General features: G+C 64.8%; 40 protein-coding genes and 1 tRNA gene. 12 read left to right on the top strand and 29 right to left on the bottom strand.

Annotation, left to right across the window (positions count from 1 at the left end; all coding sequences use genetic code 11):
- Nucleotides 1-391: hypothetical protein (locus VGQ94_08250; GenBank protein HEV2022507.1), on the bottom strand; the 391-nt coding region annotated here is incomplete at its 3' end.
- Between the two features lie 157 nt (nt 392-548).
- Between VGQ94_08250 and VGQ94_08255 the strand changes: the two genes are divergently transcribed.
- A complete protein-coding gene (locus tag VGQ94_08255) occupies nt 549-1424 on the top strand; it encodes a DUF1259 domain-containing protein (protein ID HEV2022508.1) in 876 nt (291 codons plus the stop codon).
- Between the two features lie 300 nt (nt 1425-1724).
- Here the strand turns inward: VGQ94_08255 and VGQ94_08260 are convergent, their stop codons facing one another.
- Genes VGQ94_08260 through VGQ94_08275 form a run of 4 tightly spaced genes read right to left on the bottom strand, consistent with a single transcriptional unit; the run spans nt 1725 to nt 5844 of the window.
- Nucleotides 1725-2990 (bottom strand): PDZ domain-containing protein, encoded by a 1266-nt coding sequence (locus VGQ94_08260; GenBank protein ID HEV2022509.1) that lies wholly within the window; start codon nt 2988-2990, stop codon nt 1725-1727.
- Nucleotides 2991-3016: 26 nt separating this feature from the next.
- Entirely contained in the window at nt 3017-4285 is a 1269-nt protein-coding gene (locus VGQ94_08265) for a hypothetical protein (GenBank protein ID HEV2022510.1), read from the bottom strand.
- 14 nt (nt 4286-4299) lie between these two features.
- Entirely contained in the window at nt 4300-5217 is a 918-nt protein-coding gene (locus tag VGQ94_08270; GenBank protein ID HEV2022511.1) for a HEAT repeat domain-containing protein, read from the bottom strand.
- Nucleotides 5218-5247: 30 nt separating this feature from the next.
- Complete coding sequence (locus VGQ94_08275) at nt 5248-5844, bottom strand: sigma-70 family RNA polymerase sigma factor (GenBank protein ID HEV2022512.1); 597 nt, start codon at nt 5842-5844, stop codon at nt 5248-5250.
- Between the two features lie 343 nt (nt 5845-6187).
- On the opposite strand from VGQ94_08275, the gene VGQ94_08280 reads away from it, so the two are divergent.
- Entirely contained in the window at nt 6188-7051 is an 864-nt protein-coding gene (locus tag VGQ94_08280) for a M28 family peptidase (protein HEV2022513.1), read from the top strand.
- Between the two features lie 42 nt (nt 7052-7093).
- Here VGQ94_08280 and rplI read toward each other — a convergent pair whose 3' ends face one another.
- From rplI to VGQ94_08325, 9 genes are all read right to left on the bottom strand, one after another.
- Nucleotides 7094-7564: a 50S ribosomal protein L9 gene (gene rplI, locus VGQ94_08285; protein HEV2022514.1), complete on the bottom strand. Its 471-nt coding sequence runs from the start codon at nt 7562-7564 to the stop codon at nt 7094-7096.
- A gap of 67 nt (nt 7565-7631) precedes the next feature.
- A complete protein-coding gene (rpsR, locus tag VGQ94_08290; GenBank protein ID HEV2022515.1) occupies nt 7632-8051 on the bottom strand; it encodes a 30S ribosomal protein S18 in 420 nt (139 codons plus the stop codon).
- Nucleotides 8052-8099: 48 nt separating this feature from the next.
- Nucleotides 8100-8495: a 30S ribosomal protein S6 gene (rpsF, locus tag VGQ94_08295; GenBank protein ID HEV2022516.1), complete on the bottom strand. Its 396-nt coding sequence runs from the start codon at nt 8493-8495 to the stop codon at nt 8100-8102.
- A 30-nt stretch (nt 8496-8525) separates the two neighbouring features.
- A complete protein-coding gene (gene pth, locus VGQ94_08300) occupies nt 8526-9116 on the bottom strand; it encodes an aminoacyl-tRNA hydrolase (protein HEV2022517.1) in 591 nt (196 codons plus the stop codon).
- Nucleotides 9117-9216: 100 nt separating this feature from the next.
- Complete coding sequence (locus VGQ94_08305) at nt 9217-9954, bottom strand: 50S ribosomal protein L25 (GenBank protein ID HEV2022518.1); 738 nt, start codon at nt 9952-9954, stop codon at nt 9217-9219.
- Nucleotides 9955-9980: 26 nt separating this feature from the next.
- Nucleotides 9981-11006 carry a ribose-phosphate pyrophosphokinase gene (locus VGQ94_08310; protein HEV2022519.1) on the bottom strand — a complete coding sequence of 342 codons (1026 nt, stop codon included), beginning with the start codon at nt 11004-11006 and terminating at the stop codon, nt 9981-9983.
- A gap of 62 nt (nt 11007-11068) precedes the next feature.
- A tRNA-Gln gene (locus tag VGQ94_08315) sits at nt 11069-11142 on the bottom strand.
- A gap of 54 nt (nt 11143-11196) precedes the next feature.
- Nucleotides 11197-12171 carry a 4-(cytidine 5'-diphospho)-2-C-methyl-D-erythritol kinase gene (gene ispE, locus VGQ94_08320; GenBank protein HEV2022520.1) on the bottom strand — a complete coding sequence of 325 codons (975 nt, stop codon included), beginning with the start codon at nt 12169-12171 and terminating at the stop codon, nt 11197-11199.
- Nucleotides 12172-12216: 45 nt separating this feature from the next.
- Complete coding sequence (locus VGQ94_08325; GenBank protein HEV2022521.1) at nt 12217-12621, bottom strand: DoxX family protein; 405 nt, start codon at nt 12619-12621, stop codon at nt 12217-12219.
- A 272-nt stretch (nt 12622-12893) separates the two neighbouring features.
- On the opposite strand from VGQ94_08325, the gene VGQ94_08330 reads away from it, so the two are divergent.
- Entirely contained in the window at nt 12894-14270 is a 1377-nt protein-coding gene (locus VGQ94_08330; protein HEV2022522.1) for an SRPBCC family protein, read from the top strand.
- On the opposite strand, the gene ruvB is transcribed toward VGQ94_08330, so the two are convergent.
- The 4 genes from ruvB to fusA all read right to left on the bottom strand — a co-directional run bounded on the left by ruvB (nt 14267) and on the right by fusA (nt 18178).
- A complete protein-coding gene (gene ruvB, locus VGQ94_08335) occupies nt 14267-15271 on the bottom strand; it encodes a Holliday junction branch migration DNA helicase RuvB (GenBank protein ID HEV2022523.1) in 1005 nt (334 codons plus the stop codon). The two genes, VGQ94_08330 and ruvB, sit on opposite strands and share 4 nt — an antisense overlap.
- Before the next feature lie 113 nt (nt 15272-15384).
- Nucleotides 15385-15870, bottom strand: coding sequence for a hypothetical protein (locus VGQ94_08340; protein ID HEV2022524.1), 486 nt, complete (start codon nt 15868-15870; stop codon nt 15385-15387).
- On the bottom strand, nt 15867-16073 hold the full coding sequence (locus tag VGQ94_08345; GenBank protein ID HEV2022525.1) for a hypothetical protein: 207 nt from the start codon (nt 16071-16073) through the stop codon (nt 15867-15869). The genes VGQ94_08340 and VGQ94_08345 overlap by 4 nt, the downstream gene beginning before the upstream one ends.
- A gap of 2 nt (nt 16074-16075) precedes the next feature.
- A complete protein-coding gene (gene fusA, locus VGQ94_08350) occupies nt 16076-18178 on the bottom strand; it encodes an elongation factor G (GenBank protein HEV2022526.1) in 2103 nt (700 codons plus the stop codon).
- Between the two features lie 140 nt (nt 18179-18318).
- Between fusA and VGQ94_08355 the strand changes: the two genes are divergently transcribed.
- Genes VGQ94_08355 through VGQ94_08365 form a run of 3 tightly spaced genes read left to right on the top strand, consistent with a single transcriptional unit; the run spans nt 18319 to nt 20195 of the window.
- Complete coding sequence (locus VGQ94_08355) at nt 18319-18693, top strand: hypothetical protein (GenBank protein ID HEV2022527.1); 375 nt, start codon at nt 18319-18321, stop codon at nt 18691-18693.
- Between the two features lie 60 nt (nt 18694-18753).
- The gene (locus tag VGQ94_08360; protein ID HEV2022528.1) at nt 18754-19515 is read left to right on the top strand and encodes a hypothetical protein; all 762 of its coding nucleotides are present in this window, start codon (nt 18754-18756) and stop codon (nt 19513-19515) included.
- Between the two features lie 32 nt (nt 19516-19547).
- Nucleotides 19548-20195 carry a thioredoxin domain-containing protein gene (locus VGQ94_08365; protein ID HEV2022529.1) on the top strand — a complete coding sequence of 216 codons (648 nt, stop codon included), beginning with the start codon at nt 19548-19550 and terminating at the stop codon, nt 20193-20195.
- 60 nt (nt 20196-20255) lie between these two features.
- On the opposite strand, the gene VGQ94_08370 is transcribed toward VGQ94_08365, so the two are convergent.
- Entirely contained in the window at nt 20256-20741 is a 486-nt protein-coding gene (locus VGQ94_08370) for a redoxin domain-containing protein (protein ID HEV2022530.1), read from the bottom strand.
- Between the two features lie 217 nt (nt 20742-20958).
- Between VGQ94_08370 and dps the strand changes: the two genes are divergently transcribed.
- Nucleotides 20959-21525, top strand: coding sequence for a DNA protection during starvation protein (dps, locus tag VGQ94_08375; protein HEV2022531.1), 567 nt, complete (start codon nt 20959-20961; stop codon nt 21523-21525).
- A 197-nt stretch (nt 21526-21722) separates the two neighbouring features.
- A complete protein-coding gene (locus VGQ94_08380; GenBank protein HEV2022532.1) occupies nt 21723-22094 on the top strand; it encodes a Rieske 2Fe-2S domain-containing protein in 372 nt (123 codons plus the stop codon).
- A gap of 5 nt (nt 22095-22099) precedes the next feature.
- Here VGQ94_08380 and VGQ94_08385 read toward each other — a convergent pair whose 3' ends face one another.
- The 6 genes from VGQ94_08385 to VGQ94_08410 form a co-directional block, all read right to left on the bottom strand.
- On the bottom strand, nt 22100-22978 hold the full coding sequence (locus tag VGQ94_08385) for an alpha/beta hydrolase (GenBank protein ID HEV2022533.1): 879 nt from the start codon (nt 22976-22978) through the stop codon (nt 22100-22102).
- Nucleotides 22979-23078: 100 nt separating this feature from the next.
- Entirely contained in the window at nt 23079-24470 is a 1392-nt protein-coding gene (locus tag VGQ94_08390; protein HEV2022534.1) for a hypothetical protein, read from the bottom strand.
- Between the two features lie 669 nt (nt 24471-25139).
- Entirely contained in the window at nt 25140-27890 is a 2751-nt protein-coding gene (gene acnA / locus VGQ94_08395; GenBank protein ID HEV2022535.1) for an aconitate hydratase AcnA, read from the bottom strand.
- Nucleotides 27891-28013: 123 nt separating this feature from the next.
- Nucleotides 28014-28448 (bottom strand): universal stress protein, encoded by a 435-nt coding sequence (locus tag VGQ94_08400; GenBank protein ID HEV2022536.1) that lies wholly within the window; start codon nt 28446-28448, stop codon nt 28014-28016.
- 27 nt (nt 28449-28475) lie between these two features.
- On the bottom strand, nt 28476-29858 hold the full coding sequence (locus tag VGQ94_08405; GenBank protein HEV2022537.1) for an Nramp family divalent metal transporter: 1383 nt from the start codon (nt 29856-29858) through the stop codon (nt 28476-28478).
- Nucleotides 29859-29946: 88 nt separating this feature from the next.
- Nucleotides 29947-30618 carry a metal-dependent transcriptional regulator gene (locus tag VGQ94_08410; protein HEV2022538.1) on the bottom strand — a complete coding sequence of 224 codons (672 nt, stop codon included), beginning with the start codon at nt 30616-30618 and terminating at the stop codon, nt 29947-29949.
- A gap of 177 nt (nt 30619-30795) precedes the next feature.
- Between VGQ94_08410 and purD the strand changes: the two genes are divergently transcribed.
- From purD to VGQ94_08425, 3 genes are all read left to right on the top strand, one after another.
- The gene (purD, locus tag VGQ94_08415; GenBank protein ID HEV2022539.1) at nt 30796-32076 is read left to right on the top strand and encodes a phosphoribosylamine--glycine ligase; all 1281 of its coding nucleotides are present in this window, start codon (nt 30796-30798) and stop codon (nt 32074-32076) included.
- Nucleotides 32077-32140: 64 nt separating this feature from the next.
- Nucleotides 32141-32656: a 5-(carboxyamino)imidazole ribonucleotide mutase gene (purE, locus tag VGQ94_08420; protein HEV2022540.1), complete on the top strand. Its 516-nt coding sequence runs from the start codon at nt 32141-32143 to the stop codon at nt 32654-32656.
- Nucleotides 32646-33068: an isoprenylcysteine carboxylmethyltransferase family protein gene (locus VGQ94_08425; protein ID HEV2022541.1), complete on the top strand. Its 423-nt coding sequence runs from the start codon at nt 32646-32648 to the stop codon at nt 33066-33068. The genes purE and VGQ94_08425 overlap by 11 nt, the downstream gene beginning before the upstream one ends.
- Nucleotides 33069-33105: 37 nt before the next feature.
- Here VGQ94_08425 and galU read toward each other — a convergent pair whose 3' ends face one another.
- The 3 genes from galU to mfd form a co-directional block, all read right to left on the bottom strand.
- On the bottom strand, nt 33106-33984 hold the full coding sequence (galU, locus tag VGQ94_08430; GenBank protein HEV2022542.1) for a UTP--glucose-1-phosphate uridylyltransferase GalU: 879 nt from the start codon (nt 33982-33984) through the stop codon (nt 33106-33108).
- 2 nt (nt 33985-33986) lie between these two features.
- On the bottom strand, nt 33987-35720 hold the full coding sequence (locus tag VGQ94_08435; GenBank protein ID HEV2022543.1) for a DUF885 domain-containing protein: 1734 nt from the start codon (nt 35718-35720) through the stop codon (nt 33987-33989).
- A gap of 98 nt (nt 35721-35818) precedes the next feature.
- Nucleotides 35819-39349 (bottom strand): transcription-repair coupling factor, encoded by a 3531-nt coding sequence (gene mfd, locus VGQ94_08440; GenBank protein HEV2022544.1) that lies wholly within the window; start codon nt 39347-39349, stop codon nt 35819-35821.
- A gap of 123 nt (nt 39350-39472) precedes the next feature.
- Between mfd and hemL the strand changes: the two genes are divergently transcribed.
- The gene (hemL, locus tag VGQ94_08445) at nt 39473-40771 is read left to right on the top strand and encodes a glutamate-1-semialdehyde 2,1-aminomutase (protein HEV2022545.1); all 1299 of its coding nucleotides are present in this window, start codon (nt 39473-39475) and stop codon (nt 40769-40771) included.
- A gap of 27 nt (nt 40772-40798) precedes the next feature.
- Here the strand turns inward: hemL and VGQ94_08450 are convergent, their stop codons facing one another.
- Nucleotides 40799-41542, bottom strand: a complete 744-nt coding sequence (locus tag VGQ94_08450) for a polysaccharide deacetylase family protein (GenBank protein HEV2022546.1) — start codon at nt 41540-41542, stop codon at nt 40799-40801.
- Between the last annotated feature and the right edge of the window lie 182 nt (nt 41543-41724).

Consider the following 41724-nt stretch of genomic DNA (forward strand, 5'->3'; position numbering starts at 1 on the left):
GTTTCTCGTCGGCTTCCTTCCCGCCCTTTTCTCCCTTGGCTTCCTTTGCTTCGACCTCCGGGCTTTCCTTGACCCAGGTACCCGTCAGTTTGACCTTGTGCCCGACGTGCGTCTTCAGGTCGTTCATGCCAACCACCTCCATGCCGCTGCGGTGGTTCCCATTCTTCACAAGGTACTCGCCGTCGGCGTTGGGGCCGCTGAGGCATCCGGTCATGGTGGATTCCTTGGGGCCCGCTGCGGCGGCCTTAGTGTGGGTGGTGCTTTTCGTGGTGGAGGCTGTGGACGTCTTTGCGGGTGTCGAAGCCTTGGTCGAGGATCCATACGATCCCTGGTACGCCCAGGCGGCGACCGCAAACATCAGGACAAAAACCAGTACTGTGACCTTCTTCATTTTGTTCTCTCCTTTTTGCAACCGGCGCAGTTCTCCAGGGGACGGGCAACCTAGAGGTGCTGCTGCTTCATCCATGCAGGCATCCCGGATGTCCCGGCGCAGGAACAGGGCTAGAATCATAGTCCTTTCACGCACCCCGCACTAGAGGAGCTTCGTCATGAGAACGCCACGGCCGTTTTTTCTGAGTCTCTGTCTGGCCCCCCTTCTGATTGCGACCGCGTTCGCGCAATCTGCTCCCGGCTGGAGCTTTGTCGAGCGCACCCTGGGGCGCGCGGGCAAGCTCCAGGACGGCGTTTACAAGGTCGCGTTCCCGCGCACCGACCTGCACGTGCGCATGGGCCGGACGCCGGTCCTGCCGGCGGCGGCGCTGGGGTCGTGGATGGCGTTTCGCCAGAATGACGCAGGCACTGGCGTTGTGGCCGACGGCGACCTGGTGTTGCTGGAGCCGGAGGTCAACGGCGTGATCAGCGCCCTGGTCGAGCACGACATCGAGGTCAGCGCCGTCCACAACCATCTGACCGGCGAGCAGCCCGAGGTGCTCTACGTCCACTTCTTCGCCCGCGGCGAGCTGGGGAAAGTCGCTCAGGGCCTGAAGGCCGCGCTGGACGCGACCGCGACTCCTACCGGGCCCGCCACACCGTCGAAGGCGGCGCTGACCTTCGATCAGAAGAGCATCGAAGAAATCCTGGGGAAGCCGGGGACGGTGAACGGAGCGGTGCTCGCGTTCTCCTTCCCGCGGCATCACGCCATTGCCATGCACGGGGCGACACTTCCGCCAGCCATGGGCATGGCCACCGCCATCAACTTCCAGCCGTCACCGGCAGGCGTGGCCGCTACCGGAGATTTCGTCCTGCGGGAAGCGGAGGCCAACCCGGTGATTACCGCGCTGCGCGCCGGTGGGGTGAAGGTGACCGCCGTGCACAATCACCTGCTCGACGATAATCCTCACGCGGTCTTCGTGCACTTCTGGGCGGAAGGCAAGGCGGATGCGGTAGCCAAGGCGCTGCGGGAAGCGCTCAACCGCCTTCAGTGAGCGACACCCCCACCCTGTCATTGTCATCCCGAGCGAGTTTGCTTTGAGGCCCGAAGGGCCGAAGCCCTGAGCGAAGTCGAAGGAGAAGGGGAGTCGAGGGATCTAGGGTTCAGACCCGAAGCGCGCTGCGCCCGCCGGGGCGGGCTGGGCCAGAAAACGCGCCCGCCGCGCCTCATTGCCCGCCCAATCCTTGAAGTGGTTGCGGGAGGCGGCGAAGTAGCAAGCAGCAGGCGCCAGTCGGCATCTCTCCCTAATAGTTCTCCGAGGCTCGCGGTCAACAAGAGGAAGCCGGCGCTACCCCTAGTCCATCTCCATCTTTCTGAGCATCATGACGCGGGCCTTGTCCAGCCCCTTGCGCTGCAGCTCAAGGGCGCGTTGCGCTTCCAGGTAGGCCCTCTGGGCGGCGCGGGTGGCATCCAGTTGCGCCCGACGGACGGCCCCCTCCTGGTCGCGCATCAGGAGCGTGGCCTTGCGCAGCTGGTCGCGGTTCCCGGTCAGGCTGGCGGTGAGCTGTCCGGAGAGCTGCTTTTTCAGGCGCTCCATCTGAGGCTTCAGGCGCTCCATCTCCGGGCGCAGGCGCTCCATCTGTGGGGTGAGGTGGTTGATCTCGATGTCCATCTGGTCGAGGTCGATGTCCAAGTCGTCCATCTCAAGATCCATCTCCGGGCCGAGCAGGTGCCAGGCCGAGGACTGCTCCTTGACTTCGGGCAGGACCAGGGAGAGGGTCTGCTCCCGCTTGTCGCGGATGATGCCGACGGCGACTTTGCCGGAGTGGTGAGTGCGCATGGTGCTGCGCCAGTCGCCCCGGTCGCCGACCTTCTCCTGCTCCACGCGGACGATGATATCGCCCGCCCTGAAGCCGGCGGCTTCCGCCGGACTGCCCTTCTCCACCGAGCGGACCAGGACGCCGGCGCCGTTCCTGACGCCGAAGAATTCGCCGAGCTGGGGCGTGAGGTTCTCCACCAGCAGGCCGCTGCGGCTGGAGCCGGCGAGGACGAACTCAAACTCCCGCGTGTCGATCTTGGGGATGACGACCTTGGGCATCTTCACCTTGGGTCCGACGGAGTAGGCGAAGCTCTCGTGCTTGTGGCGATCGGCCAGGGTGGCGTTCAGGGTCATGGGCTGGCCGTCGCGGCTGATGCCCAGGGCGACGGTGCGTCCCGGAGGAATCTCATGGATCATGCGGCGCAGTTGCTCCACGCTCTCCACCCGGGCTCCGTTAAACTCCAGGATGACGTCATGCTCCTTGAGCCCGGCTTTGCCGGCAGGGGCGTCCTGATCCACCATGAGGACCTCGACGCCGCGCTCTTCCTTGAGCTTGAGGTCGGCCAGGCGCTCTTTGGTGACGTCCTGGGTGTCCACCCCCAGATAGGAGCCGCTCTCGGAATCCACCCAGACGTGCTCCTCGCCGCCGACAACCTCGGCGGGCGGAACAGGGGCCACGTTCTGCGCGGCTTCGGCTGCCGGAGCCACTGCGGCCACCGGCGCCATGCCGGTGGCGCCTAGCCACACGCTGGCCGTCAGGCCCAGCAGCGAGATCAATAGGATGCGAAATGCTTTGCTCATGATGGTTCCTCCCGATAGAGAACTCTTTACTTCTTGGCCCGCAGCAACACGATGTTTCCGGAGGTGGTGCGGATCTTCAGCACCGCGCCTCCGCCATTCACTTTGCCTTCGACCAGGACCTCGTGGGGACCCCACTGGTCCGAATCCGAGACGACGCGAAGTTCGCCGAAGTCGGAGTGCACGCTGCCCTTGGAGCCGGATTCGATGGCGCCGCGGATGGTGACGCCGACGTTCGAGGGCAGATAGACGGTGACGTCGCCGGAGCTGGTCTCCAGCATGGAGTCGGTGAGCGAAGCGCCGCCGGCGAACTCGGCGATGATGCCGCCGGCGCCGGTCTCCACCTGCACGCCGCGGGTGAGGCCGGTGAGATGGATGCTGCCGCCGCCCGAGCCGGCGCTGACCTTGCCCTGGGCCGACACCACGCGGATGCTGCCGCCGCCGGTATTGGCGATGACAGTGCCGCCGGCCTCGCCGATCTCCAGGCTGCCGCCGCCGCTCTCCACCTTGACCGCGGCGCCGCACTTCAGGACGCGAATGCTGCCGCCGCCGGTTTCCGCAGAAACCGCCTGGCGGGCGGAGATCACTTCGATGGAACCGCCACCGCTGGTAGCGGCCACGCTGCCGCCGACTGACTTGATGCGGATGCTGCCCCCACCGGTTTCCACGGAGACGTCGCCGCCCATGTTGCCCAGTTCGATGGAGCCGCCGCCGCTGGAAGCGGTGGCGGGGCCTCCGATCTCATCCAACTGGATGCTGCCGCCGCCGGTTTCCACCGCCACCGTACCGGTGATGCCGTTCACGGCGATGCTGCCGCCCCCGGTATTGGCATTGACCGCGGCGGTGCCGCGGGGAGTGGTGATGTCGAAATCCACCGAGGCCTGGCGGCGGCCGTAGGAGTTGTCGAACTGGCCGCGGAAGAGGGCGATCTGGCCCTGCGACCAGGCCTGGATGCGAAAGTTGGAGAACAGCTTGCGGGCTTCTTCTTCCGAGCCCGCCTTCACCCGCTTGCGCAGGATGTAGGTGAGGTTGGATTGGGCGGCGCCATGCACCTTCACCGAGCCGGCCTCGGTGACCACCTTAATCTCGCGCGGAGCGGGAAGGCTGCCGGTGATCTCCTGCACCCAGGTGCTGCCGTCCTTGTAGACCTTGCTCTCGCTTCCGGCGGGATCGCCGCCGAGGAACAGGGTATCGGCCGAGGCCGCCAGTCCCGCCCACAGCAGGAAGGCGAACGGCCATGCGGCCCGCGACCATTTCTTCAGATTCGGTCTTAGTGCGAATGAATTCAGGCTTTTCACTTATGTCACCTTTCTCAGTCCAATTCCGGCATGGTGGCCAGCACGCGCCGGGCTTCCCGGCGGATAAAGTCGTTCTGGTCCTGTTCGGCGAGCTGTTGGAAGACTTTGCGCACGCTCGAATCCGGCTTCACCTTCTCCAGCAGGCGGATGGCCTCGATGCGCACGCCGGGATTGGAGTCCCCCAGCAAAGCCTCCAGCACGACGTTGCGTACGCGCACGTCTTCGGAGACGTAGTCCCCCAGTCCATCGAGCGCCTTCAGGCGGACGCCGGGATTGCGGTCGTAACGCAGGGCGTACATCAGGGCCTCGCGCACCCGGGTGTCGTCGGGGCGGCGGGTGAGGAGGTTGATGGAGTCCATGCGGACGCCGGAGTTCTCATTGTTGCGCGCGGCGTAGAGCAGAAGCTGCTGGATGCGGGGATCGTCCATCGAACCCTGGGCCGACTCCGGCACCAGGCGGTCGTAGCGCACCTGCACGTTGTTGGAGCCGGGCTCCTGGGTGATGCCGCGGATGCCGGCGATGGAGGACTCGTTGGGAGCGGCGGGGCTGGACCCCGGACGCGAGCCCATGCGGTAGGTGAGCAGCACGCCCGCGGTGAAGCCGACCATGAGGATGGCGGCGGCCAGGGCGGGAGCGAAGCGGATCTGTCGCAGCCAGGCGCCCGGGTCGAAGACAAAGCGCTGCCAGCCGGCGGCGGGGCGGACGGTTTCGAGCGACTCCAGCAAGCGCATACGCGAAGCGGCCACCAGGTTGGGCGTGGGCTCGATGCGAGGCAGCGCCGAGGCCTCCTGCTTCAACTCGCGGACCGAATCCGCTTCGGCGGCGCAGCCGGCGCAGCGCGCCAGATGCTGCTCCAGCTCGTGGCGGGCGTCGTCGCCCAACTCGTCATACAGATACGACGGGATGTTTTCTTTTACCCATTCACAGTTCATAAATCATTCTCAGTCTTTCCCCGCTCGCGCTCATCGCATCTCCGACAGCGTGGCTCGGAGCTTCTGGGTGGCGCGAAATAGCGTGTTCTTGGCCGTGTCCTCGGTGGTGTTGAGCATCTCGCCGATGGTGCGCAGCTTCAATCCCTGGTAGTGCTTCAGCTCGAAGACCATGCGTTCGCGCGGCGTCAGCCGCTCCAGCGCGCGTCCGATCTTGTGCCCCAGCTCGCGCCGCATCAGGTCGCGCTCCGGATTGCTGCCCGCGCGGCCGTCGGCTTGGCGGTCCAGCAGGTCGTACTCGACGCCCTGCTTGTCCACCGCCACCGGCGCCTCTTCCTTCCGCACCTGCTTCTTGCGCAGGTGGTCGAGGCAGAGGTTGGTCACGATGCGGTAGACCCAGGTGTAAAACGAACACTCAAAGCGGAAGCTGCCCAAGTTCCGGTAAGCCTTGAGGAAGGCTTCCTGGAAGATGTCCTGGGCGTCCTGCTCGGAGCGGGTGAGGTTGAGCGCCAGCCGCAGCACCGCCTGGTCGTACTGGCGGACCAGCTCCTCGAAGGCAGCGCGGTTCCCGCGTTGCGCCTCCCGGATGAGGAGGGTGTCGTCGGCTCGGCTCAGGGTCTGGCTGGCCATTCGTCCCCGTTCTCGGGGGATTACCTTGGAACCGCCTGTGAATCCGGGCCCGCTTTGGGCGGAAACGCGATACCTGGGATCGCCAACCGCCAGGGGCAGGGCCACTGCTTCGGCCGGCATGTTTGCTCCTGCTGAGTCTCCGTAAGTCTCACCTTCCGGTGTCTTGCCTTACAACCATTGGACGGAGCAGAGGCGGAACCGTAAGCAGGATTATAGCGGCCCGGAAGGCCCGGAACGCGGCTCCCAGGGCTTCCCAAAGCAGGGGTCTTTGCGCATATCCGCCCGGGGTTTTTCTCCCCGGAAGCCGGCAGAGCGAGGCCAGCTCCGATTATGATGAACCCCCATGCTCAAACCTCGGCGTCTGTTTCCCCTGTTCCTTCTCTTTTTCATCGCCTGGCCGGCAGCGCCGGTCCGGGCCCAGCAAATCTCCTACCATCGGGTGGAGCAGAGCGGCGTCGAGGAACGCCTCAAGGGCAGCCCCAATGACAACCAGGGGCGCCAGAAGAAGCTGCATCAGCTTTTTGACGCGGCCGGATGCAAGGGCGAGACCCTGACCGACGTCGAGGTCGAGGGTTCGACGCTGCCGAACGTCATCTGCAAGCTGGCGGGGGAGTCGAACTCGATCATCGTGGTGGGAGCGCACTACGACAAAGTGACAGCGGGCCAGGGGGTGGTGGACAACTGGAGCGGCGCGGCGCTGCTGGCCAGCCTGTTCGAAAGCCTGGGCAATGAGCCCCGCCGCCACACCTTCCTCTTCATCGGCTTCACCGACGAAGAAAAGGGGCTGGTGGGCTCGGCACAGTTCCTCGAGCAAACGACGGCGGAGCAACGATCCAGGATCCGTGCCATGATCAACTTGGACTCGCTCGGCCTTTCTCCTACCAAGGTCTGGCTCAGCCACGCGGACAAGGGGCTGGCGGCAGCGCTGAACAACGTGGCGCACTCCATGAAACTGCCGCTGGCCGGGGTCAACGTGGAGCAGGTGGGTTCGGCGGATTCCGAGTCCTTCGCCAAGAGCAGGATCCCCAGCCTTACCATCCACTCGGTGACGCAGGAGACCTATCCCGTCCTGCACAGCTCGCAGGACACCCTGGCCGCAATCCACATGGACGAGTACTACGACACCTACCGGCTGGTGGCCGCCTACCTGTCTTATCTCGACCAGACGCTGGCAGTGGGCAAGGAAGCTCCCGCGGCGCAAAAATAGACCCGCGCCCGGAGGCGCGGGTTCGGAGATCGAAGGCGGCGGCTACTCTCCCTTCTCCGCTTCCTTCTCTGCTTCCTTTTCCACGACCACTTTGACGCTGGCCATGACTTCCTTGTGCAGGCGGATGGCGACCTGGAACTCTCCCAGGGCCTTGATAGGGTCGTCGAGGTGCACCTTGCGGCGATCCACGGTGAAGCCTTTGGCTTCGAGCGCATCGGCGATGTCGCCGGAGGTGACGGAGCCGAACAGGTGCTCCTGCTCGCCTACCTTGCGGCGGAAGGTGAGGGTGAGCTCCTGCATCTGCTGCGCCACGCCCTCGGCGTCGGCCTTGTCGCTGGCCGAGCGGCGCTGGGCGGCGGCCTTCATCTGCTCGATGACGGCGCGGTTGCCCTTGGTGGCCTCTATGGCCAGCTTGCGCGGCAGCAGGTAGTTGCGGCCGTATCCTTCGGCCACCTTGACCACATCGCCGCGAAAACCCAGCTTGGGTACGTCTTCTTTCAGGATGACTTCCATGTCAGACTCCGGTCCTAAATTTTATCCGACGGGCGAGTCGCCCGCCGCTACACAAGACCTGCCTTGCTCAGCGGGTGGCGAAGGGCAGCAGGGCGATGTTGCGCGCCTGCTTGATGGCCGCGCCCAGGCGATGCTGGTGCGGCGTGCACACCCCGGTGATGCGCCGCGGCGTGATCTTCCCGCGCTCGTTGATGAACTGCGAGAGCATGCGAAAATCCTTGTAATTGATGCCGTCGATCTTCTCCACGCAGAACTTACACACTTTTCTGCGCCGAAAGAACTTGCGCCCTCCGTCGCGGGACGAGCCACCGGGGCGCGGTCCGCGGTCTCCGCCCGGACTGCGGCGGTATCCCCCGCCGGGCGCGGGCCGGCCCACGTGCGGCGTGCGAGCGGCGGGCGTGGAAACGGTTGGAGTGGTGGAAGTGGCAGGAGTGGCGGCCGCCGTCTCCGGCGCCGTTGCTTCGTTCTTCACTTGCTCGTCAGTCATAACTCTCCTTCGTTGTGGGCGTCCGCCAAGGCGAACGCCGGAAAATGATTACACCGTAGCCGCGGCGGCCGGTTCAGCCCCTGCCTCGGCGGCGGACTGCGGCTTGCGCTTGACCCGCGAATCGCGGATCTTCTTTACCTTCTCCAACCGCTTCTGCTCCTCGTCCACGCGCACGGTGAGGAACTTGATGACCGGCTCGGTCACTCGCATGCGGCGCTCCAGCTCGTGCACCATCTCGCCCGAGCCCTCCACGGTCAGCAGGACGTAGATGCCCTCTTGGAACTTGCGCACCGAGTAGGCCAGACGCCGCTTGCCCATGCGCTCGGTCTTCACCGTGCCGGCGCTGGAGGTGACGGAACCTTCCAGGTGAGCGATCAGCTTTTCCACTTCTTCCTCCGGCACGTCGGGCCGGATGATGAACATCACTTCGTAAATACGCGCCATCTCTTTCTCCTCAGCAGCCCTGGGGCTGCGTCATTTCTCCGGACTCTCCGCCGTACCCCGGCGGTTGAACCGGTTCATCGCCTTGCCGGCGCCCTCGGTGAGCAGCACCTTCACCGCTTCGGCGGCCGAATCCAAAAGCTCATCCACGGCCTTGTACTGCGCCTTGCGGAACGGCGAGAGCACGTACGCCGCGCCGTCCCGCACCGCACGCGCCGGAGCGATGCCCAACCGAATCCTTACGAACTCCTGCGTCTCCAGCGCACCGAAAATCGATTCCAGGCCATTGTGCCCGGCGGAGCTGCCCCGCTGGCGAACACGCATCGTGCCCAGCGGCAGGTCGAGTTCGTCGTGGATCACGATCAAGTCCCGCGACGGCTCGGCCTCGAACTTTTCCACCAGCTCCCGTACCGACATGCCACTCAGGTTCATGAAGGTCTCCGGCTTGGCCAGGAGAACTTCTTTCCCGCCGATCTCGGCCTTGCCGGTCAACGCCCGGCAGCGCCGGTTGGAGACCCGAACGCCGCACTGCTCGGCGATCCGGTCCACCGCCAGGAAGCCCATGTTGTGCGGCGTGAACTGGTACTCGATGCCCGGATTGCCGAGCCCGACGATCAGTTTCACGTCTACTCTTCGTTCCGCCGCGAATGCACGAGATCCTTCCCCTTCGGCTTGCTCAGGGTCAGGATGACGCCCGCGGGCTCGAACGCCCGCGAAAGCGGCGTCACTTTTTCTCCTTCTTCTCGGCCTTTTCCGGCTTGGCAGGAGCCGCCTCGGCCTCGGCGCCTTCCTCCGGCACCTCCTGCTTGCCCTTCTTGATGACCTCGGGCTCGGCGGGGGCGGCCGTGGCAGCTTCGGCGGCGGCTTCCGGCGTCGGCACAACCTCTTCCTTCACCGAGACGATGTGTACCACCGGCTGGTTGGCGTCGGTGAGGAATCTCCATTTGGGATCGTGCGGCAGATCGCTGACGCGCAGCACCTTGCCGAATACCAGCTCGCTCACGTCGACATCAATGTGGCTGGGGATGTCGCCGGGCAGGCACTCGATCTCCACCTCGCGCTGCACTTGCTCCAGGATGCCGCTCTGCTGCTTCACACCCGCGGCTTCGCCCTGCAGCAGCACCGGGACCTTCACCCGCAGGCGCTCGTCCATGGCGATGCGCTTCAAATCCACGTGCAGCAGCGCTCCGTACACCGGCTCGTACTGCCAGTCCACGATCATCGCCTGAGCTGACTCCCCGCCCACCTTCAGCTCGAAGATGGTGTTGTGCCCGGCCTGGGAGTTCAGGATCTGCGTGATGTGCTTGGGGTTGAGGCTGACCGCCATGGCCGGCTTTTTGGCGCCGTAGACCACGCCGGGGATGCTGCCGGCTCGGCGCAGGCGCCGAGCCACGTTCTTGCCGCGCGCCTCTTCCGTTCGCGCTTGCGCTTCCACTACGTTCACGGTTGCCGTGCTCTTCATAATCCTTTCCCTATCTCGAAACTTGACTACGAAAATAGCGTGCTGACCGAGGTCTCCTCATGGATGGACTGGATGGCGCGCGCCACCAGCCCGGCGATGGAGAGCACCTTGATCTTGGGCTCGTTGCGTCCCGCGGCGGTCAGCGGGATGGTGTTAGTGACCACCACCTGCTCCAGCCGCGACTTGGAGATGCGCTCGATGGCCGGCCCGGAGAGCACCGGATGCGAGGCACAGGCGTACACCTTGAGCGCGCCGGCGCCCAACAGGGCCTCGGCGGCGTTGACCAGCGTGCCGGCGGTGTCGACGAGGTCGTCGAGGATCAGGCAGGTGCGCCCCTTGACGTCGCCGATGACGTGCATGACCTCGGCCACGTTGATATCGGTGCGCCGCTTGTCCAGGATGGCCATGGGCGACTCCATCTTCTTGGCGAAGAAGCGCGCGCGCTCCACGCCGCCGGCGTCCGGCGAAACCACGGTCAGGTCCGGCAAATGCAATTCGCGGAAGTAGCCCACCAGCACCGGCGAGGCAAACAGGTGGTCCACCGGGATGTTGAAGAAGCCCTGGATCTGGGGAGCGTGCAGGTCCACCACCAGCGCGCGGTCGGCGCCCGCGGTGGTCAGAAGATCGGCCACCAGCTTGGACGACACCGGGACGCGCGGCTTGTCCTTGCGGTCCTGCCGGGCGTAGCCGAAATAGGGGATGACCGGGGTGATGCGCCGCGCCGAGGCGCGCTTGAGCGCGTCAATCATCAGCAGCAACTCCATCAGGTGCTGGTCCACGGGGAAGCTGGTGGGCTGCACCACGAAGACGTCCGCCCCGCGCACGTTCTCCAGGATCTGCACGTACACCTCGCCGTCGGAGAAGCGGCTGACGTTGCACTGGCCGCGGGTCATGCCCAGGAAGTTGCAGATCTCATCCGCCAGCGGCTCATTGGCCGATCCGGAGAAGATCTTGAACTTGTCGTCGCGGCGCGCGCGTTGCGGCTTGCGCTCCGGCTTGGACTGCTCGTCCGCCTGGCTCTTCTTGTCGGTCGTGGTCGCTATGGTCGCCATATTTCCTCCGCTGGTCTGGTTGAACCGCGTTGGACCCCGCTTCCTGCCCCCTGCTTCATCTCTGGCTGGGCGGCTAGGATTCGAACCTAGACTAAGTGCTCCAAAGGCACTTGACCTACCCTTAGTCGACCGCCCAAACCCCGTGTATCGTTTCTCGTGTCTCGTCTCTCGAGAAACCAGAAACGAGAAACTAGAAACCCAGCATCCGCTTCCAATACCCCCGCCGCGGCAAGGTCATGGTCGCCAGCGCCGGGATGCCCTGCTTCTTCAGCCGGGCCGCCGCTTTCTTCGCCGCCGCCGCCGAGCCAAACAGCCCATAGAGCGCCGAGCCCGAGCCGGAGAGCGACACGTACCTCGCCCCACTGGCTATCAGGGCACTCTTCACGTCACGCAATTCGGGATATTGAGGAAAGACGACCTGCTCGAAGTCGTTTTCTATCCCGGTACGGACTAGGTCGAGAAGCAGTGCCTCGGCCCGGTCCCCGCCCTTTGCGGGAACACCGGTTGGGGAACCACTCAGCCACCCCACCATCGAGTGGCTGCAAGCACTGATTCTATCGGACTCGTCGCCACCCGTCAATTTGCCGCCCGCGTCCGTCCCGGCGAGCTTGTCCCAGTCGGCAAAGGCTTGGGGAGTGGAAACACTGATCTCCGGCGTGGCCACCACACAGGACAAAGGCGGCAGATCCTCCAGGGGATAGACCTCTTCCCCGCGGCCCAGGCCCAGCACCGTCCCACCCAGCAGGAACAGCGGGACGTCGGAGCCGACCGCGGCCGCCAGGCGCATGCGCTCGGCGGCCGGAAGGCGCGCTTTGAGCGCCCGCTCCAGCCCGAAGAGCGTGGCGGCGGCGTTCGAAGAGGCCGCGCCCAGGCCTCCCTGCACCGGGAGGCGTTTCTCGATGTGGATGGTGACATGGCGGCGCGCGTCCAGCGCGGCAAGCGCCAGCTCCGCCATGCGGTGGCAAGTGTTGGACTCGTTTTCCGGCACGCCCGGGTGGCCGCAGCGAATCTCGATGCCGCGGCCGCTCGCCACCTCCACGCGCACCCGGTCGTGGAGCGCGATGGTCTGATAGACGGTGCGCAGCTCGTGGAAGCCGTCCTCGCGCCGGGGGCCGATGGCCAGCCCGAGGTTGATCTTAGCGAAGGAGCGGACGCTGACCGGCATGAGGAGAGGATTCTAAATCAGCCGTCCGCAATCCGCAGGAGAGCGTCAGGCATCCTGCGGCTGGCGGAAAGGCAGGAGGCGGCGGATGCGCTCATCTCGCAGATACAGGCCGGCCCAGACGAAGATGCCGAGAATGAGGGCGGTGGGCCAGCCGGGGTCGCCGATGCGCACGTGGGTGGCGATTGCGCCGCCGAGATAGCCGGTCATCAGGATGGCGCCCAACACCGCGGTGCGCGGGATGGCGTAGATCAGCGCCGAACCGAGTTCGAGCACACCGACGACCAGGATCGTGCTCTCCTGGTAGCCGAACTTGCTCATGCCCTCGACCACCTGCGGCGTGCGCGCGAACGCCATGGCGGCACTCGTTGCCAGCACCAGAACAGGGAGAGCGCTGAGAATCCGTCCTGTCCAGAGGAGCCAGGGCTTTTGGGTGTGCGATGTGGTAGGCATGAGTGCGCTCCTTCTTCAGGGTGAGAGATGCGGCAGCAGGGACGGTCGATTCGTCCCGAACAAAGATTTCACAGGAAAAAGAAAACAAATACCAGCAAAAAGCCTGACATCGAGGCTGCGGCTCGGTATGCTTCCCTTCGGAAAGGCAGGTCCCTCGACCCGCGCTCGCTCGGGATGACAACGTTTAATTTTGCTTTGGTATGCAACGTCGATTTTGTTTGGCATGGCAACAGTGATTCCGGAATGACAACCACCGGTTGCCGAGGTGAGGAATGCGACTGAGGCTCTCTGACCTGTGGAGCTGGCAGGGGACCATCGACCGCGGGCCCTACGCCGTTTGGGGCGTGTTGCTGTTCGCGTTCAAGCACAACCTCGACCGCGTGGTGGCTTCCTGGGTCTTCAAGGAGCCGTGGGGGATCTTCAACTACCTGCTGCCGGGCGCGGCATCTTCGCTGCTCGACCTGCCACGGAGCGAGCGGCTCTTCTTCGCCGTGATGGTGGCGATGGCGCTGCCCTTCATCTGGAGCGGCGTGGCGCTCACCCTGCGCCGGCTGCGCGACGCCGGGCTGCCCTTGCCCATGGTGGCGCTGTTCTTCGTGCCCGTGCTCAACCTGTTCTTCTTCGTGATTCTGAGCTTCGCGCCCCCGCGCCCGGCGATCGAGACGTCGGCCGCGGTCCGCGGGCAAAGCTGGCTGGATCGCGTCATCCCTAAGAGCACGCTGGGCAGCGCTGCCGTCAGCGTCCTGCTGACCCTGCCCATCACCGTCTTCCTCACGGTGGTGGGCGCTGAGTTTTTCAGGAACTACGGCTGGGGCCTGTTCATCGGCCTGCCCTTCGGCATGGGCCTGATCTCGGTCCTGATCCACGGCTATCAACGGCCGCGCAGCTTCCCCAGTTGCATCCTGGTGGCGCTGACCTCGGTGACCTTGGCGGGCGTGGCGCTGCTCGCACTGGCCCTCGAGGGCGTGGTCTGCCTGATCATGGCGGCGCCGCTGGCCATCCCGCTGGCGCTCATGGGCGGGATGATCGGCTACGTCATCCAGCGGCGGCGGCTGGAGCCGAGCCCCGTGATGGCCGCCATACTGCTGGCCCTGCCGGGATTGATGGGGCTGGAGCACGCGGCAGCGCCTCAGCCGCGAATGCTGCAAGTAACCTCTTCCGTCGTGGTCAACGCGTCGCCGGAGCAGGTGTGGCGGAACGTGGTCTCGTTCTCCGAGCTGCCGCCGCCCGACGAGTGGGTCTTCCAGACCGGGCTCGCCTATCCCATGCGCGCGGAGATCCAGGGGACGGGCGTGGGCGCGGAGCGCCACTGCGTGTTTTCCACCGGAGCCTTCGTCGAGCCCATCACGGTGTGGGACGAGCCGCGGCGGCTGGCCTTCGGCGTGCGCGACGAGCCGCCGCCCATGGTGGAGCTTTCACCCTACCAATTGCATCCGGCGCATCTCGACCACTACTTCTCCGCCAAGGCGGGCGAGTTCCGCCTGACGCCGCTCCCCGGCGGACGCACGCTGCTCGAGGGCACCACCTGGTATGAGAACCGCTTCTGGCCGGAGAGCTACTGGCGGCAGTGGTCGGACCTCATCGTCCGCCGCATTCACATGCGCGTGCTGCGGCACGTGAAGCGCCTGGCGGAAGAGTCGGCCGGCTAGAACAACGCGCTCTGCTTGCGGTTGGGAGTGATACCAAAATGGTCGTAGGCCAGGCGGGTGGCGACGCGGCCGCGCGGGGTGCGGTTCAGGAAGCCGATCTGGATGAGGAAGGGCTCGTAAATCTCCTCGATGGCCTCGGCCTCTTCGGCCAGCGCCGCTGCCAGGGTGCTCACGCCGACAGGGCCGCCCTGGTACTTCTCGATGATGGTCAAGAGCAGGCGGCGGTCAATCTCGTCGAAGCCGTGCTTGTCCACTTCCAGCATCTCAAGCGCAGCCTGGGCGGTGGCCAGGTCGATCTTCCCTGCGCCACGCACCTGGGCGAAGTCGCGGACGCGGCGCAGCAGGCGGTTGGCGATGCGCGGCGTGCCGCGCGCGCGGGCGGCGAGTTCGGCGGCGCCGGCTTCGTCGATGGCGATGCCCAAGATCTCCGCCGAGCGGCGCACGATCACCACCAGGTCAGCGGTGTCGTAGAACTCGAGGCGCAGCACGATGCCGAAGCGCGAGCGCAGCGGCCCAGAGAGCAGTCCGGCGCGCGTGGTCGCGCCTACGAAGGTGAAGGGCGGCATCTCCAGCGTATGCGTCCGCGCCGACGGTCCCTGGCCGATCATGATGTCCAGGCGGTAGTCCTCGAGCGCCGAGTAGAGGAGCTCTTCCAGCGCGGGCTGCAGACGGTGGACTTCGTCGAAGAACAGCACCTGCTTCTCTTTGACGTTGGTGAGGATGGCGGTGAGATCGCCCTTGATCTGCAGCACCGGCCCCGAGGTCTGCTGGAACTCGACGCCCAGCTCGTTGGCGATGACGGAGGCCAGTGTCGTCTTTCCCAGGCCGGGCGGGCCGTAGAGCAGGACGTGGTCCAGCGCTTCGCCGCGCGAGCGGGCCGCTTCGATGGCGACCGAGAGGTTTTCCTTGACCTTGCTCTGCCCGATGAACTCGCGCAGGAGCCTGGGCCGCAGTTTTAGTTCAAAGGACGCGTCGTCATCAACCGGCTGGGCCGAGACCATGCGCGCCTTCAGCTCTGAGCTCTTTTTCGGGGAAGCCACGCTGGCGCGAGTGTAAGACGAATCCGGGATTCAGGCAATCGGCACGGGTCGAAGACCTGTGCCCACACGTGCTCCTACCTCTCCGGCGAGAAAAGCACGGGCTTGAGGACGAGCTCCGAGGCGGCCTCGAGCGCCAGCTGCTGGCTGCCGTTCATCAACTGGGGCGTGCCCTTCTCGTCGAGCGCCACAGGGATGGCGCCGATCTCTTCTGACGGACGGCCGTGGGCGCGGGGCGTGCGCACGATTTGGTAGTTCACCGAGCGCGTCTCCAGGTTGAGGAAGATCTCCATGCGGATGCTGGGATAGGGAGAGCGCTTGAGCACGAGCGTGCCCGACGCGGGCTTCTCGACTTCGAAGACCTTCTGCTTGTCGTCGCGGAAGAGCTGGTTGAATTCGGCGACGTGGTTCTCCACCACGGCCGCGAACTTGTCCCACAGGGCGGGCGCCTTGTCGGCGACCTTCTTCACGCGGTCGAGGCGCGCCGCGCTCTTCTGCTGCAGCGTGCGCTCCTGCGCCTTGCGCTTTTCCGCCTCGCGCTTGACCCAGCTTTCCGCAGTCATGGCTCCCGCCGGGTGGCGCCGACTTCCACCAGCACTTCGTTCAGCACCGCCACCCCATCCTGATAATCCACGCGCACCAGGCGCATGCGGTACTTGTAGTTGCGAAGCACGGTGGAGGCCAGGTCGAACTCGCGGAAGGAAGCCACCTTGCCCCACTGGCCCTTTTTCTCCGCCCAGAGCTCGTACTGCTGCCAGTCGGGCATGGCTACTCTTCTTCCGCCGGGGCTTCGCCGCGCGCGGCCTTGGCGGCGGCCACGATCTTCTCCTGCAGGTGCGCGGGGACGATGTCGTAGTGTGCCATCTCCATGCTGAAGGTACCGCGGCCCTGGGTCATGGCGGTGAGGTCGACGCCGTAGGTGAGCATCTCGGCCATGGGCACCTCGGCCTTGACGATGGTCTTGCCGGTCTTGTTGTCCATGCCCTGGATGCGGCCGCGGCGCGAGTTGAGGTCGCCCATGATGCTGCCGGCGAACTCCTCGGGCGCGGTGATCTCCACGTGCATGACGGGCTCGAGCAGGGTGGGCTTGGCCAGGTCCATGGCCTTGCGGAAGGCGATGCGGCCGGCGGTCTTGAAGGAGAGTTCGTTCGAATCCACGTCGTGGTAGGAGCCGTCATAGAGCGTGACGCGGAAGTCCACCACCGGGAAGCCGGCGAGATGCCCGCGCGCCGCCGCTTCCACGACGCCCTTCTCCACTGCGGGGATGAAGTTCCTGGGGATGGAGCCGCCGAAGATGTCGTTGACGAATTCGAAGTTGCCGCCACGGGGCAGCGGCTCCATGCGGATCTTGCAGTCGCCAAACTGGCCGTGCCCGCCGGTCTGCTTCTTGTGGCGGCCCTGCACGTCGGCCTTGCCGCGGATGGTCTCCCGGTAAGGCACCTTGGGCGCCTTCAGGATGACTTCGGTGTGGTAACGCTTCTTGAGCTTGGAGCAGATGACCTCGATGTGCTGCTGGCCGGTGCCCGCGATGAGGAACTCCTTGGTCTGGGGATCGCGGAAGAAGCGCACCATCATGTCCTCTTCCATTAGCTTGTGGATGCCGTTGGAGAGCTTGTCCTCGTCGGCGCGCGTCTTGGGCTCGATGGCGAAGGTGATGGCGGGTTCGGCGAGCGCGACCGGCGGATACTGGATGGGATGGGCCTTGTCGCCCAGGGTGTCACCGGTGAGCGTCTCCTTCAGCTTGGCGACGGCTCCGATGTCGCCGGCATGCAGCTCGGGAATCGGGGTGGCCGTCTTGCCCTGCATCACTGAGATGTGGGAGAGCTTCTCCGAAGCGTTCTTGGTGAAGTTCTGCGCCACGGCTTCGTTCTTCAGCACTCCGGAGAAAATCTTGAGGTAGGAGATGCGGCCGGCAAAGGCGTCAGAAACGGTCTTGAAGACGTAGAGGGAGAGCGGCTCGGAGTCGGCCACTCTGCGCGTGGCGGGCTCGCCGTTCTCCCCCGGCGCCGACTGCACGGGAGGGCGGTCGGTGGCTGCGGGCAGGAAGTCCGCGGCGAAATCGAGGATGCGGTCGCTCCCCATGTTGCCCAGCCCGGAGGCGTAGAGCACAGGGAAGATGCGACGCTGGGCCACCGCTTCCCGCAGTCCCGGGATGAGATGCTCTTCGGGGATGGTGCCCTTGTCGAAGAACTCTTCCATGAGGGCGTCGTTGCCTTCAGCGATCAACTCCACCAGTTTTTCGTGCCCGGCCTTGGCGGCCTCGGCCATGGCGGCGGGAATCTCGCCCTCCTTGCCCTTGCCGTTGCCGCCCAGCTCGTAGGTGTAGGCCTTCATGCGCACCAGGTCCACCACGCCGATGAAACTCTTCTCCTGGCCGATGGGGAGCTGCACGGGGACCACAGCACGTCCAAAGGACGAAGTCAGCGACTCCAGCGTGCGACTGGCGTCGGCGCGCTCGCGGTCCATGCGGCTGGCGACGATGACGCGTGGCAGCTCGAGTTCCTCGGCGAAACCCCAGACGCGGTCGGTCACCACCTCCACGCCGGCGACGCCATCCACCAGCACCAGCGCGGCTTCGACCGCCACCATGCAGGTCTTGGCCTCGTGCACGAACATGCTGAAGCCGGGAGTATCGATGAGGTTGACCTTGGTCTTGCCCCACTCGGCATAGGCCACGCCGCTGGAGAAGGTCATGGCGCGCGCAATCTCTTCTTCGTCGTGGTCGGTGACGGTGGTGCCTTCATCCACGCGGCCCAGCCGCTGCGTGGCTCCGGCGGTGAAGAGCAGCGCGGAGACCAGCGAGGTCTTGCCGGCGTGTCCGTGCCCGACCACCGCCAGATTCCGGATGTTGGCGCCTTCGTAGACCTTCACTGGTTGGCTCCTGGTTGGAGAGGAGCGGCTGCGCCCTGTGGAGCGCAGCGATGAGTCCTGAAACCGAAGATGCTAACACACGAAAAATGCGCCCTCAACCGGCGGCCTCCTCCGCCGGGCGGTGTATGATTCCCCGCTCCATGCGGCGCTTCACCGCCATCCCGCTGCTGGCCCTGCTGTTGGCTGCGACCTTCGCGCAGCCGGCGATGGCGCTGTTCCATGCGGACGGGCATGCCTGCTGCCCACCGGGGACCACCGCGCAACCCGTAAAGCACTCTGGACATCATCACCACGCGCCCGCTGCGCCGAGCTCCACCTTCAGCAGCACCATGCCGGACTGCAGCCGCTGCTGTCCCTGCCTGGCCCCTGCGGCGGTGGAGGCGGGCGTCCCCGTAGCCTCGCCGGTTCCTGGCGCTCCGCAGATTCTCCGCAGCTTCCCGATCTCCCTCGCTCCCGCCGGCCGCCTGGCCGCGCCCCAGTCCGAACGCGGCCCTCCCACTGCTTCCTCCTGCTGAACGTTCCTCCAGTAGAGGAGGACCAGATCCAGGAATCCAAGAATCCATTCGGGAGGAAGCATGCGTCCGCTCGTCCGCCTGTTGCTTTGTCTTTTTACATTCGCTGCCTTCAGCGCGCGCCCGTTGCGCGCCCACGACAGTGAGCCCATCAACACCGAATTCGCTGCTCCGTTCACCTATAAAGCCGGCAACCTGCAATTTGGCCTGCGGTACGCCCACAACCTGCGTTCTTACGATGTAGCAAGCTTCGAATTCGAGTACGGCGTCTGGCAGCGCATGCAGTTCTCCATCAGCGCGCCGCTTACCCGCACCGACGCTTCGGGTAAGACCTACGTGCGGCCCGGCAACGTCGAGATCGCCTACCGCTATCTGCTGGCGGGCGGAAACGAGCGCCGCTTCGCCCTCTCCATCAACCCCGAGGTCACGCTGCCGGTGGGCGACAAGCGGGTGGCGGAGCGCGCCTTCGCGGTGGGCGGCGCGCTCCACCTCGACCTCCATCCGAGCGACCGCCTCTGGACCCATCTGAACCTTGGCTACGAAACGCCCATCGCCCGCTTTGAGGAGAAAGAAAAAGTCTTCTTCTACCGGGCCGCCGCCATGTACCACGCCAGCGAGCGCTTCCAGCCGGTGCTGGAACTGGTGGGCGAGCACGGTTTCCACGACGGCTCCACCCGGCTGGCGGTGGTTCCGGAGCTGATCTTTTCTCCCAGCCACCGCTGGGAGATCAAGGCGGGGATGCCGCTGGGGGCGACCCGTGCCACCCCTGACGTGGGCTTCCAGTTTCAGTTAACATGGAAGTTCGGTCGGGAGGGGCGGCAGTGACCCGTCTCCCGGCCGATCAGCGAGGTCCAGCCATGATTTCCCACAAATCGAGTTTTCTGTTGCTTCTATTCCTGCTGGGGACGGCGCTCACGGCGCAGGTGGCGAGCCAGCGCGCGCTGCGTCCGCCGCCCGGCGCTTCGGTCGCGCTGGTGGTCTTCGAAGACCTGGAGTGCCCGGACTGCAAGCGCGCCGCGCCGCTGTTGGAAGAGGCCGCCCGCGCCTACAAGATCCCCCTGGTGCGCCACGACTTCCCCCTGCCCAAGCACAACTGGTCGTTCGACGCCGCCGTGCTGGCGCGCTTTTTCGACACCAAGTCCAAGAAGACCGGGGACGAATTCCGCGCCTACATCTTCCAGAACCAGGAGCAGATCACGCGCGAGACCCTGCGGCCGTACGCCGAGCGGTTCGCCTCCGACCGCAAGGTGGACCTGCCCTTCGCCGTCGATCCCCGGGGCGAGCTGGCCAAGAAGGTGAAGGCGGACTACGCGCTGGGCCAGGCCATCAACATCCAGCACACCCCGACCATCTACGTGGTGAGCAACAAGGAGAGCGGCACGCCGTTCGTGGAAGTGGTGGACCGCACCAACCTCTACGCCATGATCGACAAGATGAAGCGCGAGGCGGTCCCGGTCTCGGCCAGCGCTACCAAGAGCACCAAGAAGTCGGCCACGCCCCAGTAATCGTTCCACGAAAAGCAAAACCCCGCCGAGTGGCGGGGTTTTGTTGTTTCTGGCTGGCTGCTACAGTTTGCGCAGGACTGCGAGACAGTCCTCATTGGGCGGTTGCTCGCCCAGCTCGTACAGCTTGCTGAAGGCGATCTTGCCGGCTTTGTTCACGATGAAGACAGCGCGCTGGTTGATGCCGGGGATGGGGTCGCCCTCGCGGAAGACGCCGTATTTCTTCGCCGTCTCGCCGTGGGGATAGAAGTCGCTGCACAACGGGTAGCGCAGCGGACCGATATCATGCTTCTGCCAGGCGATGTGGCTGAAGACCGAATCCACGCTCACGCCCACGACCTGGGCGTTGAAGCCGGCGAACTTGTCGAGGTCCGTGTTGTACGCCGGCATTTGCGCGCTTCAGGTGGGGGTCCAGTTGAGAGCGTAGAAGGCCACCACCACGTGCTTTTTGCCGCGGAAATCGGAGAGCTTGAACTTGTGCTTCTCCGTCCCGGTCACGGCCGGCAACTCGAAATCCGGAGCCACCTGGCCGACTGCGAGGATCGCCATCTTTCTCTTCCCCCCTCAAAAAATTGCCGCCTCAGCAGTCCGTACCGCCGAGGCGCGTGGCATCAGTGTAGCACTCGGAACCTGCGCTTCCAGCGCGCCGCCCAGAGGCTCATTTATTATGCGTCGGGTATTATGCGTCGGGCAGGCCGGGCCGGACATCTTACCCGGGCACGGCGTACACTGATGTGCTGATTTCAAATCGGAAGGAGCAATCTATATGGGAAAGGTAGCACGGGAAGTTGTGGTCAAGGCCGGCGTCAACGTGGACGAGCTGCTGAAGAAGCTGGTGCGCGCGGCCTCGGCTGAATTCACGACGTATTACTACTACACCATCCTGCGGGTGAACGCGATCGGCTTCGATGGCGAAGGATTGAAGGAGATCATCGAGGACGCGCGCATCGAAGACCGCAACCACTTCGAGGCGCTGACCCCGCGCATCTACGAGCTGGGCGGCAAGCTGACGCGCGACATCAAGGACTTCTGCGCCGAGGCGGCCTGTCCGGATGCCTACCTGGCCAAGAATCCCAAGGACATGAAGCAGATGCTGAAGATCCTGGTGGGCGCCGAGCGCTGCGCCATCCGGGTGTACACCGAGATCTGCCAGATGACCCAGGGCAAGGACCACCGCACCTACGATCTGGCGCTGGCCATCCTGCACGAAGAGATCGAGCACGAGGCGTGGTTCAGCGAGTACCTGGGCGAAGGGCCGAGCGGACACTTCCGCCGCGGCACGCCGGGCGAGTCTCCCTACACCTCAAGGTTCCTGACGGTGCCCAAGAAGTAGTGGCGTGCGGCTTTGGGGGCAGGACGGCTGCCCCCTTGTGCCGACTGTGTTTGGTTTACATTCCGAGGCCGAAGGCCGAGGAAGCCCTACACACTCCCAGCTCATTGCCGGGAATAGGGCTCCCTCGCTGCGCTCGGGATGTAAAAACAGACCGCACGAGAGGTGCCATCATACCGGCCTTGGAACGCGCCAGACAGATGCCAAAGACACGGAAGCCCGGCATTCGCTGGGTGCGAGTGGCGCGGGTGAGTGACGTCCCGCGGGGCCAGGTCCGCGGCGTGGAGGCGGAGGGCCGCAAGCTCGCTCTGGTGAACCGCGACGGCGAGTGGTTCGCGCTGGATGCCGTCTGTCCGCACCAGGGTGGCCCGCTCGACGAGGGCAGCCTGTGGCAGGGCGCGGTGGAGTGTCCCTGGCACCACTATCGCTTCGACCCCGCCACCGGCAAGAACCTCTACCCCGCTGACGTCTATCCCGAAGACATGCCGCAACTCCAAGCCGACGTGCAGCCGGTCGAGACCTTTCCCGTGGACGTAAGAGGAGAAGAGGTGTTCGTGGGCCTGCCGGGGTAGCCGCGCTACGCGATTTCTTTGTTCGGGGGCGCTGAGACGGTATTCGCAACCCCTGCCCGAAGAAAATTCACCAGCTCAGAGTTCACTTCGTCCGCATGGGTCCAGGTTATGCAGTGCGGTCCATCCTTGATCACCAGCTTGCGGGCTCCCTTGATCAGTTTGGCGGTCCGGAGTCCCGAGGCGTTGATAGGCACAATCCGGTCTGCATCGCCGTGCATGACCAGCGTGGGTACGTCGATGCGGGCCAGGTCCTTGCGGAAGTCCTCATGCCAGGTTGGCACGCAAGCGAAACAGGCCGTGGCAGAGGAGCCGGCCGCGATGTTCCAGCTGGACTGGATGGCATGTGGGCTGACGCGCTTTCCCAGCAAGAGGTCCGCGTTGTAGAAATTCTTGAAGAACTCGGTGAAGAATGCGTAACGGTCCGCCACGATGGCGTTCTGGATCCCCTCGAAGACACTGCCATCCACGCCCTCAGGGTTGTCCGCCGCCTTCAGCAGATAGGGTGTGACGGCGGAGATAAATACTGCCTTGCTCACACCCTTCGATCCGTATCTCCCCAGGTAGCGCGCCACTTCGCCGCCACCCATCGAGAAACCGACGAGGGCGAAATCACGCAGCTCGAGCTGCGTCACCAGTTTGTGCAGGTCCTCGGCGAAAGTGTCGTAGTTGTAGCCGGTGGTTGGCTGGCTGGACTTGCCGAACCCTCTGCGGTCATACGTGATGACCCGGTGACCGGCAGCGAGAAGCACCGCGACCTGCTTCTCCCAAGAAGCGCCGCTCAGCGGATATCCGTGAATCAGGACAACGGGCTTGCCCGAACCGTGGTCCTCATAGTAGAGATCGATGTTGCCGGAGTTTTCCTTGCCGACGGTAACGTATGGCATTGAGACTCCCCCTGTTTCTGTGTTCGTTGTTCAGTTTTTCTGGCTGCCCACTCTTGCAGCACTATCGACGGTTCGTCCTAAAGGTTCAAGCAGCCCAACATCACAGCGCCCGAAGAAAAGCCACCAGATCTTTCTTTTCTTGCTCGGTCAAATTTCTCCCCAGAGCAAGGTTGAAGTACTCCACTGTGTCCTCCAAAGTGAGTAGCCTGCCGTCATGCAGATAGGGCGGGGTATCTTTGATCCCGCGCAGGGGGAAAGTCTTGATTGGACCGTCCGCTGCCATCATCATGCCGTTCACCATGCGCTGCTCATAGAAGCTGTCTGCCTGCAGGTTGTGCATGGTGTTGTCCGTGTAATATGGGGGCTCATGGCAGGAAGCACACCGCCCTTTGCCAAAGAACACTTCCTGCCCGCGCGTTTCGGCAGGTGTAGCTTTGGCGGGGTCCAGTTTTCCATCCCATCCCAGCTTGGGAGCTGGAGGAAAGTCGAGCAATTCCTGAAATTCGCCCATGGAATGAACCTGGCTGCCTCGTTCTAGGGGGTTCACACCTTTCTTGGCCGCAATGACCTGATCTCCATCGAAATAGGCTGCCCGCTGTTCGAACTCCGTAAAATCCTCAACCGTCTTCAAAGCTCGTTGTGAACCGAACAGCCGCTGAATATTGACACCTCGCAATGCAGGCGTTTCGATGCGGTGGCGGAATTCCTGAGGCCGAATGTCCCCCACCAGGTGGAATGCGCCGTTCGACCCGCCATTCGCGTGACAATCCAGGCAAGCGACGCCACGGCTGGGCTTATCGGAACGGCGATCATCGGTTTGGTTGAATTGCTGTTGTGGGAAGGGCGTGAGCAGCAGCCTCACTCCCTCCAACTGCTTGGGATTGAGAATCCCGTTGAACAAATCGTAAAAGTTTTCAATGGTAACCAGCTGTCCTTTTGTAACGTCGCCAAGATCTGGCCGCGTAGTCAGATAAATCGCCGGCGGAAATTCTGGAAGGAAGTGTTCAGGAATGTCGAAGTCGAGATCGAAGCGGGTCAGGTCGCGCTGCTCTTGTTTCAGCACCTCCTGAATCTCGAACTTCGGGAAGACCATGCCACCTTCGGGGTGATTGGCGTGAGGCAAAGGCAGAAACCCTTGCGGGAATAGACCCTTTTGGCGAATCTGTTGAGGCGTCATGCCAGCCAGTTGGGCCCAGGTGACTCCGGGCGGCAGCTTCACCCGCACACCTTCCTGGACTGGCTTGCTGCGATCCATGACCACGCCCTCTGCAGGCCGGTCGCTCAAGTCGTACCGTTCTGCCAGCAAGTCCATCTGGCGTTTCATCACTGCTGCTTTCGCAGCGCTCATGCGGCCCCGGACGATGGCAAAACTCTCGGTCTCCACAACCGGCATGTAACTGGACTTGTTGGGTGGCCCCGGTCGGGTTTGCGGGACATCTTGCGCGAAGAGGGATGCGGTCACCGCACAAATGGCCGCGGTCCGAATGATCATGCATTTTAAGTTTCTGATATCCCGCATCGTTAGCGAGGGGCAGCAAGTCAAAACGTCCCACACGGCTGGTGAAGAGGAGCAGACTAAGCGGGCCATATTAGCGGCGACGAAAACGAGGGTCTGTGCAATTGTGAACACCTCTTGTGGGCCTGACCGGTTCCCCTAAATCCGCACACAGGGCAAAAGCCTCTACCCGGCCGACGTCTATCCCGAAGACATGCCGCAGCTCCAGGCCGACGTGCAGCCGGTCGAGACTTTTCCCGTGGAAGTCAGAGGAGACGAGGTGTACGTGGGGCTGCCGGGGTAACAAAGAGTGATTCGGGTTGAGTATCCTCATGGTTCTGCGACAAAGGAGCCGTCCCTAACGCCTGGCTGAGATGGTCTCCCCGTTTACTGTCAGCTGATAGCTCCTGTCCGGTAACGCTTGTGAAACACGCTCGATGAAATAGTTGGCGTAGGCAACGTCTCCGGTTCCAGGTACGCTAACCTTCGTAGCCGACACGGTGCAGGTCGCTTGGTGTCCTTCTCCACGAAGAGTCCCCGAGAAGGTCACTGGTTTTTTGATTGAGGCCATCTTTTTCCTACTTTCGGCAACTTGAGTACACGTGGAAATTGTAGCAACAGGGACTGGACCAGGTGTGGCTGATTCTCTGCGGGCGCGCCCGCAGCCTACGCCTTCGCCAGCAACTGTCGCAGGACGTACTGCAAAATGCCGCCGTGCTGGTAGTAGAGCGTTTCCTGCGGGGTATCAATGCGCACCAGCGCGGCGAACTCCGTGGTCACGCCGCTGGCGGCGGTGGCGCGAACCTTGACTTGCGGGCTGTGGGAGTCGATGGCCTGCTTGAGGCCGAGGATGTCGTAGCTCTCCTCCCCGGTCAGGCCCAGGATGTCGGCGGTTTCCCCGGCAACGTACTGCAGCGGGACGATGCCCATGCCGATGAGGTTCGAGCGGTGGATGCGCTCGTAGCTCTCGGCGATGACGGCGCGCACGCCCAGCAGGCACGGGCCCTTGGCCGCCCAGTCGCGCGAGGAGCCGGAGCCGTACTCCTTGCCCGCCAGAACGATGAGGGGCACGCCCTCGGCGCGATACTTCACTGAGGCGTCGAAGATGGACATGGCTTCGCCCGACGGCAGGTGGCGGGTGACTCCGCCCTCGGTTCCCGGCGCGAGCTGATTCTTCAGGCGGACGTTGGCGAAGGTGCCGCGCACCATGACCTCGTCATTGCCGCGGCGCGAGCCGTAGGAGTTGAAGTCGGAGGGCTTCACCCCGCGGGAGATCAAGTACTGCCCCGCCGGGCCGTCTTTCTTGATGGAGCCCGCGGGCGAGATGTGGTCGGTGGTAACGCTGTCGCCCAGCTTGGCCAGCACGCGCGCGCCGCGGATCTCCGTGACCCCCGGCGGCGTCTTGGTCATGCCTTCGAAGTACGGCGGATGCTTGATGTAGGTTGAGTTCGCGTCCCAGGCGTAGGTCTTGCCCAGGGGCACGGGCATGGAGCGCCAACGCTCGTCGCCTTCGAAGACCGAGGCGTAGGTCTTCTGGAACTGTGACTTGGTCAGCGACTTCTCGATGGTCTGCGCAATCTCCAGCTGCGTGGGCCAGATGTCTTTGAGGAACACGGGCTTGCCGTCGCTGCCGTTGCTGATGGGTTCGGTGGTGAGGTCCACGTCCATGCGCCCGGCGAGGGCGTAGGCCACCACCAGCGGCGGCGAGGTCAGGTAGTTGGCGCGCACGTCCGGGTTGATGCGCCCTTCGAAATTGCGGTTCCCGGAGAGCACCGAGGCCACCACCAGTTCCTTCTCCTGCACCGCGTTCGCCACCTCGGGGGGCAGAGGGCCGGAGTTGCCGATGCAGGTGGTGCATCCGTAGCCCACGGTGTTGAACTTCAGCTTCTCCAGATACGGCATGAGCCCGGCCTGCTCCAGATATTCGGTGACCACCTTGGAGCCGGGAGCAAGCGAGGTCTTGACCCAGGGCGGGACCTTCAGGCCGCGCTCGACGGCCTTCTTGGCGAGCAGGCCCGCGGCCACCATCACGGACGGGTTGGAGGTGTTGGTGCAACTGGTGATGGCGGCGATGACCACGCTGCCGTGCCTCAAATGCTTGAGGAAGCTTCCGTCGTCGGCATTGCCGCCCGGGGCGCTGAAGGTCTGTCCGCCTTCGCCCTCCCAGCTGGAGACCTGCTTCGGCCGTTTAGGATCGGGCTTGATGAGCGAGGGCAGCGCCTCGGCGAAGGACTTGGCCGCGCCCGTGAGCGGCACGCGGTCCTGGGGGCGGCGCGGGCCGGCCAGGCTGGGCTCGACGGTCGCGAGATCCAGCTCGAGCATGCTGGTGTAGGCGGCGTCCGGCGTTTCGCCGGTGTAGGTGTGGAACATTCCCTGCTCCTTGCAGTAGGCCTCGACCAGCGCTACCTGCTCCTCAGAGCGGCCGCTGAAGCGCAGATAGCGGAGCGTCTCCGCGTCCACGGGGAAGATGCCGCAAGTGGCGCCGTACTCCGGGGCCATGTTGCCGATGGTGGCGCGGTCGGCGAGCGGCAGGGTGGGCAGGCCGGGTCCGAAGAACTCGACGAACTTCCCCACCACGCCCTTCTTGCGCAGCATCTCGGTGACGGTGAGCACCAGGTCGGTGGCGGTGGAGCCCTCGCGCAGCTTGCCGGCGAGGCGCATGCCCACCACCTGCGGGATGAGCATGGAGACCGGCTGTCCCAGCATGGCGGCCTCGGCTTCGATGCCGCCCACGCCCCAGCCCAGAACGCCCAGGCCGTTGATCATTGTGGTATGCGAGTCGGTGCCGACGAGTGTATCGGGATAGGCCAAGGGCGGGCCGTCCGCGCCGTCCTTTCCTGCCGCGGCAAAGACCACGCGCGCCAGGTACTCCAGGTTCACCTGATGGACGATGCCGGTGGCCGGCGGCACCACGCGGAAGTTCTGGAAGGCCGTCTGGCCCCAGCGTAGGAAGCTGTAGCGCTCGCGGTTGCGCAGGTACTCGAGCTCGGAGTTCAGTTCGAGGGCCTGGGCCGAGCCGAACTCATCCACCTGCACCGAGTGGTCGATCACCAGCTCGGCCGGCTGCAGCGGGTTGATGCGCTGTGGGTCGCCGCCCAGACGAACCATGGCATCGCGCATGGCGGCCAGATCCACCACCGCCGGGACGCCGGTGAAGTCCTGCATGAGGACGCGGCTGGGGGTGAAGGCGATCTCGCGGGAGGGCTCGGCCTTGGGATCCCAGGCGGCCAGAGCGCGGATGTCTTCGGCGCGGACGGTGCGGCCGTCCTCGGTGCGCAGCAGGTTCTCCAGCAGGATGCGCAGCGAATAGGGCAGGTGGCGCGTGTCCACGCCCTGCTTGTCGAGCGCGTCCAGGCGAAAGAGCTGATACTCGCGTCCGCCGGCGCGGAAGGAAGAGCGGCTGGAGAAGCTGTCCATGGCGTGAGCTCCGGAGAGAGGGTGAGGCCTGATTCTACAACGCGGGGCGGGGCTAGCCCGCGAGCCATCCGCGGAAGATCAGCGGCAACAGCCAGCCGTTCAGCAGTGCGATGACCACGTTCATCATTCTTCCGTCGAACTCTTCTTGGCCCTAAGAAGAAGAACGGGCACGCTGATACTATGCTGCACCCGGCTGGCGGTGGTCCCGCGAAATATGTCGGAAAGCAGACGGTGGCCGTGGGTGCTCATGGCCACCAAGTCGCAACCCTTCTGCTGAACCCATTTGATGATCTCCTCTGCCGGCTCGCCATACGCCAGTTCGGCCTCCACGGGAATGCCCAGGGACTGGAACTCCGACCGGACCTTTTCCAAGTACGCGGTGTCTTCTGCAATCTCGGGACTGACCGCGTCCGGGCCGTAGATCCTGGCTGCCCATCCATCGGCTACATGAAGCAGCACCAGGCGGCTGTGCGCCAGCGTGGCCAGTTCCTTGATGTGCTCGATGATCGCCCGGTCCGTGGGAGTGCCGTCCAACGTCACCAGAATCGTGTCGTACATGGTTGTTCCATTTCTGTCGTCCCGGCGTCACCCGCCGGTGATGACCTGCCACGCCGCTTTGAGCGAGTCCGGCAGTCCATAGACATCCAACATAGTAATCAGGAGAGCGCTGCTCCAACCCGCGGTCAGCAAGAACCAGCCATTCTTCCAATTCCCCATTCGCTTGCGGGAACTGGTGAAGTGCAGGAGTGGGAACATGGCGAAGGGAAGCTGCAGCGCCAGCACGACTTGGCTGAGGATCAGCAGACCCGTGACGCTGCTGTCACCGCGCAAACCGATAATAACGACCGCCGGCAGGATGGCCAGGGTGCGGGTGATGAGCCGCCGCACCCAGGGTTGGATGCGCCAATGCATGAAGCCTTCCATCACGACTTGGCCGGCGAGGGTGCCGGTGATGGTACTGCTCTGGCCACTTGCCAGCAGGGCCACCGCAAATAGCGTGCTGGCAACGGGCGTCCCCAGTAAGGGCGCCAGGGTCAGATAGGCGACGCGGATCCAATCACTGTCGGCGCTGAACTTCACCACCTGGCCGCCCGGCACCATCACGCTCGGCTTGCCAAAGAACACCATCGCTGCCAGCACCATGATGGCCGCGTTGACGAAAAAGGCGATGGTCAAGGCCACGGTGGCGTCGATGGTGTTGAACTGGATCCCGCGGCGGATAGAGAGTTCGTCCTTCTGCAGCTTGCGGCTTTGTACCAGGGCCGAGTGCAGGTACAGGTTGTGGGGCATCACGGTCGCCCCGATGATCCCGATGGCGACGAATAACATCCCCGCTTGCCGCAACTGCGGCGTAACCAGTGCACGTCCCATCTCCAGGAAACTGGGCTGGGTCTGCGGGAGAACGAAAATCTCGATGAAGTAGCACACGCCCATGGTGGTGATCAGCAGCAGGACGATGGCCTCGATGGTGCGCATCCCAAAGCGTTGCAGGGCCAGGAGGAGCAGCACGTCCAGGCCCGTGATGAGGACTGCCCAAAGCAGCGGGATATGGAACAGCAGGTTGAGGGCTACGGCACTGCCGAGCACCTCCGCCAGGTCACAGGCGCCGATGGCGACTTCGCTCATCAGCCAATTGGGCCAGCGGGCCCACTCCGGGTACCAGTCGCGGCAGCATTGGGCGAGATCCTTCCCGGTCACCACGCCCAAGCGCGCGGAAATCACTTGCATGAAGATGGCCATCAGGCTGGCCAGGCCGACCACCCACAAGAGCCCGTACTTGAACTGCGCTCCGCCTTGCAGGTCCGTGCCCCAGTTGCCGGGATCCATGTAGCCGACGCTGATCAGGATCGCCGGCCCGACGAATGCCCGCCACTGTTCCCAGAAGCCGGCGTGGTGGGGCGGCACCTCGACGGAACCGTGTATCCCCTCCAGGGACACCGAACTGTGGCGCGGAACCTTCGTCCCCATACCTCCCCCGGCTCGCCGCTCGCGCTCTTCGGAAGACAATCCGCTATCCTATATTAACTATGATTAACTCTCAAACTTTATCCGTGATTCATGCACGGAGGGGAGTGACCCAGACCTTTTCCGCCACCGGGCCGCCCAGGGAGACGCGGCCGGAGCCGGTGCGGACGCTCATGGTCTGGTCGTAGTTGCGGGCCAGAACCTTCACGCGCACGCCGGGGCGGATGCCGCGCTCTTCGAGGAACTCCAGCAGGCCGCGGTCGCGCTCGTAAACGCTGCTCACGGTGTAACTGCGACCGGGATGGCCTTCCGCCAGCAGCCGCAGCCCGCGCCGGCGGCGGTTCGCGGGACGCTCGGGCGTCACCAGGTTGCCGTGGGGGCAGATACCGCCGCGCCCCAGCTTGCGGGCCAGCTTGGCTTCAAAGTCCGCGGAGACGGCGTGTTCCAGGCGCTCGGCCTCGTCGTGCACCTTGTACCACTCCATGCCGAAGACTTCGGCGAGCATGCGCTCGATGAGGTGGTGGCGGATGGCGGTCCGCCCGGCGATCTGGCGCCCGGCGGCGGTCAGGTGCACGCGGCCGTCCTTGTCCACGCGCACCAGGCCGTCCTTTTTCAGCCGGCGCAGGGCCATGGTCACCGCCGGGGGCGAGACCGAAAGCCAGTGCGCCAGCGTGGCCGAGATCACGCTGCGGCCCTCGCCCTCCGCTTCCAGGATGGCCTTGAGATAATCCTCTTTCGAGACGGTGATGAGGGATCTTGGCATGTGGGTGCGGACTTCGCCGCCAGAGGAAACGGAACATTCATTATACTTTTAGTTAACCTCGCTTAACCCAGAAATCGGCGCCCTGCGACCGCCTGCAAGGTTTGACTTTGCCTTTCCCCGCCCCTACCCTGAGTCTTCTGCGTTTTGTCTTCCGTCCATGGGTTGCGAGGGAGCTGAATGAAGGTACTGGTGATTGGTGGCGGAGGCCGCGAGCATGCGCTCGTTTGGAAGCTGCGCCAGTCTCCGCGCGTCACTGAAGTCCTGTGCGCCCCCGGCAACGGCGGCATCTGCGAAGAGGCCGAGTGCGCCCCGGTGGACGTCCGGAACCTGGACGCCATGGTGGAGCTGGCCACGCGGCTGCGTCCCGACCTGACCGTGGTGGGGCCGGAGCTGCCGCTGACCCTGGGCGTGGCCGACGAATTCGCGCGCCGCGGCCTGCCCGTCTTCGGGCCGACCCAGGCTGCCGCCCGGCTGGAATCCAGCAAGAGCTTCGCCAAAGAGTTCATGCAGCGCTACCAGGTCCCCACGCCGCACTACGCCATCTGCGCCTCTGCGGACGAGGTGAAGGACGCGCTGGCGCACTTTCATCCGCCTATCGTGGTGAAGGCCGACGGTTTGGCCGCGGGCAAGGGCGTGGTGATCGCCCAGACGAAGGAAGAGACAGCAACGGTGGCCGCCGAGATGCTGAGCGGCAAGCTGCTGGGCGAGGCGGGCGCGAAGGTCGTGCTGGAAGAGTTTCTGGAGGGCGAAGAGCTTTCCTTCCTGGTGATGAGCGACGGGGAGCGCGTGGCCGCGCTGGCCGCGTCGCAGGACCACAAGCGCGTGGGCGATGACGATACCGGCGCCAACACCGGGGGCATGGGCGCCTATTCCACCGACGCGCTGCTCGATCCGCAGATGCGCGAGTGGCTGCTCACCCACGTGGCCCGCCCGGTGATCGCCGGCATGCGCGCCGAGGACGCCGAATACCGCGGCATCCTTTATTGCGGCCTGATGATGACCGCCCGCGGACCCATGGTGCTGGAGTTCAACTGCCGCTTCGGCGACCCGGAGACCCAGGCCATCCTCATGCGCCTGGACAGCGACCTGGTGGACGCGCTCGAAGCCGCCATCGAGGGCCGGGTGAGCGATGGCGACTTCAAATGGTCGGGGGAGGCCTCCGTTTGCGTGGTGGTGGCCGCCGGCGGCTATCCCGACAGCTACGAGTCCGGGAAAAAGATCACGGGACTGGAAGAGGCCGCAAAAGTGGAGGGCGTGAAGGTCTTTCACGCTGGAACCAGCCGGCGCGATGGAGCCTTCTACACCGCGGGAGGCCGGGTGCTGGGCGTGAGCGCCCGCGGCGCCGACCTGGAAACCGCTGTGGGGCGCGCGTATTCCGCGGCGGAAATGATCCGCTTTGAAGGCATGCACTATCGCAAGGACATCGCGGCAAGGGCGCTGAAACCAGCGGCACAGTAGGTTTAGTTCAGAGACAAAGCCAACCACAAAGGACCCGAAGGAACACGAAGGCAAAGAGGAAGGCATGGCAGAGAAACCGGTGGTTTCCATCGTGATGGGCAGCGACTCCGACCTGGAGGTCATGCGCGAGGCGGCGAAGGCGCTGGAAGAGTTCGGCATCGCCTACGAGATGGACGTGACCTCAGCGCACCGCGCGCCGCGCAAGACGGCGGAGTTCGCGCGAAATGCCGCCGAGCGCGGCGTCAAGATCATCATCGCCGGCGCGGGCGGGGCCGCGCATCTGGCCGGCGTCTGCGCGGCGGAGAGCACGCTGCCCGTCATCGGCGTCCCCATCCCGTCGTCTGCGCTGCAAGGCTTGGATGCGCTATTGGCGACGGTGCAGATGCCCGCCGGCATCCCCGTGGCCACGGTGGCTATTGGCAAGGCCGGCGCCTACAACGCCGGCGTGCTGGCAGCACAGATACTCGCAGCCAGCGACAAATCGCTCGCCGCCAAGCTGGCTTCGCACAAAGAGAAGCTGGCCCAGGACGTGGAAGAGAAGTCGGCGAAGCTGAAAGCCTCGCGCGCCCGTGAATCGTAGCGCACTTTTTGTCACCCTCGCCCCCGCGATCACGATACCGATCGTCATGATTGTCTACGCACGCGGGCAGCATCCCTGGGAGTGGTGGCAGTTTCTGGGGCTGGGGTTGGCGGCGGCGGGCCTGCTGCTGCTGACCATCGCGCGTCTCCGGCTCGGCAATTCGTTCTCGCTCACGCCGCAAGCCCGGGAACTGGTGACCGGCGGACTCTATCGCCGCGTCCGCCATCCCGTCTACGTCTTCGGGGCCGTGGCCATTGCGGGCTTGTTTCTCTATCTCAACGTGCTCCCCGCGCTGCTGGTGTTCCTAGTGGTCATTCCGCTGCAGATTGTGCGCGCACGCGCCGAGGAGCGCGTACTGGAGGCGCATTTCGGGCAGCAGTATCGCGACTACAAGGCGCGGACCTGGTTCTGATGGGAAATGTGCCAGCGCGCGGCCCTGCGCTCCATCCTTAGAGCTTCAGTGACTTGAGGTACTCGCGCAGCCCCTCGCCCAGGTCCGGGCGTTTGAGCGCGAACTCGATGGTGGCCTTGAGGAAGCCCAGCTTGTCGCCGGTATCGTGCCGCTTGCCCTCGAAGGTGAAGCCGTAGACTTTCTCTTCCTGGAGCAGCAGCTTGAGGCCGTCGGTGAGTTGCAGTTCGCCGCCAGCGCTGAGCGGCGTGCGGTCGAGCACGGAGAAGATCTTCGGAGTCAGGATGTAGCGCCCGATGACCGCCAGCTTCGACGGCGCATCCTCCGGCTTGGGTTTTTCCACCAGGTTGGTGATCTCGTGCAGCTTCCCGGCAAAGCGCCCATTTACCGGCTTGGCCTCGATGACACCGTAGGCGGAGATTCCGGGGCCCTCGACCACCTGCGTGGCGATGACTGAGCAATGCGTCTCCTCGAAGACCGCCATCATCTGCTTCAGAACGGGAACCTCAGCGTCGATGACATCGTCGGCGAGCAGGACGGCGAAGGGCTCGTCGCCCACCATCTCGCGCGCCATGAGCACCGCGTGGCCCAGGCCGAGGGCTTCTTTCTGGCGCACGTAGGCGACGTGGATCATATCCGAGATCTGGCGCACGATGCCCAGCAGCTCGGTCTGGCCGCGGTGTTCGAGCATGTGCTCCAGCTCGTAGCTGTGGTCGAAGTAATCCTCGATGGCGCTCTTGCCGCGGCCAGTGACCATGATGATCTGGTCGCAGCCGGCGGCCAGCGCTTCCTCTACGCCGTACTGGATGATGGGTTTGTCCACCAGGGGCAGCATCTCCTTGGGCTGCGCCTTGGTGGCGGGCAGGAAGCGCGTCCCCAAACCGGCGGCGGGGAAGACAGCTTTTCGAACTCTGGTCATGGTCACAGTGTGGGCGAGTCCTCGCCCAGCATGAGCTTGCGCACTTCGCGGATGGGGATGAGCCCGTGCTTCATGAAGCTGTCATGGAAGCCCTGCAGGGTGAACTTGTCGCCCATCTTCTTCTTGTAGTCCTCGCGCAGCTTCATGATCTGCAGCTTGCCCAGGGTATAGACGAGGTACGTCGGGTCTCCGGTGCCGCGCTTGGTCTCGCGCTCGGCGATGCTCTTGGTTTGGTAGCCCTCTTTGACAAAGAAGTCCACCGCCTGGTCGTAGGTCATATCGCCGGTGTGCATCTTGATGCCGACGATGTAGCGGGCGTTGCGCAGCAGCGCGTCCTGGAGTTGGCCCAGGCGCATCTTGGGATCGTCGTGGGCGACGTGCTGGTCGAGCATCATCTGCTCGGTGTAGTGCGCCCAGCCTTCTGTGCTGGTGTTCGAGCCCAGCACTTTGCGCAGCTTGGTGGGAAACAGCGGCATCCACAAGTACTGCATGAAGTGGCCCGGCCATACCTCGTGAATGGCCACCGCCAGCATCACGGGGCGGCTGTTGCCGGCCATGTGGCCTTCGACTTCCTCCTTCGACCAGCTTGCCTCTGGCAGCGTCACGTTAAAAAACGCTTCCGTGGCTTTGGTCTCGAAGGCGCCCGGCGTATCCATGGAGGCGAAGGTGGTAGCCCGCGCGAAGGGCGGAGTTTCCTCCATGGCCGGCTTCTGCTGCGAGGGCACGGTCATGATCTTGTTCTTGATGATGAAGTCGCGCAGGCCATCGAGCAGGTCGCCATAGGCCTGCAAGAGCTTGTCGGGCGCTGGGTGGTCGTGCTGCATCTGCTTCAGGATCTCCTGCGGGTCGCCCTTGGGATCGATTTCCGCGGCGGTCTTGCGGAACCACTCCTGATTGGCGCGCAGGTTGGCCATGCCGATCTCCAGCAGCCGGTCGAGCGGGATGTCCACGCCCTCCTGGTAGAGCAGCTTCTTCTGATAGTTCTCGGGGCCGATGCGGAAGTCGCCGGTCGAGCTCGGCAGCAGGTCTTCCTTCATCCACTTCTGATAATCACCGAGGGCGGCGATGACGGCGGCGTTGGAGGACTTGAACTCCGCCAGCAGTTTTTCGTCCTTCACCTTATCGAAGGCCAGAGGCACGTCGTGCTCGAAGAAGGAGATGAGCCCCGGGGTCTGTTGCAGCGCGATCTCGGTGTAGATGCGCGGGGGATTCTTCAGATTGGCGCGTGCGGCCGCGAACACCGCCCGCATCTTGCGCTCGCGCGCGATCACCGACTTCAGCCGCTCCTCTTGCGGCGCGTAGTTGCGCGCCATGATGACGAAGACGCTGTTGGTGATGCCGCTCTGATAGTTGTCCGGGTCCTTTTCCCAGCCGCGGATGGCTTCGAGCGTGAGCAGCCGGTTGTTGAGGTAGCCGAGCATCAGGCGGCGGTCGATCTGCGCCTCGGCGTCCAGGCCCTGCTCGCTGAATTTTTCCGCCTGGGCGAGCCTCTGTTTCAGCGCGGCGATCTCGGCGTCCACGCCGGCCTTGGAGTAGTCCTCAAGCTCGGCGTCGTGCTGGTGCAGGCCGTCGGCGGTGGCGCCCGTCGGGTGGAAGGAATAGAGCTGGTCGAGGAATTCGTCGCCGAGTTGCTCCCACGCCTTCATGTGCTTCGCGTCCACTTTCCCCGCCGTGGAAGTGTCGTGCGCCATGGCCACACCCAGAAACAGCATCAGAACCGCAATCGTCAGTCTCAAAGGACCTCCTCGAGTTCCGTCGAATTGATTAGGCTATCACGGCGTACGGCTCCGGTGGGGCTCGCCGGGCGAGCGTGGAGACGCGGCATGCTGCGTCTCTACACAACCGAAGCAGCACCCAGCTCTTCCAGCAAAGACCTTAGACGGGCCAGCACTTCCTCCGGCTGCGTGCTCTTCAAAGAAAGCCTCAGGACCCCGGCGGGGGTGAACTGCGCTCCCGGCTCGCCGGCGACGAGGCGGGCCAGCTTTTCGGGCTCGATGGCGGCATTCTCGATGAACCGCAGTTGCACGGAATCGCGGCGGCGCTCGATGGCGGCGACGCCCAGCCGCCGGCACACCAGCCGCAGCGTAGCGTACTGGAGCAGATGCTGCACCGGCGGGGGCGGCGCTCCGTAGCGGTCCTCCAACTCCTGGCGGACGTCGGCCAGTTGCTCTTCGCTCTCCACCGCGGCCACCCGCTTGTACATGCGCAGCCGCTGGTTCTCTTCAGCGACGTATTCCTCGGGGATGCGCACGTTGAGACCGAGGTTGAGCTGGGTCTCGACTTGCTCCGGCGCGGCTTCGCCCTTGAGCTCGCGCACACTGCGCTCAAGCATCGAGGTGTACAACTCGAAGCCGACTGCGTCCGCGTGCCCGCTCTGCTGTCCGCCGAGCAGCGTGCCGGCGCCGCGCAGCTCGAGGTCCAAAGCCGCCAGCTTGAATCCCGCGCCGAGATCCGAGAACTCCTTGAGCGCCGCCAGCCGCCGCCGCGCCAGCGGGGAAAGCTCCTGCTCCGGCGGGACCAGCAGGTACGCATAGGCGCGTCGGCTGGAGCGGCCTACGCGCCCGCGCAGCTGGTAGAGCTCGGAAAGTCCGAGGCGGTCGGCGCGGTTGATGAGGATGGTGTTGCACAGCGGGATGTCGAGGCCGTTCTCGACGATGGTGGTGGCCACCAGCACGTCGGACTCGTGGCGCATGAACTTGAGCATCACCTTTTCCAGTTGGCTCTCCGGCATCTGGCCGTGCCCGACCACTACGCGCGCCTGGGGCGCCAATTCCTGGATCTTGGCGGCGATCTCGTGGATGGTCTCCACCCGGTTGTGCAGGAAGTACACCTGTCCCTGGCGCTCGAGCTCGTGCTGGATGGCGCTCTGCACCAGCTTCTCGCCAAAAGGCGCGACCACGGTCTGGATGGCGATGCGGTCTTTGGGCGGAGTCTCGATCACGCTCATGTCGCGCAACCCCACCAGCGACATGTGCAGCGTGCGTGGGATGGGCGTGGCCGAAAGCGTGAGCACGTCAACTTCTTTCTTGAACTGCTTCAGCCGCTCCTTGTCGCGGACGCCGAAGCGCTGCTCCTCATCCACCACCAGCAGGCCAAGGTCGGCGAAGCGCACGTCTTTGGAGAGCAGCCGGTGCGTGCCGATGAGGACGTCCACTTTGCCGGCTTCGACTTTGGCGAGGATCTCCTTCTGCCGGCGCGGGCTGCGGAAGCGGCTGAGCATCTCCACCGTGATGGGAAACGCGGCAAAGCGCTGGCGGAAGGTCTCGTAGTGCTGGAAGACGAGCACGGTGGTGGGCGCGAGTACCGCCACCTGTTTGTTGTCGCCCACCGCCTTGAAGGCGGCGCGCATGGCGACTTCGGTTTTCCCATAGCCGACGTCGCCGCAGAGCAGCCGGTCCATGGGCATGCGGGTCTCCATGTCACGCTTGACGTCGGCGACCGCCTGCTCCTGGTCCGGCGTCTCCGAGTGCTCGAAGGCGTCCTCAAACTCGCGCTGCCACGCGGTGTCCACGGGGAAGGCGTGGCCCTCCACCGCCTTGCGCTCGGCGTAGAGCTTGAGCAGGTCATCGGCCATCTCCGCCACCGCCTTCTTGACCCGCGCCTTGGTCTTGGCCCAGGCGCCCGATCCCAGGTGGGCGAGGGTGGGCTTGGCGCCTTCGGCGGAGCGGTACTTCTGCACCAGGTCGAGGCGGGTCAGCGGGACGTAGAGCTTTGCCTCCTCGGCGTACATCAGCAGCATGAACTCGGTGCTGACCTCGTCCTGGCGGATCTCCTTCAGCCCGGCGTACTGCCCGATGCCATGGTCCACGTGGACGACGTAGTCGCCGACGGCCAGGTCGCGGAAGTCGGAGAGAAAGGCTCCGACCTTGGACTTCTGTCTGAGCGGCCGCGAGGCCACTGCGGCCGATTCATCGAACAGGTCGCGCGTCCCGAAGACGACCAGTCCGGCTTCGGGGAGCGCCACCCCGTCCGGAACGAATGCGCGGACCAGCGTGGTGGTTTCGACGTCTTCAGCGAAGTAGGCGGTCTCGTTGAGGTAGGTCTCGCCGCTCGAAGTCCGCGCGCGATTGCCCAAACGGAAAGGGACGCTGTACTCGGTGAAGATGTCGGCCAGGCGCTCGACCTCGCCCAGGTTGGCCGCGGCCACCAGGACGCGCTGGCCCTCGCCGCGCAGCCGCTTTACCTCCTCGGCCATGGCGGCCACTGAGCCGTGAAAACGCGAGGTCGGCCGGGAGGCGAATTCCACCTGCTCGCCCTCGCCGTCATCTTCGGTAAGCGCCAGATGCTCGAGCGCTGCGCCCGGCCGGCGCTCGATCTGCGCACGCCATTCCTCGGCGGAGAGAAAAAGCTCCGCGGGCCGGACCAGATTCCCCATCCCGCTGCGCTCGTGCGCCTCTTCGACTCGCGCTGAGAAATGCTCGAGTTCTCGCTCGACCGCCGCGCTCTCCGCCACCATCACCGCGGCCTCGGGGATGAGGTCGAAGAGTGAGCCCGAGCCCGCCGTCACAGGCGCCAGCAGCTCCCAGCCGGGGAAGACGGAGACTCCGCCCGCGGCCACGGCCTGCTCGACGATGTGTTCGCGCCCGGCGACGCGCCCGGCAGAGAGCCGGCGGTGGATGGCGGTCAGGATCTCGTCGCTCACCGGCGTCTCGGTCAGCGGCAGGAGCACGACTTCGTCGGCAGGGTTGGAAGAGCGTTGCGTCCCGGGATCGAACTTGCGCAGCGACTCCACCTCGTCGCCGAAGAACTCGACGCGAATGGGGCGCTCGGCCTCCGGCGAATAGACGTCGAGCAGTCCGCCGCGCAGCGCGTACTGCCCGGGCATCTCGACTACATCCGCGGGCGCATAGCCCACACGCTGGAGATGCTCCAGCAGCGCCTCGACGTCGATGGTTTCCGCCCGGCGCACCACCCGCGCCAGATCGGCATAGAACTGCCCATCGCGCAGGCGCATGGCCGTCGCCGCCACCGGCGCTACTACGATCGCCGCCGCCCCGGTCACGATCTTCCACAATGCCGTGGCCCGCTCTTCCTGAATCTCCGGATGCGGGGAGAGATTTTCGAACGGGAGCACGTCATACGCCGGAAGGCTGACCACCGACTGCGGCGAAGCGGCGCCCGTCAGCTCGCAGAAGGATTCCAGCACCGGCAGCAACTCTTCCGCCGCGCGATTGTCAGCCACGATGACGACCAGCGGCCGCGCCGCCGCCCGATAGAGCAGCGCCAGGTACATGGATTTGGCTGTGGGGGTGAGTCCAGAGACACCAATCCGCCCCGCGCCGGTTTTCAGGTGGGATACCGCGCGCGCAAAAGCGGCCGTCTTCTCCAGGTCCGCGAACAGATCGCGGACGAACGGCAGAATCATTCCATTTTGATTCTAACAGCCTGGCCGGGTCTGTGTGGAAGCGGGGATCCGCCCGCGGAATCCATTTCAGACTGTGTGGATGCGGGCGACTCGCCCGCGTGTCTCCGTGGTACATTTCTTGCCTTGCCCCGCAAGACCGAAATCTCCCGCAAGCTGCAGCAGCGCGCCGAGCGCGTCCTTCCCGGCGGCGTGAATTCGCCGGTGCGCGCCTTCCAGGCAGTGGGAGGCGAGCCTCCGTTCATCGTCAAAGGAAGTGGCGCGCATGTCTGGGACGCCGATGGCAACCGGTATCTCGACTACCTCGGCTCCTGGGGGCCGCTCATCCTCGGACACGCGCATCCCGAGGTGGTGGCCGCGATCGAAGAGGCCGCGCGCCGCGGCTCCAGCTTCGGCGCTTCCACTCCCGCGGAAGTCGATCTGGCCGAGGCCGTGCTCGAAGCCTTTCCCGCGATCGAGAAAGTCCGCTTCGTCAGCTCCGGGACGGAGGCGGTGATGTCCGCCATACGCCTCGCGCGCGCCTTCACCGGACGCAAGTACATCGTGAAGTTCGAGGGCTGCTACCACGGCCACGCCGATTCCCTGCTGGTGAAAGCCGGCTCGGGCGTGGCCACGCTCGGCATCCCCGGCTCCGCCGGCGTGCCCGAGGAGTTCGCGCAGCTCACGCTGGCGCTGCCGTTCAACGATCCGAAGGCGGTGGAGAAGGCCTTCCGCGAATTCCGCGGCGAGATCGCGTGCGTGATCGTGGAGCCGGTGGTGGGCAACATGGGATGCGTTCTGCCGGCGCCCGAATATCTGGATGCGCTGCGCTACCTGACCTCGCGCGAAGGCGCGCTGCTGATTTTCGATGAGGTCATCACCGGCTTCCGCGTGGCCTACGGCGGCGCGCAAGAGCTCTACGGCACGCGTCCCGACCTGACCACGCTGGGCAAGATCATCGGCGGCGGCCTGCCGGTGGGCGCCTACGGCGGCCCGGCCGAGATCATGGACCAGGTCGCGCCGCTGGGGCCGGTCTATCAGGCGGGCACGTTATCGGGGAATCCGCTGGCCATGGCCGCCGGCCTTGCAACGCTCAAGCATCTGCGCGACCACCGCGAGATCTACGGACAGCTGGAGCGCCGCGCCGCGTCTTTAGTCGAGATGGTCTTGAGCGCGGCGAAGGATGTTGGCGTGGCCGTGACCGCCAACCGCGTCGGGTCTCTGTTCACCTGGTTCTTCACCGATTCGCCGGTGACCGACTGGGGCTCGGCGGCGAAGTCAGACACCAAGATGTTCGGGAAATTCCACCGGGCCATGATGGCGGGAGGCATCTACCTGCCACCGTCGCAATTCGAGTGCTGCTTCCTAAGCGCCGCGCATTCGGAAGAGGATGTGCGCGAGACGGTCGACGCGGCGAGGAAGGCCTTCCAAACCTTTCACCACTGAGACACGGAGCCACGGAGAAAAATAGAGCTACCTCTGCGCCTCCGCGCCTCCGCGGTTAGCTGATTCCTGCATCAGCTCCGGTATCGTGATAAAGCGGAAACCGTCCGCCTGGTAACGTGAGATCAGCTGCTCGGTGGCCGCGACAGTCGGCGCGCGATCCACGCCCATGTGCCAGTGGCCGCCGTCGTGCAGCAGGATGACGTCGCCGCCGCGGACATGGCGCGCCACTCGCCCCTCGATAGCCTCCGGCGTGGGAAGCTTCCAATCGTTGCCCGGGACGCTCCACATCACCGTGGTCAGGCCGCGCCTGGCGGCGGCTCGCAGCGTCCCCGGACGGCGGAGGCCCCAGGGCGGGCGAAATAGCTTCGAGTGCTCGCCCACCGCGTCCGTGAGCGCACGCTCGCAGGTGTCAAGTTCCCGGGCGAGCTGCGCTCCGGAGGCGAAGAACAGGTTGGAGTGCGTGTAGGTGTGGTTGCCGATGACGTGTCCCGCCTGGGCGACGGCGCGCGCGATCTCCGGGCGTTCGCGGACGAAGCGCCCAATCATGAAGAAGGTGGCCTTCACCCCGTGCTTGGCCAGCACCTCGAGCAGGCGCAGGGTGTGCGGGTCGTTGGGGCCGTCGTCGAAGGTGAGGGCAAGTTGCCGCGAGCCTGCGCCGGCGGCGACGAAGGTCTTGCCGAAGAGCTGCGAGCTCGGGCTGACCGCGCCGTAGGAGACGGCACCCGCTGCGCCTCCCAGCGCCACTACCCCGCCAATCGCTGCTTCCAGCATCGCACCGATTGTAAAGAAGCACTCAGCATTCAGCCATCCGCATTCAGTAAACCTCGGCCGGGCTGAGTACGGATGGCGGGTTGCCGAGTGCTGCACCGTTTACTCATCCCGCAATTGTGCGGGCGGCGATTGCGGGATATGCTGCCCTGAGTCGTCGAGGGTCATGGCCAACTTTTTCGAGC

The sequence above is a fragment of the Terriglobales bacterium genome (genome assembly GCA_035937135.1).
GTDB lineage: Bacteria > Acidobacteriota > Terriglobia > Terriglobales > Acidobacteriaceae > DASYVL01.

What these genes read in the sequence shown, in the direction of transcription:
- VGQ94_08260 (HEV2022509.1), bottom strand. Translation starts at nt 2,990, where the DNA reads ATGAGCAAAGCATTTCGCATCCTATTGATCTCGCTGCTGGGCCTGACG.
- VGQ94_08390 (HEV2022534.1), bottom strand. Translation starts at nt 24,470, where the DNA reads ATGATCATTCGGACCGCGGCCATTTGTGCGGTGACCGCATCCCTCTTC.
- VGQ94_08305 (HEV2022518.1), bottom strand. Translation starts at nt 9,954, where the DNA reads ATGAAGAGCACGGCAACCGTGAACGTAGTGGAAGCGCAAGCGCGAACG.
- ruvB (HEV2022523.1), bottom strand. Translation starts at nt 15,271, where the DNA reads ATGGTCTCGGCCCAGCCGGTTGATGACGACGCGTCCTTTGAACTAAAA.
- rpsR (HEV2022515.1), bottom strand. Translation starts at nt 8,051, where the DNA reads ATGACTGACGAGCAAGTGAAGAACGAAGCAACGGCGCCGGAGACGGCG.
- mfd (HEV2022544.1), bottom strand. Translation starts at nt 39,349, where the DNA reads ATGATTCTGCCGTTCGTCCGCGATCTGTTCGCGGACCTGGAGAAGACG.
- VGQ94_08355 (HEV2022527.1), top strand. Translation starts at nt 18,319, where the DNA reads ATGCGGCGCTTCACCGCCATCCCGCTGCTGGCCCTGCTGTTGGCTGCG.
- VGQ94_08365 (HEV2022529.1), top strand. Translation starts at nt 19,548, where the DNA reads ATGATTTCCCACAAATCGAGTTTTCTGTTGCTTCTATTCCTGCTGGGG.
- VGQ94_08385 (HEV2022533.1), bottom strand. Translation starts at nt 22,978, where the DNA reads ATGCCATACGTTACCGTCGGCAAGGAAAACTCCGGCAACATCGATCTC.
- VGQ94_08340 (HEV2022524.1), bottom strand. Translation starts at nt 15,870, where the DNA reads ATGACTGCGGAAAGCTGGGTCAAGCGCGAGGCGGAAAAGCGCAAGGCG.
- acnA (HEV2022535.1), bottom strand. Translation starts at nt 27,890, where the DNA reads ATGGACAGCTTCTCCAGCCGCTCTTCCTTCCGCGCCGGCGGACGCGAG.
- rplI (HEV2022514.1), bottom strand. Translation starts at nt 7,564, where the DNA reads ATGGAAGTCATCCTGAAAGAAGACGTACCCAAGCTGGGTTTTCGCGGC.
- VGQ94_08380 (HEV2022532.1), top strand. Translation starts at nt 21,723, where the DNA reads ATGCCAAAGACACGGAAGCCCGGCATTCGCTGGGTGCGAGTGGCGCGG.
- VGQ94_08330 (HEV2022522.1), top strand. Translation starts at nt 12,894, where the DNA reads ATGCGACTGAGGCTCTCTGACCTGTGGAGCTGGCAGGGGACCATCGAC.
- VGQ94_08360 (HEV2022528.1), top strand. Translation starts at nt 18,754, where the DNA reads ATGCGTCCGCTCGTCCGCCTGTTGCTTTGTCTTTTTACATTCGCTGCC.
- rpsF (HEV2022516.1), bottom strand. Translation starts at nt 8,495, where the DNA reads ATGGCGCGTATTTACGAAGTGATGTTCATCATCCGGCCCGACGTGCCG.
- VGQ94_08275 (HEV2022512.1), bottom strand. Translation starts at nt 5,844, where the DNA reads ATGGCCAGCCAGACCCTGAGCCGAGCCGACGACACCCTCCTCATCCGG.
- VGQ94_08255 (HEV2022508.1), top strand. Translation starts at nt 549, where the DNA reads ATGAGAACGCCACGGCCGTTTTTTCTGAGTCTCTGTCTGGCCCCCCTT.
- purE (HEV2022540.1), top strand. Translation starts at nt 32,141, where the DNA reads ATGGCAGAGAAACCGGTGGTTTCCATCGTGATGGGCAGCGACTCCGAC.
- VGQ94_08405 (HEV2022537.1), bottom strand. Translation starts at nt 29,858, where the DNA reads ATGGGGACGAAGGTTCCGCGCCACAGTTCGGTGTCCCTGGAGGGGATA.
- VGQ94_08345 (HEV2022525.1), bottom strand. Translation starts at nt 16,073, where the DNA reads ATGCCCGACTGGCAGCAGTACGAGCTCTGGGCGGAGAAAAAGGGCCAG.
- VGQ94_08400 (HEV2022536.1), bottom strand. Translation starts at nt 28,448, where the DNA reads ATGTACGACACGATTCTGGTGACGTTGGACGGCACTCCCACGGACCGG.
- galU (HEV2022542.1), bottom strand. Translation starts at nt 33,984, where the DNA reads ATGACCAGAGTTCGAAAAGCTGTCTTCCCCGCCGCCGGTTTGGGGACG.
- purD (HEV2022539.1), top strand. Translation starts at nt 30,796, where the DNA reads ATGAAGGTACTGGTGATTGGTGGCGGAGGCCGCGAGCATGCGCTCGTT.
- VGQ94_08280 (HEV2022513.1), top strand. Translation starts at nt 6,188, where the DNA reads ATGCTCAAACCTCGGCGTCTGTTTCCCCTGTTCCTTCTCTTTTTCATC.
- VGQ94_08325 (HEV2022521.1), bottom strand. Translation starts at nt 12,621, where the DNA reads ATGCCTACCACATCGCACACCCAAAAGCCCTGGCTCCTCTGGACAGGA.
- VGQ94_08450 (HEV2022546.1), bottom strand. Translation starts at nt 41,542, where the DNA reads ATGCTGGAAGCAGCGATTGGCGGGGTAGTGGCGCTGGGAGGCGCAGCG.
- ispE (HEV2022520.1), bottom strand. Translation starts at nt 12,171, where the DNA reads ATGCCGGTCAGCGTCCGCTCCTTCGCTAAGATCAACCTCGGGCTGGCC.
- VGQ94_08410 (HEV2022538.1), bottom strand. Translation starts at nt 30,618, where the DNA reads ATGCCAAGATCCCTCATCACCGTCTCGAAAGAGGATTATCTCAAGGCC.
- VGQ94_08270 (HEV2022511.1), bottom strand. Translation starts at nt 5,217, where the DNA reads ATGAACTGTGAATGGGTAAAAGAAAACATCCCGTCGTATCTGTATGAC.
- dps (HEV2022531.1), top strand. Translation starts at nt 20,959, where the DNA reads ATGGGAAAGGTAGCACGGGAAGTTGTGGTCAAGGCCGGCGTCAACGTG.
- VGQ94_08310 (HEV2022519.1), bottom strand. Translation starts at nt 11,006, where the DNA reads ATGGCGACCATAGCGACCACGACCGACAAGAAGAGCCAGGCGGACGAG.